Here is a 56,732-nt window from a genome sequence, read left to right on the forward strand (position 1 = left end):
GGCCGGCCCGTGGAGGGCACCCACGACGAGCTGTCGGACATCGTCTGGTTCACCCCCGAGGGCAAGGAGATGACGCAGCGGGACTGGAACTCGGCCCAGGCCTCGGCGCTGACGGTGTTCCTCAACGGCAACGCGATCTCCGAGCCCGGCGCGCGCGGGGAGCGGATCACCGACGACTCCTTCCTGCTGATGTTCAACGCCTCGCACCGGCCCCTGGACTTCGTGGTGCCGGTCGACCACGGACGGCAGTGGCAGGTGGTCGTGGACACGGCGGACGCGGAGGCGATGGCGCGGGGAGCGGGCGCCAAGGTCGCGGCCGGGGACCGGCTGACGCTCGTGGACCGCAGCATGACGGTGTTGCAGCGGCCGGCCTGAGACGCACCCCGGTGCCCGTCCACCTGGCGGGCCCGGTGACAGGAAAAGGGGCAGGGCGGGTACGTAGGTTTCCATGACCTATCAGCGCCCTGCCCCTGTCGTGCCCACGGCCACCTACCGGCTCCAGCTCCAGCCCGGGTTCCCGTTCGCGGCCGCGGCGGCGGCCGTGCCGTACCTGGCCTCGCTGGGGGTGTCGCACCTGCACCTGTCGCCCGTCCTGGAGGCCGTGCCGGGCTCCCCGCACGGCTACGACGTGGTGGACCCCGCGCGCGTGCGCGGGGAACTGGGCGGCGAGGACGGACTGCGGGCGCTCGCGGGCACCGCGCGGGAGCACGGGCTCGGGCTGGTGGTGGACATCGTGCCGAACCACATGGCGGCGGTCCCGCGTCACAACCGCGCCCTGTGGGAGGTGCTGCGGGAGGGCCCGAAGTCGCCGTACGCGCGCTGGTTCGACATCGACTGGGAGGCGCGGGGCGGGCAGGTGCTGCTGCCGGTGCTCGGCGGGCCGCTGGGCGAGGTGCTCGGGGAACTGCGCGTCGACGGCGACGTCCTGCGCTACCACGACCACGTGTTCCCGCTGCGCGAGGGCACCGGGGACCTGCCGTTGCCGCAGCTGCTGGACGCCCAGTGGTACCGGCCGGTGTGGTGGCGGCTGGCCCGCACCGACCTGAACTACCGGCGCTTCTTCAGCATCTCGGAGCTGATCGGGGTGCGGGTGGAGGATCCGGAGGTGTTCGAGGCGACGCACGCGAAGATCCTCCAGCTGCTGCACGAGGGCGTGGTCGACGGGCTGCGCGTCGACCACCCCGACGGCCTCGCCGACCCCGACACCTACCTGGAACGGCTGCACGAGGCGAGCGGGGGCCGCTGGACGGTCGTCGAGAAGATCCTGGCGGACGGTGAGCGCCTGCCGGGCTCCTGGCCGGTGGCCGGCACCACCGGCTACGACGCGCTGCGCCACGTCGACGGCCTCTTCACCGACCCCGGGGGCGCCGGGGAGCTGCTGGAGCTGTACCGGCGTTTCGCGGCCCCGCAGACGGACCGGGGCGGGGACTGGGCGGCGACGGCGCGGCGGGCGGCGTACGCGGTGCTCTCGCACGAGCTGGCCACCGAACTGGACCGGCTGACCCGGACGGCCAACCGCGTGTGCGCCACCTCGCCGGACCCGGCGCTGCGCGACCGGGCGCCCTGGGCGCTGCGCACGGCCCTCGAGGAGCTGCTGGTGCGGCTGGAGGTGTACCGGCCGTACGCCTCGGGCGACGCGGCCGCCGTCGTCACCGAGGAGGCGGCCGAGGAGGCCCGGCGCGCCTTCGTCGTGCCCGAGGAGGCGGGGGCGGTCGACGTGGTGCGCGCCCTGGTGCTGGGGCGGGGCACGGAGCCCGCCGCCGTGGAGTTCCGGACGCGGTTCGCGCAGACGGCGTCCGCGCTGCGGGCCAAGTCGGTGGAGGACACCGCGTTCTACCGCTACGTGCCGCTGCTGTCGGCGAACGAGGTGGGCGGCGACCCGGGCCGCCAGGGCGTGTCCCCGGACGCGTTCCACGCCTACTGCGCGCGCGTGCAGCGCGACTGGCCGGTCACCGGGACGGTCGTGTCGACGCACGACACCAAGCGCAGCGCCGACGTGCGGGCCGCGCTGGCCGTGCTGTCGGAGTGCCCGGGGCGCTGGGCGCAGACCCTGGCGGAGGCGACGCGGGCCGAGGAGGCCGTGCCGGACGGGCAGGTGGCGTGGGCGGCCTGGCAGACGGTGTTCGGGCTCGGGCCGGCGGCCCCGGAGCGCGTCCGGGAGGCGCTGCTCAAGCACGTGCGCGAGGCGGGGCTGTACACGAGCTGGACGGAGCAGGAGCCGCCGTACGAGGAGGCGGTGGCCGCGTTCGTGGCGGCGGGGCCGTGCGGGGCGCCCGGCGCGCGGGTGGCCGCGCTGCGGGAGGCTCTGGAGCCGCACATCCGGGCGAACGTGCTCGGCACGGCGCTGGTGCACCTGACGATGCCGGGCGTGCCGGACGTCTACCAGGGCACGGAGGCCGAGTACCGGGCCCTGGTGGACCCGGACAACCGGCGGCCCGTGCGGTTCCCGCCGGAGGAGGACCCCGGCCCCAAGGGCGAGGTGACGGCGGCGGCGCTGCGGCTGCGCCGGCGGCGGCCGGACGTCTTCGGGCGGGCGGCGACGTACGAGCCGCTGACCGCCGAGGGGCCGGCCGCCGGCCACTGCCTGGCGTTCGCCCGCTCCGGTGAGGTCGTCACGGCCGTGACACGGCTGTCGCTGCGGCTGGCGGAGGCGGGCGGCTGGCGGGACACCCGGCTGGCGCTGCCGCCGGGGAGGTGGGCCGACGTCCTGGACGGGGAGCGGAAGTTCACGGGGCACGCGCGCGTGGAGGAGTTGTTCGCGCGGCTGCCGGTGGCGCTGCTGGAGCGGGTGGGCTGACGGCGCCCTCCCCCACAGAGGCGGGTCCGGGCGCGCCTCCGGGCGCCCCGGGGAGGCGCCCCGACGTGTCCTTGACAGCGCGTGGCGTCCGTGGGGTACTGCGGATGCGAAGGCCGGGCGGACATGACGGGGGTGAGTCTCCTGCCGGAGCAGCGCTACCCCACGGTGACCGAACTGACTTTCTCCGCCCGGGCGTTGGCCGCGCTCCGACCCGATCTGTGCACGCTGAGACAGGTGGGGCTGTCGCGCGCGGGGCGGCCGCTGCGTCTGCTGTCCGTGGGCCGTGCCCGCCGTGCCGTGCTGGTGGTCGCCGGGGCCCACGCGAACGAGCCGACCGGCGGGCCGACGCTCCTGGCGCTGGCCCGCCGGGTGCTGCACGAGGGGGAGTTGCGGGACGGCATGTCCTGGCACTTCCTGCTGTGCGCGGACCCCGACGGGGCGAGTCTGCACGTGGCCCCCGCGCCGCGCAGCCTGCTCGAGTACCACCTCGGCTTCTTCCGGCCGGCGGGCCCGGAGCAGCCGGAGTGGTCTCCGGCCGTGCTCCCGCCGGACCGGCTGCCGCCCGAGACGCGGGCGCTGACCCGCGTCATCGACGAGCTGCGGCCCTACCTCCAGGTGACGCTGCACGGCACCGATCTGGGCGGCAGCTGGGTGCAGTTGACGAGGGACATCCCGGGGCTCGCCGAGCCGTTCGCCAAGTCCGCGGCCCAGTTGCACATCCCGGTGGAGACGGGCGCCTCCGACGCGGCGGGCTGGCCCGCGTCGGGGCCGGGGGTGCACGTGATGCCGGAGCCGGAGGCGGGGGCGGCGTACCCGAGCATGCCGGACGACGCGCGGCACAGCACCTGGTACCACGCACACCGCTACGGCGGCCTGACGGCGGTCGTCGAGGTGCCGATGTGGGCGAGCGACATGGTGGACGACCCCGCTCCGCATCCCGCTCCGGCGGCGGCGATCCGGCGTCTGGCGCACCGGCTGCTGCGGGACACCCGGGAGGTGGAGCGGGTGCTGGCGGAGGCCCGGCCGCGTCTGGAGGGTGTGGACGGACCGCTGCTGAGAGCGGTCCGGTGGGGACTGGAGCTGGTGCCGGGCCTGGCCGCGGATCTGACCCACACCCCGCCGGCCGACACGACGATGGCGTACGTCGGCAGCGTGGACGCCTTCGCCCGGCGGCTGCCGCTACGGGCGGCGGCGATGCTGTGGCGGGTGCTGCGGGAACACGACGACCGTGCGGCTCCCCGTCTGGAGCACCTCGTCGAGGCGTGGAGCGAGGCCTTCGCCGAACGCTTCCGCGCCCGCTGGGTGCCCGTCGAACACCAGGTGGAGCACCAGTCCCGCACGGTCGTGGCGGCGGCGCTGCACGCGCGCGAGGGGACGGCGTAGGGCTCGGAGGTGTACGGCTGCAATGGCGGCGCGGGCAGCGGACGGACGGGCGTACGGACGGCGCGTGGACGGGCGCATGGGCGGGCGTTTGGGCGGGCGTATGGCGGCTTCGGGCACGCACGCGCACGCGCGTGCCCGAAGCCGTGCTGCGGAGGTCAGGAACCGGGATGGTCGGGCGGCTCCGGCAGTCGCTCGTCGTCCAGGGCGAACACGGCGCCCGTCTGCGCGTACATCACGCAGGCGTTGGCGAAGGTCTTCGTGTATTTGACCGGGCGCCGGTTCCACCAGCCGCGCGCCTTGGCGGTGACCGGGGCGTACACGAGGGAGCAGACGCCCTCCTGCGGGGGGATGACGCGGATGTCGCCGCCCGCCGACGCGAGGTCCGCGCAGGCCTCCGCGGCGCGGGAGTGGCCCCGGGGCGGGTCGCACAGCAGCAGGGTGTTGCGGGTGCCGCCGGAGCGGGAGTCGTCGTGGGTGATCGTGAGCCGGAGCCAGTTGCCGGTCGGCAAGTCCCGGGGCGTCGAGGCCTGGGCGGGGGCGACGGCGACGGCGGCGGCCAGGACGACGGCGGCCACGGCGGGGAGAGCGCCCCTGAGGTGAGGGATGGGGAAGTGCTTCATTCCCGGTGCATCGGCACGGCGGCCTGTGTTCCCCAGTCCCGCTCACCCGATCGTGCGGGATCTACGGCGTGTCGCCCGGCGAGTTCGAACGCGGCGAGCACCACCCGCGCCTGGTACTCAGCCTGGCGGGCGACCGGAATCCAGTGCGCTCCGCAGCCGTCGCGGTAGTCGGCGCACCAGGCGTCGATGAGGCCGTCCAGCTCCGGCAGCGCCCCGGCCGGGTCGTGCCCGGCGCCGGTGACGAGCTGGTGCAGCAGGCCCGCCGTCCGGACGGCGATGCGGCGGCCGGCGATGCGCAGGGCTGCCAGATGGCCGGTGCTGAGCGGGGGGAGCGGATGCGTGGGGTCGCCGGCGTCGGGGTCCCAGGCGTCGGCGAGGCCGGGGCAGATCAGGAGGTAGTCGTCGACCGGGGCGAGCAGACGTGCCGCGTCGGGCGCGTCGGCGAGGTGGGGCCGCACGCGCGCCAGAACGCGTTCCAGGACGCGGGTGTCGTGCCGCAGGGTCTGGCTCACCGTCCGCAGCGTGGTGTCCCGGTCGGCGGGCGGGGAGCCGTCCTCGACGGCGGTGACGCCCCACATCGGCGCCTCGACCACGGCGGTGACCGTGCCGTGCCGGTGCGGGTGGTACCAGGTCGACTCGACGGCGGCCTCGGTGATGGCGGCGGCCAGGTCGCCCGGGCGCGGCGGCGGGATCCGGTAGACGGCGGGTCCGAGGCTGGGCCAGTACAGGGTGTCGTAGGGGCCGAGTTCACGGGGGATGCCGAGGCGGGCGGCGGCGTGGGCCACGCGCTGGGCGAGTCCGGGCAGGTCGCGGGTGAGTTCCACGAAGCCGCCGCCGACGTCGACGCCGTGCAGCGAGCACTGGAAGAAAGGTTTTAGTTCGTCCAGGAGGCCGAGCAGCGCCCGGGTCTCCGGCAGGGTGGCCCCCGCCGCCCCCTCGGGCAGCCATTCGGGTTGTTCGAGGAAGCCGGGGCGGAAGAACCGCCGGAAGTAGTGGCCGAGGGTGTAGGGGCCGGACAGCCAGCCCTCGTTGTGGCGCAGGCCGTCGGGGTCGAGGCACAGCAGCAGGTTCCAGGTGGCGTCGGCGCCCTCGGTGAGGCGGGGGTCGGCGAGGACGCGTTCGGCCAGCCGCAGGACGGTGGCGCCGCCCACCGGCTCGTTGGCGTGCGGTCCGGCGACGACGAGCGCCTGGCGGGTGCCGTGGCCGACGGAGAGCAGCCACAGCGGCGTGCCCGCGCGGGAGACCCCGACGCGGCGCAGACGGGCGTTGCCGGACCGGCGGGCGACGAGGGCGGCCGCGCGGGCCGCGAGTTCGTCCACGGTCGGGTAGCGCAGGAGTGGCGGCAGAGCACACCTCCGCGTCGGGGCGCCGTCGGTTCACCAGGCGTGTGCGGTGTACGCACAGTGAGTCATGGCGCAGGTGGTACGTCAACACCGCCGCGATGCAGCGGACTTGGGCGGGGCTCAGTTCGCCGAGAGGCGGAAGGCCATCCGTCCGAAGGCGACCTGGTCGCCCTCGCGGACGACGGCGGCGCCGATGACGCGGCGCCCGTTGACGGTCGTGCCGTTGGTCGAGCCGAGGTCGCGCAGCACCCACATGCCGCCCTGGCGGCTGAGTTCGGCGTGCACGCGCGAGACGCTGTCGTGGGTCAGCCGCAGGCCGCTCGCGGGGTCCCGGCCGATGCGGAGGGTGTGCTCGGTGCCGGGGTGCGGCAGCAGCAGCTTGGGCAGCCGCTCGGCCTGCCAGGCCCGCCGCAGCCGGACGGTGAAGCCGGAGACCGCCTCGACGGTGCCGAACACGACCCGGGAGAGGCGGTTCTCCTTGGGCAGGTCGGCGGTGAGGGCGGCGAGTTCGTCGGAGCGGCGGGCGGCGAGTGCCAGCTCCATGCGCCGGATGAACGTGTCGTGCGACAGGCGGCCCACGGCGACGCCGTCACGGAGCACCTTCAGCGCCCTGTCGCGCTCCGCGTCGGACAGCCGCGCGGGGTACGTGTTGAACTCGAAAGACGACGTCACGGGTGTGATTGTCGGTCAGTGAACCCCGGGTGTCCAGAAGACGGGAAATCCGTGCTCCCCGCGCGTGTGCCCGGGTGTTCCCCCGCGGATCGATCCGGTTTGCAGCACGATGGGACCAGCTACCTCACGGTGAACAGACGAAGGGGAACCGTCCGTGCAGTTCGAGGTGTGGGCACCGCAGGCCGAACGGATGACGCTCCAGTGCGACGGCGTCACGCGCGCGTTGGAGCGTGATCCGGAGCGGACGGGATGGTGGACCGGCGAGGCGGAGGCCGCGGACGGCTCCCGGTACGGCTTCGCGGTGGACGACGGCCCGGTCCTGCCCGACCCGCGCTCGCGCCGCCAGCCGGACGGCCCCGACGGCCTGAGCGCGGTCGTCGACCAGGCCCGGTACGCGTGGCGTACGCAGTGGTCCGGGCGCCCGCTGACGGGTGCGGTCCTGTACGAGCTGCACGTGGGCACGTACACGCCCGGGGGCACGCTGGACGCGGCTGCCGAGCGGCTCGGGCACCTCGCCGAACTGGGCGTCACCCACGTCGAGTTGATGCCTCTGTGTCCCTTCCCCGGCCGGCACGGCTGGGGCTACGAGGGCGTCTCGCTGTGGGCCGTGCACGAGCCGTACGGCGGGCCGGAGGCGCTGAAGCGGTTCGTCGACCGGGCCCACGGCCTCGGGCTCGGCGTCGTCCTGGACGTCGTGCACAACCATCTGGGCCCGTCCGGCAACTACCTGCCCGCGTTCGGGCCGTACTTCACGGACACGCACCACACGCCGTGGGGGTCCGCCGTCAACCTGGACGCGCCCGGCTCCGACGAGGTGCGCGCGTACCTGGTGGGCAGCGCGCTGGCGTGGCTGCGCGACTACCGGCTGGACGGGCTGCGCCTGGACGCGGTGCACGCGCTGGCCGACACGCGCGCGTACCCCTTCCTGGAGGAGCTGTCGACGGCCGTGGACGCCCTCGCCGCCGAGACGGGCGGGCCGCTGTTCCTGATCGCCGAGTCCGACCTGAACGACCCGCGGCTCATCACGCCCCGCCGGGAGGGCGGCCTGGGGCTGCACGCGCAGTGGAACGACGACTTCCACCACGCCCTGCACACCGCCCTCACCGGCGAGTCCCAGGGCTACTACGCCGACTTCGCGCGCGCCCCGTTCGCCTCGCTCGCCAAGACCCTCACCGGCGGCTACTTCCACGACGGCACGTACTCCAGTTTCCGGGGCCGTCGCCACGGGCGTCCGCTGGACCGCGCCCGGCTGCCCGCGCACCGGCTCCTCGGCTACAGCCAGACCCACGACCAGGTCGGCAACCGCGCCCAGGGCGACCGTCTCTCCGCCTCCCTCTCCCCCGGCCTGCTGGCCTGCGCGGCCACCCTGACGCTGACCGCCCCGTTCACGCCGATGCTGTTCATGGGCGAGGAGTGGGCGGCGGGCACCCCCTGGCAGTTCTTCACCGACCACACCGACCCCGAGCTGGCGGAGGCGGTACGGCGGGGCAGGCGCCGGGAGTTCGCCGCGCACGGCTGGGCCGAGGAGGACGTGCCCGACCCACAGGACCCGGCGACGCGCGAGCGCTCCTGCCTGGACTGGTCCGAGCCGCGACGGGAGCCCCACGCGCGCGTGCTGGCCTGGTACCGCCGGCTGATCGCCCTGCGGCACGAGCAGGCCGACCTCACCGACCCCGACCTGGCCGACATCAAGGTCGCCCACGACGCGCAGGCCCGCTGGCTGGCCTTCCGGCGCGGGGACGTACGGGTGGCAGTGAACCTCGGCAAGGCGCCGGCGGCGATCCCGCTGGGGACGCGCCCCGCGCGCGTGCTGGCCGCGTGGGAGCCGGTGGAGGCCCCGGGACCGGACGGACTGCTGCACGTGCCCGGAGAGGCGTGTGTGGTGCTGGAGCAGGAGTGAGCCGGGTCGACGCTGGAGGACACCGGGCCGACCGCACGGCATAGGGGGTGGGCCGCACGGGCAGGGGGTGGGCCGCACGGCCGGGGCGTCCGGCCGCACGGGCAGGATGTCGGCCGCACGGGCAGGGCGTGGGCCGCACGGGCAGGATGTCGGCCGCACGGTGCCCCCACGCGCGCTGGCCCGAGCGAGCTGGTCCGCGTGAGCTTGCCCCGGCGTGGGGAGTGCCCACGCGAGCTGGCCCGGGCGTGGGCGGTGCCGCCACGCGCGCTGGTCCGAGCGTGGGGGGTGCCCCTACGCGAGCTGGCCCGGGCGTGGGGAGTGCCCCCAGCGAGCTGGTCCGGGCGTGGAGGGCCCGCGCGAGCTGGTCCGGGCGTGAGGGCGTCCAGCCGTAAGGCGGCGGGTAGCGTCGACGCGACGGGGTCCCGCCCGCGCGAGCGCCGCCGAGCGCGCGGGAGCCGGCAACCGAGGAGAACGCCGCAGACGGACGGGCCGAGAGCCCCGCGTCCGCGGCATGATCCGCCGGACGGGCCTGGTGGTGGGCGAGAAGGGCGGCAGCCGCCCCTACTCCTCCTCCGCCCCGTCCTCGCGGAACTCCGTCACCCGCTCCAGCAGGATCGCCTCCCAGGCGCGCCGCAGTTGGGTGCGCAGCAGGGGCAGTGGGTCGGTGCCGTGGCCGTCGAGGCGTTCGGCGAGGTGGACGACGGTGTCGCAGCGGGCGAGCCAGAGGCCGCGCAGGCAGGGGCGGGCGCCGTAGCCGGCGAGGGTGGCGGCGCGGACGGCGGCGCCGGAGCCCACGGCGAGCGCGAGGCCGGCGATGTCCTCGGCGGGGTCGCCGAGGATCGCCCGGGTCCAGTCGAGGACGCCGCGCACCCGGCCGTCGGCGCTGACGACGAGGTGTTCGCCCCGGAGGGCGTGGTGGACGAGGACGGCGGTGGCGGGCTGGGCGGCGAGCTGGGCCGCGCCGGGCTGGGTGAGCTGGTGGAGGCGGGCCGGGTCGAACTCGTCGGCGCGGGCGAGGCGTGCGGCGGCCGCCACGGCCATGCGGCGCAGCGCCTCCAGGGAGCGGGGGGCGGCACGCAGCACGCCGAGGGCCTCGGCGTGGCGGGGCGGTACCTCGCGCAGTCCGCCGAGCAGTCCGGCCAGGTCGGCCTCGCCGACGGCCGACACGTCGTGCTCCTCGCCGGTGCCGCCGGGCACCTTGGTGTCCAGGGTGTAGCTCAGGCCGGGGGACCACTCGCCGTGCGCGACGCTCGTCGGCACCGCGACCGGGAGGTGCGGGCGGACCAGGTCGCGCAGCCGCAGTTCGCGGCGCTGGCGGACGGTCGCCTCCCGGTCGGGGGCCAGCCGCAGTACATGGCGGGTGCCGACCCACCAGGTGCACTGCTCGCCGCCGCCCTCACGGACGGGCCGTACGTCGAGTGCGGCGGCGCCGCCCGCGCCGTTCCTGCCCCTGGTGCCCTCCTCGCCCTCCTTCAGGAGCGCACGGACCAGTCGGCGGACGGTGTCCGCGGTGGGGGTGGGTGCCTGGGTCATGGTCGCGCCGTTGCCGTTCGGGGTGGGTGAAACGGGACTCCTGCGGGGGCTCATTCCACTATGACCAGCTCGCGGGTGGTGTCGTTGAGGCGGCGGCCGCCGTCCTCCGTCACCGTGACGATGTCCTCGATGCGGACCCCGAAACGGCCGGGCAGGTAGACGCCGGGTTCCACGGAGAAGCACATGCCGGGCACGAGGGGCTGTTCCTCGCCCTCGATCATGTACGGCGGCTCGTGCGTGGTGACGCCGATGCCGTGACCGGTGCGGTGGATGAAGTACTCGCCGTAGCCGGCGTCGGCGATGACCGCGCGGGCGGCCCGGTCGACCTCCTGGCAGGCGACGCCGGGCCGCACGGCCCGGAAGCCGGCCTCCTGGGCCTCGCGCACGAGGTCGTGGATCCGGCGCTCCTCGTCGGTGGGTTCGCCGACGTGGACGGTGCGGGAGGTGTCGGAGCCGTAGCCGTCCTTGAGGCCGCCGAAGTCGAGGACGACCATGTCGCCGTGCTCGATGACGCGGTCGCCGACCTCGTGGTGCGGATTGGCGCCGTTGGGTCCGGAGGCGACGATGGTGAAGTCGACCTGCGAGTGGCCGAAGCGCCGCAGCAGGCCGGCGAGGTCGGCGCCGACGTCGGACTCCCTGCGGCCGGCGAAGGGCACCTTCCGGATCTCCTCGAACGTCGCGTCGGCGGCCGCTCCCGCGGCCGCCATCAGCTCCAGTTCCGCCGCGTCCTTGACGGCCCGCAGCATCGGCAGGGCCTCGGTGAGGGAGGCGTAGGAGCTGCCGGGCAGGGCCTTCTGCAGGCCCAGCAGGTGCATCGCCCAGGCGTTGTCGCTGACGCCGAACCGCCCGCGATTGTCGAGGAGGGCCGCGGCGGTGGCGTAGGGGTCGTGGCCGTCGGTCCAGTCGCGCAGGGTCAGCGCCGGGGCGCCGGCCGCCTTCGCGGCGTCGGGGGCCTCCAGGGTGGGGACGACGAGGACGGGGTCCCGGCCGGGCGCGAGGACGAGCAGGGTGAGCCGTTCGGTGACGGCGGGCGGCGCGTAGCCGGTGAGCCAGACGAGGTCCGGGCCGGGCGCCACCAGCAGTGCGGCCAGTCCCGCGTCGCCGGCCGCGCGTGCGGCCCGCTCCATGCGGGCCCGGTAGTCGTCGGCGGTGAAGGGCGCGGGCGTACTGCCGGTCATCCGGGCCTCCTGACGGGCTGGTGCGGGACGTGGTGGCTACGGGCAGCATCCTGCCCGGACAGCGGGAGCGGCGCGAGCCCATTGACGTGGCTTCGGCAGGGCACAGCGGGCGCGGGGCGGTCGGCACGGACCGCCGGGACCGCCGGTGCCCCGGTCGGCCGACGGTTGCGGAGGGCCGCCCAGGGCCGGGGCCACGGGGGGCCGGAGCGCCGGCGGTCCCCCCACGCAGACCGGCACCAGCCGGCCCGCCCGTGCGGGGTCGCGGCACCGGGGCAGGCCGTCGGAGGCGCCCCGGCCGGCCGGCGCCCCGTACGCGCGAGGGGGGCACCGCCCGTGAAGGGGCACGACGGAGCCGTCGTGGAACCGGCATCGGGTGGCGGCCCGGCGTCGGGTCGCGCCCCGGAATCAGGTGACGACCCGGAATCAGGTGACGACCCCGGGGACGATCACCAGCTGCTGGTAGCCACCACTTCGGTGACGTACCGTCAGGGTCACTTCCCGCCCCGGGCGCGCCTCGTCGACGGCCCGCGCGAGGTCCATGGCCGAGTCGATCCGTCGCTCGCCGAACATCAGCAGGACGTCGCCGCGCACCAGGCCGGCCGAGTAGCCGGGGCCGGGGACGTGGACGGCGACGATCTTGGCGCCCGGCTTCTCGGCGTCCATCGCCTCCAGGCCCAGGCCGGCGTCGGCGGGGCGGGACGACGGCGTGGCCCGGGCCGCCGGGTCCGGGGCGGGCGCGGTGCCCGCCGCGCCGGGGGTGTCCCGGCCCGCCTGCCGTTGCAGTTCGGCGAGTTTGCTCATCCCGATGACGGTCGCCCCGACGGTGCCGAGCCCGACACCGGACAGGACCAGGACCACACCGACGAACAGGCCGGACAGCAGGGTCGTCAGCCGTCGGCCGCGCCGGCGCGCGGCGTGCGGGCGGCGCGCCGGTCCGCCGGACCGGGTGTCGCCGCCGGGCTCCCGCCCGGGCAGGGGCTTGGGACGCAACGCAGTCTGTTCCATGGATCGCCTCCGGCTGGTGCTCTACCCGGCGCAGCCGTGCACCACGAGCCACGAACGAGTGAGACTGACGGGAGACCAGGGGTACGGCGCCCTCACCCCCGCACGGACAGCGCCTCCGCCAACGCCCCCGCCGCCCCCGTCGGGGTCCCCGTGTGCACGAGTTCCACCCGGTGGACGACCCGCGGCTCGGTGAGGGGCACGGCGGCCGCCCCGGGTACGCCGGTCGCCGCCGAGCGGGGCAGCAGGGTGAGACCGTGACCCGCGGCGGCGAGCGCGGTCAGGACGCGGACGTCGGTGCCGTCGTAGCGCAGGGCGGGACGGACGCCGTGGCCGCCGTTCGCGGCGCGCAGGTGGGGCAGGGGCAGGCCGGTGTCGGGGGCGTCGATCCAGCGGGCGTCGGCGAGGTCGCCGAGTCGCAGGCCGGCTCGCCGGGCGAGGGGGTGGGCGGCGGGCAGCAGGACGCAGACCGGTTCCTCGCCGACGCCGTACGTGGTCAGCGGGGCCACGTCGGGGAGGCGGAGCGGGTCGCTGGGGGCGGCCAGGCCGTCGACAAGGCCCAGGTCGGCCGTGCCGGCGGCGACGGCGGCGGGGACCTCGTCGCGGGCGAGGGCGCGCAGCGTCACCCCGGCGGGCGGAAGGGCGGCGAGGGCGGCGGGGGTGAGTGCGGTCGGGGAGGTGGCCAGCGTCAGGCCGTGCGCGGGCGCGGCGGCCATCCGGGCGACGTCCGCCCGGGCCGCGTCCAGGCGCAGCAGCAGCGGGCCCGCGTGTTCGAGGAGCCGCTCGCCGGCCGCCGTGGGGGCGACGGGACGGCGGGTGAGCAGGGGCGCGCCGAGGTCCTGTTCGAGGGCCGCGATGTGCTGGGACACGGCCGACTGGGTGTAGCCCAGGGCGCGCGCGGCCTCGGAGAAGGAGGCGAGTCGGGCCACGGTGACGTAGGTGCGCAGGAGGTGCGGGTCCATCCGCCCAGGATCCCAGCCCGCACCCGTTGCGCATCAGTTCCGCTTATCGAGGATGCAGAAATCATCGTTGGACGTGAAGTGGGGGCCGCTCCGAGGATGGAGGACATGACCGACAGCGCAGCTCAGATCGCCAAGGTCGCCCTCGTCGGCGACCACTCCCCCAACGTCGTCTCGCACACCCGCGTCCCGCTCCTGCTGGACGCCCTCGCCACCCGGGACCGGCTGGTCCTCGACGCCTACTGGATCCCGTCGCGGGACGCCGAGGCCGAGGACGCCGTACGCGGCTTCGACGCGGTGTGGGTGGTGCCCGGGAGCCCGTACCGGAGCGAGGCGGGCGTGCTGTCCGCGATCCGCACCGCCCGTGAGGAGGGCATCCCCTTCCTCGGCACCTGCGGCGGCTTCCAGCACGCCCTGCTGGAGTTCGCCCGGAACGTCTGCGGGCTGACCCACGTGGCGCACGCCGAGAACGACCCCGGAGCCGACGACTTCCTCATCGAGCCCCTGGCCTGCTCCCTGGCCGACCACGAGGACACCGTCCTGCTGGAGCCGGACTCGCTCGCCCACGCCCTGTTCGGCGTGGAGCGCACGGTCGAGCGCTACTCCTGCCACTACGGACCGTCCGGGCACCTGGACACCCTGCGCGCGCACGGCCTGCGCTTCTGCGGGCGCGACACGGCGGGAGCGGTGCGCATGGCGGAACTCCCCGGTCACCCCTTCTTCCTGGCCTCCCTCTTCCAGCCGGAGCTGTACGGCGACGGCTCGCGCCCGCACCCGATGGTCCGGGGGCTGGCACGAGCCGCGGTCGAGCACGCCGCACGCCGGTCGACGGGTCAGCCCGTGTGAGGCGTCAGCCGGCCGTGGGTACGGGCGCGGCCGCCGGTACGGGGACGCCCGGCAAAGCGGTGACGGCCGGCAGAGCGGTGACGCCCGGCAGGGTGGGGGCGGCCGGCAGGGTGGGGGCGGCCGGCGGGCGGTCCGGGAGGAAGCCGTGGGCGCGGCGGGCCAGGTAGGCCGGTTTGTAGCGGTCGACCTGGCGGTGCCAGTTCAGGATGCCCGCCAGCCAGTTCCGCAGGTCGGCCACGTATCCGCGCATCGCCTCGCGGGCCTCGGGCGACAGGTCGACGTCGTCGTACAGGAGGGGCAGTTCGTGTGCGACGACGTGCTGGAACTGCTGCATGCGCTGGGTCATCAGGTCGTGGACGACGCCCAGCGCGGTCGGGTAGTCGCAGCCGAAGAAGTTCTGCACCACGAGGATCGCGTTGTGGATCTCACCCTCGTACTCGATCTCCTTCTGGTACGAGAAGACGTCGTTGAGCAGGCAGGCGTAGTCGATGGCGGCGTTCTCGAGGGAGCGGACGGGGCCGCTGCGGTAGATCTCCGGCGGGACGGCGGGTCCCTGGCCCATGCGGCACAGGCTCAGCGTGAGGTCGGAGCCGAAGGTGGCGCGCCGCATCTCCAGGTAGTCGACCGGGTCGGGGATGCGGTTCTGGAGCTGGTTGGACAGCTCCCACACCCAGCTCTCGGTCATCACGTCGACCGCGTCGCGCAGGGTGCGCCGCTGGTCCGGGGTCATGGCGGCGGTGGTCCGCGTCCACAGGTCGGTCAGGCCGCGTTCCATGGCGTTGACGGGGACGGGCGGCTCCTCCCCGTCGACGGGCATGCAGGCGTGCAGGCGTGCCGTGGTCAGGCGGGCGGCGGCGAGGTCGCGGCGGTGGCCGTGGACGAGGGGGTAGTAGTCGTCGCCGTAGGTGCCCCAGGCGAGCCACTGGGAGCTGAGGTCGAGTTCCTCCGGGGTGGCGTCCGGGTCCAGGCCGGCGGAGCACAGCGGGAGGTCGAAGGCGGCGAGTCTGTCCTCGTCCCAGACGCCCTCCGCCAGGATGCCCATCCGGTGGGACCAGTCGGTGAGCCGCTCCCGGGCGCCGTCGAGGTGCGGGCTCAGCTCCACCGGGAACGGCATGGGGAAGTCGGGCAGCAGGGACGGGCCGACCTTCTGGTACGGCACGTGCGTGTGGGCGCGCAGGCGTTCCGCGGCGGCCGTCGCGAGGAGCGCGCCGACGTCGGCGGCGGAGGTGCCCGGGCGGGTGAGCCTCTCCCAGGGCGTGGTGGAGGCGGCGCCCTCGTTCATGTAGCGGCTGGAGCGCAGATGCCACTCGTGGCCGCCGGACTGCCAGTCCTGGAGTCCCTTGGTGTAGGCGGCGACCGCGGCGACCTCGTCGGGCCTCAGGTTCTTGTCGAGGGCCAGGGCGGGCACTTCGGTGAGGGCCGTGTGCTCGAACTGGTGGAGGCGGGAGGTGAGGATGTCGTTGACGGTGTCGGCGGCTTCCTGGGTGGTGCAGCCGAAGAACGTCTCCAGGACGAGCACGCCGTTGCTGTTCTCGCCCTCGTCCTCGACCTCGCGCTGGTAGGAGAACAGGTCGTTGCGCAGGTGGACGGCGTCGGAGAAGGTCTCCATCAGCACGCGCAGCGGCCTCGACCCCGCGACGGCGGCGGGCACTTCGGCGGTCGCGTACTCCACGAGCCCGGCCGACCAGGGCGCGCCGCCCACCTTGCGGCGCATCTCGATGTACTCGACGGGGTTCGCGATCCGCCCCTCGTTGATGTTGGACAGCTCCCACATCGACTCGTTGAGCAGGTGCTCGGTGGCGACGGCGAAACGGCGGCGCCAGTCGACGGACATCGCCGGCACGGTACGCCTCCACAGGTCGGCGAGGCCCGCCTCGACGGGGTTGCGCGGCTCGGGCACGGCAGTCGACAGGTCCAGCGGCATGAACAGCGGCAGCCGCTCCAGGTGGGCCTTCCCGGCGGCGCGGTCCTGGGTGCGCTTGAACATGTCCAGGAAGTGGTCGTCGAAGAAGAACACCCACACGTACCAGTCGGTGATCAGCGACAGGGCGGGGCCGTCGCAGTCGGGGTGGGTGTAGGCGCACAGCAGGCCGTAGTCGTGCGCCTCCAGGTCGGCCTGCTCCCAGATCCCGGATCCCTCCAGCATGCCCATCGCGCGCGCCCACTCCGTCGAGTGGGCACGGGCCTCGTCGACGTGCGGGTTCAGCCGCGCGGGATACGGCATGTAGAAGCGCGGGAGTTCGAACGGCTGCGTCATGGCCGGGCCCTACCCGGGGGCCCCGACGGCCATCCCGGGCGCGGCACATGATCACACCATCGCGTGAACCGGGCGGGAATCCCTGCGGTTCACCCCGCGCGGCGAGCCCCCGAGGACGCCCGCCCCCGACGTCGCCGACGCGTCAAGTCGCCGCTCGTGCGCCTCGGTTGAGTGTCCGTGTCACGTGCGCACCTGGATCAGCGCGTGCGTTCCGCCGGTCCGCCACCGCTGCCCCTCGGCGGCGGTCAGGGCGGCCTCGGTCCGCGCGGACAGGCCGGTGACGACGTCGGACTTCAGGGTGCGCAGGGCGGCGACCGGGCCGGGGAAGTACGCGGTGACGTCCGTGAAGGGGGTCGTCGGGGGCCAGAGCCGGTCACCCACGAGACGACGGTAGTTGAGGTCGCCCTTCACGATCGTCAGGGTGGCCGCGGCGAACTCCGCGCGCAGGTCGTCCGGCATCTCGGCGTACGGCAGCGGGGCGGCGGCGAAGGGGTGGGCGCGGACCGTGAGGGTGCCGTCCGCCATCGCCGCCCACAGGCGCCGGCCGTGGGCGGCGGCCTCGCCCGGCGCGGCCGTCAGCCTGCGCAGCGCGTCGACGACGTCGGCCGTCGTGGCGTCGGAGACGTAGTACGGGTAGGGCTTGACGTGCAGGAGGACCCGGCCGACGCGGCCCTGGGCGAGGAGGTGGGCGGCGAGGAGGAGGTCGGGGACCAGTTCGCGGCCCGCGTTGTCGGCGACCAGGCACAGGGTTCCGCCGGCGGCCCGCGAGGCCGGCAGCAGCGACCAGAGGACTTCGCTGTCGTCCGCGACCAGTCCGGGGACGGCGGCCCGGCCCTCGGCTCCGGCGTCGGACAGCCGGAAGCCCAGGTCGGCGCGGTTGCCCCACAGCGAGCCGTGCAGCAGGGCGTGCCCTTGCTCCTCGGCGGGCCGGGAGGCGAGGCCGTCGAGGGCGGCGAGCTCCTCGTCGGTGGCGGGGGCGTCGAGTTCGGCGAGCTTGGACGGGCGGAACGGGTCGATGCCCTGCCAAGGGCCGGGGCCGAAGTAGCCGACGGCGTGCAGGAGCCGGCGGTAGAAGTAGCTCTCCGACCACAGCCAGGGCACCTCGAACCAGGAGCGCCCCGCATACGCGTCGAGCCCCCAGGCCCGCCACCGGTCCCGGTCGTGGGCGTCGGCGGCGAGCGGTTCGATCACTCCCCGGGCGCAGCTCTCCAGCAGCGCGTCCAGGGCGCGGTGGACGGCGGGGTCGTACGGGAAGGCGTCCCGTACCTGCCGGATGATCGCGGGGTGCCGTTCGGCCAGGACACCGTGGGGGAAGGAGCCGGGCTCGTCACCGACGATCACGGGAGGGGCGGGGATGTCGGGCATGCGGCTCACGGTATCGCGGGGGCCTACGGCACCTGCGGCGCGCAGCGCCCGTCGACTCCGACTCCGGCACTCGCGGACGGCGACTCCCGGCGGGCTCCGCCACGAGACTCCCCCAACGGGCGCTCCTCCCAAGGAACTCCATTGCGGGACTGGGTCACGAGGCTCCCCGACAGGCACCCCAGCGGACCCTCCGAGCGGGCCCTCCGAACGGGCCTCCCGAACGGGCCCTCAGGCGGCTCCCCCGCAGGGCGCGCGCGTCACACCGCCGCCATGACCTCCCGCTCCAGCCGGGCCGCGAGGCTCAGATAGCGGGGTCGGCGCGGTACCGGGACCAGTCCGCGGATCAGGACGTGCCACATCTCGGCCATGCGGCGCGGGAGGCGGGCGTTCGGTTCGCGGGAGCGGCCCACCACGCGGGTGCCGACGAAGAAGCAGACCAGGGAGTGGGCGACCGCGTCCACGTCGACGTCCGGATGGATGTCGGCCTCCCTGACCGCGCCCACCAGCCGCCGGGACACCAGGTCCAGCCACTCCGTGAAGGGGTGCGGCACGGGCGACCGGACCGGGACCCCGCCGGTGGCGAGCCGCAGGCCCGCGCGGGCTATGGGGCCCTCGACCGACAGCCGGGCGATGCCGAAGGTGAGGCGCATCAGGGCTTCGAGGGAGGGGTAGCCCCGGTCGTCGATCTCGCCGGCGACCCGGCGCCAGGCCTGGGACTGCAACTCCATGATCGCGTGGGCCAGGTCCTCCTTGGCCGCGAAGTGGAAGTAGAGGGCGCCCTTGGTGACCCGCGCGTGCTCGACGATGTCACTGAGGCTGGTCGACTCGTAGCCGTGCCGGTCGAACAGGTCGGCCGCAGCCGTAATGATCGTCGCGCGGGTGTGTTCGGCGCGTAACTGCCTCGCCATCGACTGGACTCTCCCAGGCCGGTAAAGAACGGGTCGTGCCGTTTGTTTCTTACCCGGCGTCCACAATAGCTCACGGCCGCGCGGTCCCGACCAGGCACTCGAAGACAGTCGACTCCCCTTGGGCTCCCCGGACTTGGACGTCGGTCCCGTGACCTCCCTTCGCCTCGATCCAGATGGGTTCGTCCAGTTCGGCGTACCGGTGGAAGTGCGCGTGGTAGGCCATCGGCACCCGTCCGCCGCCGGCTCTCAGCCGGGCCGCCTGGCGCGCGGCCTCCAGCAGGAGCATGCCGGGGACGTGGTCGAGGGGATGGTCGAAGAAAACGGGGTGTGCGGTATTTACTCTCAACTGCCAGCGCGCGGGGAGTTCGGTGGCGGCGAGCACGACGTCGGAGGGCAGGGCACGGTCGACGTCGGCGGCGGACAGGCCGGGCGGGACGGGGACGGCGGTCACCGTGTCCGGGGTGCGTCCGCCCCGCAGCCTGCGGTAGACGGGTCCGCTGACGCAGGTGAAGGCGACGTCGGCGGTCGCGACGCGTTCGCCGTCGCGCAGGACACGCGCGGTGTAGCGGGCGGCGGCGGGCCGGCGGCCGCGGTACTGGACGTCGGTGAAGACGAGTTCGACCTCCGGCTCGGCCGGCAGCGGGCCCACGTCCAGCCGCTCCGCGACGGTGTCGACCTGGAACTCCTGGAGCACGAACTGGTGGTCCAGGGGCACGTCGTACTCGGTGTGGGTGATCAGCGTGCCGCTCTGCCGGATCGTCTCGACGACGAGCAGCGGGTCGTACGCGGACCAGTCCGACGACACGTGTAACCCGTGCGCCCGGGGCCACTGGGCGGAGACCGAGAAGCGGTCGGTGCCGGTGCGCCGCCACCCGGTGAGGAGGGTCTCCGCGACCGCGGCGCGATGGACGAGTTGGCGTGGCACGGTCGCCGTCAGGGACGGCGCATCGGCAAGCTGCCGCGGTCGAGTCATGTCTCTCCCTACGGTCCCCCGAAGGCCACGGCAGACGGCGAACCGCCCGCTCCGGTGAGCGCTAGAGTACGAGGCGACCGGTTTGTTTTCAATGAGATCAGTCGACGGCATCCTATGATCGGGCCGAACCCGCTGACGATCGCGGGGACATCGCCCAACTCGGTGCCGTGAAGGGGCTCTTATGGCGAAACAGGAGCGCGCGATCAGGACGCGCAGGGCGATCCTGGAAGCGGCCGGCGCCGTCTTCGACGAGCACGGCTACACGTCCACCACCATCGCCATGGTCCTGGAGCGCGCCGAAGTCACCAAGGGCGCCCTGTACTTCCACTTCCCGTCGAAGGAGTCGCTCGCCCAGGCGGTGCTCGACGAGCAGGTGCCCTTCGGCGCGGTGCCGCCGCAGCCGTGCAAGCTCCAGGAGATCGTCGACATGACGTTCGTGGTGGGCCATCGGCTGCTGAGCAACGACCTGTTGCGGGGCAGTGTGCGGCTGGCGGTGGACCAGGAGACGCCGTCCGGCGTCGATCACGGGGAGCCGTTCCGGCAGTGGGCGCAGCGGCTGACCGGGCTCATGGAACTGGCCCGGGACCGGGGGGAGTTGCTGCCCACGGTGAAGCCGCGGGAGACGGTGGAGCTGCTGGTGGGCGCCTTCACCGGCATCCAGTTGATGTCGCGGGCGCTGACCGACCGCGCGGACCTCGCCGAGCGGCTGTCGGTGATGTGGGCGCACATCCTGCCGAGCGTCGCGGTGCCCGGTCTGCTGCCCGGCCTCGACGCCCGGGCCGACCGGGGCGAGCGGGTGCTGGCCTCACTGGAGCGTGCGGCGTCCTAGGACGACGTGCGGCGGGCCGGCCGGTGTCCATCCACACCGGCCGGCCCGCCCGTTCGCGCGGCCACGACTCCCTCAGGGGTCAGGGCTTTCTCAGAAGGTCAGCTTCCAGTTGTTGAGCCGGCCCGTGTCCTGCGCGGCCACGTCCTGGACGCGCAGCTTCCAGGTGCCGTTGGCGACCTCGCCGGAGGCGTTCACCGTGTAGGTGGTGATGACGTTGTCCGCGGAGTCCGAGGTGCTGGAGGACTTCAGGCGGTACGTCGAACCGTCCGGCGCCACCAGGTCGATCACCAGGTCACCGCGGTAGGTGTGGGTGATGTCCACGCCGACCTGGAGGGTCGAGGGGGCGTTGCCGGTGCGGCCGCTGACCGCGATGGAGGACTCGATCGCCGAGCCGTTGTCCGGGATGGACACGGCGGTGGTGTTCGTGAAGGTGGTGCCCCCCGTGGAGCCGCCGGAGCCGCTCACCGCCTGCACCGTCTTGGTGGCGTCCGCCAGACCCGCGCCGCAGCCGCCGGAGCAGGCGCCGGGCAGGGCACGGGCGTTGGACTTGATGGCCGACTCGATCTGCGCCGGGGTCAGCGCGGAGTTCGCCGACTTCATCAGCGCGGCCAGGCCCGCGATGTGCGGGGTGGCCATGCTGGTGCCCTGGTAGTAGGCGTAGTTCTCGGTCGACGGCGTCTTGGTGCCGGAGTTGAGCGTGGACAGGATGCCGTTCGCGGTGCCGGTGCTGGTCTGGCCGCCGGGCGCCGAGATGTCCACGAGAGAACCGTAGTTGGAGTACGACGCCTTGGCGCCGGTGCGGTTGGTCGCGGCGACCGAGATGACGTTGTTGCAGTTGCCCGGCGAGTGGTTTGCCACGTTGTCGTTCTCGTTGCCCGCGGCCACGACGACCGTGGTGCCGCGGTTGACGGCCGCGTTGATCGCGCTCTGGGTCGCCGAGGTGCAGGCGCCGTCGCCGCCGAGGCTCATGTTGATGACCTTGGCGACGTTGGAGTTGGCGGGCACGCCGGAGACGGTGCCGCCGGACGCCCAGGTGATGGCGTCGATGATGTCGGAGTCGTAGCCGCCGCACTTGCCGAGCACGCGGACCGGGGAGATCTTCGCGCCGTAGGCGACGCCCGCGACGCCCTTGCCGTTGTTGGTGACGGCGGCGATGGTGCCGGCCACGTGGGTGCCGTGCCAGGAGGAGTTGGAGGCCGGGATGCCGGCGCCGCACTCGCCCGCGTTGTACCAGTCGCCCGGGTCGGCCGGGTTGCTGTCGCGGCCGTTGCCGTCGACCGCGACGGCGGTGTCGGCGATGAAGTCGTAGCCGCCGACGATGTTCGCGGCGAGGTCGGAGTGGGCGACGTAACCGGTGTCGATGACGGCGACGGTGACGCCGGTGCCGGTGGTGGTGTTCCAGGCCCCGGGCACGTTCATGCCGGCGGTGGCCTCGAACAGGTCCCACTGCTTGCTGTACTCGGTGTCGTTCGGGTCGGCCTTCGGCGTGTTCAGGCGGTCCGGGACGACGTAGGCGACCTGCGGGTCGGCCTGGTAGCGGGCCACGACGTCGGCGACATCGGTGCGGGTGAGGTCCTCGCCCAGGTCGACCAGGGCGGCGCCGGTGCCCAGGCGGCGCTGGAAGTCGACGTCCTCGCCGGCCTCCTTGCCCTTGGCGGCGGCGTCGGCCTCGGCGGCCGGGTTCGACTTCGCCTCTTCGGCGCCGGACTTGTAGCCCACGATCAGGCGCTCGGCCGGGGTGCCGGGCGCGGCCTCGGCCTGGGCGGCCGGGACGGCGGCGGCCTGCGGCGCGCCGTCCTGGGCGACGGCGACCGAGGCGGTCGAGGCGGCGGTGAGGAGTGCCGCGGAGACCGCGGCGGCGGATATCAGCTTCCGTCTGAGGGCGGGTGACGTGCGCAAGGGCATGCCTTTCGTGGCCGGCTCCGGGCTGGGCGGAGCCGCGGTCGATTCGCTTCGTCGTCGAAGCGGCGGGGGGTGAATCGAGGAGCAACGCGATGGCCGGCCGGGCGTGGTGCCGACCACGGAGGGGTTACCTGTGGGTCGGCTGTGTCGGAACGATAGGCAAAGGATCAGGTGTTCGGATACAGGGGAAACCCTCGATCCGCCCTCGATCCGGCCGGAAACCCACCCTCGACGGCGCAGACCGGACGGCCAATGCCCCGGTTTGCTCCCGTGACGTCCGGTGCATGGGGGTACTGAACGCGCCGGACCGGTTGTCCGTACTGCACGAAGACCGTTCCCGCGCCGGCCGAGGAGACGTCCCCGATGCCCCGCACCACCGCACACCGCACCGCAGCCCTGGCGACCACCGCGATCACCGCCCTGGGTCCGCTCCTGCTGGGCCTGTGGGCCGCGGGACCCGCGCGGGCGCACGGCGCGCCCACGGATCCGGTCAGCCGGGTGTACGCCTGCTCCCCCGACGGCGGCGCGCCGTCCCGTTCCACGGCCTGCCGGGCCGCCGTCGCGGCCAACGGCGGCCCCTTCACCGCCTGGGACAACCTGCGCGTGGCGAACGTGAACGGCCGCGACCGGCAGACCATTGCGGACGGGCAGTTGTGCAGCGGCGGCCTGTCCTCCTACCGGGGTCTCGACCTCGCCCGCTCCGACTGGCCGTCGACCCGGCTGACGCCGGGCGGGACGCTGCGGATGACGTACGTCACGACGATCCCGCACACCGGCACGTTCAAGCTGTACCTGACGAAACAGGGCTACGACCCCTCGCAGCCGCTGACTTGGGACGATCTGCCGACGCGGCCGTTCGCCGAGGTCAGGGACCCGGCGCCGGCGAATGGCGCCTACCGCTTCACGGCGAAGCTGCCCGCGGACCGGACGGGGCGCCAGGTGCTGTACACGGTCTGGCAGAACAGCGGTACACCGGACACGTACTACTCGTGCTCCGACGTGGTGTTCCCGGAGGGGGCGTCGAAGGCGCCCTCGCCGTCGGCCTCCCGGGCCTCCGCGGCCTCCTCGGCCGCCGCGGCGCCCAAGCGGCCGTCCGGCAGCCCTTCGGTGTCGGCCGTTCCCACCCCGGCCGAGGTGGCTCCGGCGGCCGCCGCGCCCTCCTCGGCCACCGCGGTCGCACCCGCCGGTACCCCGGTGGCGTCCACCACCGGGGCCGGCTCCGGGCCGTCCGCGCCCGTGCTGGCGGGCGGCGCCGCGGCGGTGCTGGTGCTCACCGGCGGCGCCGCCCTGGTCCTGCGCCTGCGACGGCGCTGAACTCGACGGCGGTCAGTTGACGATGACGGCCGCTCCCGCGGAGGTCACCGGAGCGTACTTGGCGGTGAAGTAGGCGTTGGCGAAGCAGAGCGACGAGCCGGACACCTTGGTGAACTGCTGGTTGGCGAAGGCGATGCTGTTGTCCGTGTTGCTCGCCGTGCCGGACAGAGCGGCCCCCTCGTAGACGCAGCTGACGCTGCCCAGCAGGGTGCGCAGCACGACCGTCGTGCGGATGGTGGAGCCGGCGGGCGGCGAGACGGTGATGGTTCCGCCGGAGGAGACGGCCGCGGTGTACGGCAGGTTGTTGACCGTGATGCTGGTGACGCCGAGCACACCGACGACGTTCGAGGTGCAGTTGGTGAAGGTCTGGTCGGTGAGCGACTCGGTGGCGGTGCCGGGCGCGATGGGGTTGTCGGTGACGGTGGCCGAGAAGCTGGACGACGCACACGAGACACCACTGGTGCCGGTGGCGCTGGAGTAGAAGGTGGCGGAGGTGCCGGAGGCCAGGGACGCGGTGAGGACGTCACCGACCGCGACGTCGCCGTTGGCGGTGCCGAGGACCGCGGGGTCGGCGGCGGAGGCCGGCGTCACCGCCGTCAGCGAGAGGGCGGCGACGGTACCGGCGGTGGCGAGGAGCGAGCGGATGCGCATGCGGGTGCCTCATTTCTGAAGTGGGGGGTGTTGCGGGGGAGTTGGTGGAACGTGGGGGGAGCAGCAGGACGTGGCTCGATGTCCGCCGATGCCGGCCCGTGACGCCTTCTCCGTACGTGACGGACCGGCAGCGGAAGTGGCGTCGGACGCGGCCGGCAGGGGGAAGCGGCCGTGGCGGCGCCGTGAAGGGGTCGGACTCGGGGCGCGTGACGGCCCGTGCTGGATGCCCGGGCGGGCGTGCCCGTACTGGTGGGAGGCCCGGCCGTCGGTCGGCGACGGCCGGACGGGTCCGGGAGCGCGGAGAACTGTCGCCGCGCGGCGGATCCGGCGCCACGGATCCGGGCTGGGCCACGAGAGTTGTAGACCTGATGCTCAGTCAGCGTCAAGCGGTCGTAAGGAAGTTGGTGGACTTCGCAGATATATGCGGCGGGCGGCGGAAACCGAATGGATCACAGGCGGCACACAACGACCACCCTTTTTCCACATCTCCCTTGACCCTTGGGTGTAACCATCGGTAACTTCCGAATTGGCTACTGCCGCGTAACGAGAAAGCCCTTGCGATTTCCGGGAGTCGCGAGGAGGCGTACGCGGCAGCCGCTGTCCGCGCCAGGACAACGTGCCGCTGAAGCCCAACCCGCATGACTATGCCCCTGGGAGCAGACATGGCCTCGTCCTCGGACGTCACGTCGTCCGCCGAGAACACCCCCGAGAGCCCGGAAAGCGGTTCCGCAGACCGACGCGGCCGGGTTCGGTTGCGCCGGGCCGCCGTGATGGCGGTGCCCGCGACCTTCGTCGCCGCGGGACTCGCGGTCCTCACCGCCCAGGGAGCGCTGGGCGTGCAGTTCGCGATCTCCGGAATGCCGTTCGTGGTCACCGCCGACAAGCTCGAAGGCGATGGCTTCGCGCAGTTCGGGTCGCTGGACCACATGATCGAGAACAGCCCCAACCAGGGCGACACCGGCGGTCAGGTCCTCGTCGTCACCTCCGTGGTGAAGTCCGGCAAGCTCACCAACCTCTGCCAGAGCGTCGACCTCGGCGGTGTCCAGCTCGTGCTCACCGCGGGCGACAAGGGCACCAAGGTGGGCGTGGAGAACCTGGCCATCGACTCCGACGAGATCACGGGCAACGCCTCGTTCAACAACATCGAGATCGGCCGCGACGCCAGCACCTTCGACAAGGTCGGCACGCGGGGCCAGCCGGGCGTCTACGGCCAGCAGGCGGACAAGGTCGTCATCACCGACCTGTACCAGCACAACTACGCCGCCACCGCGGCCGTCTTCAAGCTGCCCGACCTCCACATGAGGTTCGGGGGCAAGGGTTGCCCGCAGTGAACCGCTTCCGCGCGTGGCGGGGGCAACGGCCCTTCCCGGGCGGGCTGCTGCTGGTCCTGGGCGGCGCCGAGATCCTCCTCACCATGAAGGCGCCGCTGCCGGTCATCCTGCACATCGGCATGCAGGGCCTGGCCGGCTACCTCCTGCCGACCCTGATGCTGCTGATCGGTCTGCTGATCCTGTTCAACCCGTCGCAGCGCCTCTTCTACTCGATCATCGGCGTCCTGCTCTCCCTGGGCACGTGGCTCACCTCGAACCTCGGGGGCTTCCTCGTCGGTCTGCTCCTCGGAGTCGTGGGCAGCTGCCTGACCTTCGGCTGGCTCCCCGACCAGGAGCCGCGCCGGAGCCGCCGACGGCGGCGCGAGGAGGCGCACACGGACGCGGAGCCGCTGCTGTCGAAGGCGGGGGAGCCCGCCTGAGCGCGCCCCTGGCGCGGCCGGGCCCACGGGGCCGGGACGATCCGCCGACCGCGGTCGTACCCGGCCCTGACGCCCGCCCCGCGAGGGGCCCATGCGGATCCCCCGCACCGAGGGCGGCGAGGGCGGCGAGGGTGAAGAAAATCCGCTTCGCGCTTCAACCACCCGTTCGCAGTGGGAGGTTGGACCGCATGGACATCGACACCGGGACCGCGCACTCGGCGCGGATCTACGACTACATCATCGGCGGCGAGGACCACTTCCCGGCGGACCGTGAGGCCGGGGACGCGATGTGCCGGGAGTGGCCCGCGCTGCCCGTGCACATGCGGGCCAACCGCGACTTCATGCACCGCGCGGCACGCCACCTCGCCCGGGAGGCGGGGATACGCCAGTTCCTCGACATCGGCAGCGGCATCCCCACCTCGCCCAGCCTGCACGAGACCGTCCAGGCGGAGGCCCCCGACGCCCGGGTGGTGTACGTCGACAACGACCCGCTGGTCCTCGCCCTCTCCCGGGACCGGCTGACCGGCACGCCCGAAGGCCGCACCGCCTACCTGGAGGCGGACATGCGCGACCCGGCGGGCATCCTGGCGGCCCCGGCGTTCCGTACGACGCTGGATCCGGGCCGCCCCGTCGCCCTGACCGTCATCGCGATCGTCCACTTCCTGCTCGACGAGCACGACGCCGTCGGCATCGTCCGCCGTCTCCTCGACCCGCTGCCGTCGGGCAGTCACCTGGCGATGTCCATCGGCACCGCGGACTTCGCGCCCGAGGAGGTCGGCCGGGTGGCCCGGGAGTACGCGGCCCGCGGCATGCCGATGCGGCTGCGCACCCACGCGGAGGCGGCGGAGTTCTTCACCGGCCTCGACCTCGTCGACCCGGGCATCGTCCAGGTCCACCGGTGGCGCCCCGACGGCACCGGCACCCGGGTGGTGCGGGACGAGGACATCGCCATGTACGGGGCGGTGGCGCGCAAGCCCTGACCCCGGGGCGGTGCGGATCGGTGGCCGGCACACCCGGACGGATTGACGATCATTCAATTCACCTGCGTCTTCGTCCGTTTTCCGGCCCTGTCGGCGCCGTTCCACATCACGATGCGGCGGCAGCACCTCACCCCACGTCGTTGCCACTTGACTACCAACGGTCACACACGGTTGGCTCCGAGCCAGCGATGCCTCTCGCCGGTGCACCCCCCGTCGCTCCGGCGGCACTCGCCACGTCCTCCTGCTCTGCCGCACAGCGAGGTGCAGCCTCCCGTGAACACTCCCCTCCCCGCTCCCCGTTCCCGCCGTTCCGTCGGATCCGCACGTCTCGCCGCCCCGCTGGCGGCCTGCTTCCTGCTCCTCACCGGCTGCTCCGGCGCCGCCCCGTCCGGCTCGGACGCGAAAGCGGCGGGCCGGCCGGGCGACCGGATGAGGATCACCCTGGTCACCCACGGCGGGAAGGGCGACGCCTTCTGGGAGTTGGTGCGCAGGGGCGCCGAGGCGGCGGCCGCCAAGGACGGTGTCGACCTGACCTACGCGAGCGACGCCGGCTCCGCCGGACAGGCCGAGCTGGTGCGGGAGGCGGTCCGTGACAAGGTCGACGGCATCGCCGTCACCCTGGCCAAGCCGCAGGCGATGAAGAGCCCGGTGGCCGAGGCCAGGGCGGCCGGCATACCCGTGGTCGGGCTCAACTCCGGTATCGCCGCGTGGCGTGCCACGGGAGCCCTGGAGCACTTCGGACAGGACGAGAGCGTCGCCGGCCGCGCCGTCGGCGACAGACTCGACGCCCTCGGCGCGCGGCACGCCCTGTGCGTCATCCACGAACGGGGGAACATCGCCCTGGAGGCGCGCTGCGCGGGCGTGAAGAAGACGTTCGCCGGCGAGACGGAGATGCTCTACGTCGACGGAACCGACATGGACGCGGTGACCACCGCCGTGACGGCCCGCCTCCGGCAGGAGCCCGGCATCGACGAGGTCATCACCAACGGCGCGCAGTTCGCGCTCGCCGCGGTGAAGGCGGCCGACACGACGGGCGGCAGGACCGAGGTCGCCACGTTCGACCTCAACGAGGACGTGGTCGGGGCCATCCGCGACGGCCGTGTACGGTTCGCGGTCGACCAGCAGCCGTATCTCCAGGGCTACCTCGCCGTGGACGCGCTCTGGCTGTACAGAACCAACGGCAACATCAGCGGCGGCGGGGTGGCACCCGTCCTGACGGGCCCGGCCTTCGTCACGAAGGCCAACGTCGCCGATGTCGCGCGCTTCGTCGCCGACGGAACCCGCTGACCTCCCCGATCCTCCCCGAACCCACTTCCCGCTCCCCGCTGATCGCCCTAGGACGACCATGTCTGCACGGACAGGTGCCCGGCGCCGCCGTCTCGGCTCCATACGTCTCTCCCTCATCCTCCTGGCGCTGGTGCCCGTCGTCACCCTCGCCGCCATGTGGGGTGTGACGACGATCCAGATGTTCTCGGAGGGCCTGCGGCTGCGCGCGCAGACCGAACTGAGCCGGTCGACCGGTGCCATGGGCACCGAGGCGACGCTCGCGTTGCAGCAGGAGCGCAGCCTGTCGGCCGTGTGGCTGGCCACACCCGACGGCACCCGGGCCCCGCTGGAGGAACAGCGCGAGAAGACGGACGCGGCGGTCGCCCGGCTGGTCGCCCGGGCCGACGACATCCAGCAGGCGCCCGAACGCGTCCGGGACCGGCTGTACTCGGTCATCGCCTCCGTGGGCAGCCTGGAGTACTACCGGGGCCAGGTGGACGACCCCACCGACATCACCGCGGCACAGGCGCTGGACCAGTACACCTCGATCATCGACGACCAGATCCACGCCTTCCAGGAGCTGTCCCAGGTCGACGACGGCGACCTGGCCTCGCAGGCCGGCCCGCTCGTCGCCCTGGAGCACGCCGCCGAACTGGTCTCCGAGGAGGACCTGTACCTGACGCTGGCCGGGCCCGAGCGGCACATGAACGCGAAGGAGTGGGCCACGTTCGCGGAGACGGTGCACGCGCGCCGCTGGCTCGTGCAGGACCAGATCGTCCCCTCGCTCGACGGTGACACCAAGTCGCAGACCGAGAAGATCCTCCAGAGCCCCGAATGGCAGACCCTGGAGGGCGTCGAGGACAAGGTGCTCGCGGCCCGGGCGAACCAGCGGAAGAACGGCGACGTCCGCCTCCCGGACGTGCAGGCGGAGTGGCGCGCCGCGCTCATCAAGGTCTCCGACCAGTACTCGGAGCTGATCCGGCAGCAGACGGCGGCGCTGCTCCAGCGCAGCGCGGACGAGTCGCGCGGGCTGCTGATCAAGGCCGCGTCCCTGAGCACCGGCGGCCTCGTCGCCCTGCTGCTGTGCGTCGGCATGTCCTGGCGGATCACCCGCTCGCTGCTGCGGCGGCTGAGCGGACTGCGCAGGGCCACGCTGAGCCTGGCACACGAACGGCTGCCGGACGTGGTGGCCCGGCTGGAGCGGGGAGAGACCGTCGACGTGGACGCGGCGGCCCCGCCGCTGGACTACGGCGGCGACGAACTCGGGCAGGTGGCCAAGGCGTTCAACACGGCGCAGCGCACCGCCGTGCACACCGCTGTCGAACTCGCCGACACCCGGCGCGGTTTCCAGAAGGTCATCCTGGGCATCGCCCGGCAGAGCCAGAACCTGGTCAACCTCCAGCTCAGCAAGCTCGACGCGCTGGAGCGCCGGCACCAGGACCCGGAGGTCCTCCAGGGCCTGTACGAACTGGACTCCACGGCGAGCCAGTTGCGCCGCTACGAGGAGAACCTCGTCATCATCAGCGGCGGCCGGCCCGGACGCAGCTGGTCGGAGCCGGTCGCGCTGATCGACATCCTGCGCAGCGCCATCGGCGAGGTCGCCGAGTACCGGCGGGTGGAGGTGCACACCGAGGAGGAGGTGTCCATCGCCCCGCCGGCCGTGGCGGACGTGATCCATCTGCTGGCCGAGCTCATCGACAACGCGACCTCCTACTCGCCGGCGCCGAGCCCGGTCGGGGTGCGGGCCTCGCTGGTGGCCAAGGGCCTGGTGATCGAGGTCGAGGACCGCGGCCTCGGGATGTCCGAGGAGGACTACGCCTCGTTCAACGCCCAGTTGGCGGTGCACCCGCAGTTCGACGTGGTGGCGCTCGCCGACGACCTGCGGCTGGGCATGTTCGTGATCGCCCGGCTGGCCACCCGGCACGGCATCGGCGTGACCCTGCGCTCCTCGCCGTACGGCGGGACCGTCGCGATCGTGCTGGTGCCGCACGACATCGTGGTCCGCGAGGTCCCTGGCTCCGACGCCCCGGAGGCCGGGGTCCCCCGCGCGCCGGGGACCACCGGATCCGCCGCGCCGGAGCCCCCGCCGGCACGCGCCACGTCCGGCCCGGCACCCGACTCGCCGGCCGGGCGGGACCGTACGGCCGACCCGGCGCGGGACTCGGTCGTCCCCGACGGCACGTCGGGCCGGGCGGACGACTCGGCCGACCCGGACAGCGGTACGCCCGGACGGTCCCACGGCTCGGCCGCCCCGGACGCCCGTGGGCCGGACCGGGCACCCGACCCGGATGCCCGTGCGGGCGGTACGCCGGATCCGGCGGCCGGTACGCCGGTCGCGGCACGCACCACCTCACCGGCCGCCGCGGACGGCGCGTCGACGCCCGCCGATACGCCGCCGCCCGCGGACACGGCGTGCTCCGCCGCGGACACGGCGTCCTCCCCCGCGGCCGGTGCGTCCGCCTCCGGGCCGGACGAGCCGGCCGGTGCGGGTGTCCGGGCGCGCGGGGTGACGGCGGCGGCCCGGACGGCGGCGGCCGCCCGCCCCGACGGCCTCGCCCCGCTGCCCCGCCGGGTCCCGCAGACCAGCCTCGCCACCGAGCTGCGCGAGGACCCCGGGTCCGCCGGGGAGGACGGTTTCCCCGACGACGACTTCACCGCGGAGCGCGCGGCCTCCTCCCTCGCCGGTTTCCAGCGCGGCACATTGCGGGCCCGCGACGACGCCGACGTGCCGCCGTCCGGCCCCGAGGAGACCGCCGCCGCGCCGGTCACCGCCGCGGACGCCCCCCAGACCCCGACCCCTCCCGCCGACCGCTCATGAAGGACACCGCCATGACACACTCCGCCCCCGCCACGAACACCCAGCTCGACCAGTTGCTCACCGGTCTCGTGGACCGGGTCGCCGACGTCCACCAGGCCGTCGTGCTCTCCGAGGACGGGCTGGTGGTCAGCAAGTCCACCGGGTTCCCGCGCGAGGACGCCGAACGGCTGGCGGCGACCGCGTCCGGCCTGATGAGCCTCAGCAAGGGCGTCAGCATGGACTTCCGCGGCGGCCCGGTGCGCCAGGCGCTCATCGAGATGGCCCACAGCTACCTGATCCTCACCTCGGCCGGCCCGGGGGCCCATCTCGTCGTGCTGGCCGCCTCGAAGGCGGACGTCGGCGTGGTGGCGTACCAGATGAACATGCTGGTGAAGAAGATCGGCGAGCACCTCAGCGCGGCGCCGCGGACCGGTGTGGGTCCCGCCGTGCGCACCCACGGCGGGTGAGGTGAGCGGAGGCGACGAAGCGGGCCGGCTCGTCCGGCCCTTCACGCTCACCGGTGGGCGGACCAGACCCAGCCGCGCCGACTTCGCGCTCATCACGACGGTGACCGCGGTGGACCCGCCGCCCGAGCGGGCCGTACGGCCGCAGCCGGAGCACGTCCGGATCCTGCGGCTGTGCGCCCGGCCGGTCGCCGTGGCGGAGGTCGCGGCCCGTCTGGACCTGCCGGTGAGCGTTGTCGTCATCATGCTCTGCGATCTGCTGGAGGCGGGCCTGATCACGGCCCGGCCGCCGCATCCCGTCGCCGGTAACCCGGACCTGGAGCTGCTGCAGAAAGTGAGGGACGGCCTTGGCCGCATCTGATGCCACCGCCGCGACGGTCGCGGCACCCGACACGGTGAAGATCCTCGTCGCCGGCGGCTTCGGCGTCGGCAAGACCACCCTGGTCGGGTCGGTCAGTGAGATCGCGCCGCTGCGCACGGAGGAGCCGCTGACCGTCGCCGGGCTGGGCGTCGACGACCTGAGGGGCATCGAGGAGAAGCGGTCCACCACCGTGGCCCTCGACTTCGGACGCATCACCATCGGCGACGACCTGGTGCTGTACCTCTTCGGCACCCCGGGCCAGCAGCGGTTCTGGTTCATGTGGAACGACCTGGCCGTCGGCGCCCTCGGGGCGGTGGTGCTGGTCGACGTGCGCAGGCCGGAGTCCAGCTTCGCCGCGATCGACTTCTTCGAGCGCCGGGGCATCCCCTTCGTGGTCGCGGTCAACGGCTTCCACGGGGAGCACCCTTATCCGGCGGAGGAGATCAGGGAGTCGCTGGCGCTGCCGGCGGACGTTCCCGTGCTGCTGTGCGACGCGCGGGAGCGGGAGTCGTGCCGGGACGTACTGGTCGCGCTGATCGACCGGCTGATCGCGCAGGTCGCCCCCTGAGACACCGTCAGCGCGCTCCCGCGGCGCGCAGCACGGCGGCCGTCCGCGGGTGCGGTCCCGCGATCGCCCACTCCAGCGGCGTCCACCCGGTGCCGTGGTCCTCGCGGAGGCCGGGGTCGGCGCCGTGGGCGAGGAGGGTGCGGACCGTCTCGGTGTGGCCCCAGCAGGCGGCGGCGCACAGGGGTGTGCCCTCCGAACCGGGCCCGGCGCTCTCGGCGTCGGGCGGGGCACCGGCCGCGAGCAGCCGCCGCGCGATCCCGGCGGCTCCCTGGACCGAGGCCACGTACAGGGGTGTGGTGCCGTCACCGTCCCCCGCCGCCGGGTCGGCCCCGGCCCGCAGCAGCGCGTCGACCCGGGCGCCGTCCTCGAGCAGCGCCGCCTCGACGAGACGCCTCGTCAGTTTCTTCCGCCGTCGTCTGTTCACGGTCGGACAGTAGCCCCGTTCGCCGGCGGGACCGCCGGATTTCTTCATGGGCCGTACACAGTCGGACGGCGGGAAACCGCCAAGCGTGTCCCAGTGATTGACCTGTTCCCCTCACGCCCCTACCTTCTGACCGATTCACCGAACCTCGTTCGAGATCGCGAACATCGCATCCCGCACCCCCGTGGAGAGCGCATGACCCCGACCCCCTCCCGCCGCCTGTTCCTCGGCGCGGCCGCCGCCGTCCCCCTGTCGCTGACTCTCGGCACCCCGTCCGCCCACGCGGCCGACTCGGCGTACGTGATGGGCTACTTCACCGAGTCGACCAACCTGGGCGCGGGCACCGACTACGGCCTCCACCTGGCCGTCAGCACGGACGGACTGCGCTGGACGCCGCTGAACCAGAACAACCCGGTCGTCACGCCCACCGAAGGCGCCGGCGGCCTGCGCGACCCGTTCATCCTGCGCAAGCAGGACGGCACGTTCGTGGTGCTCGCCACCGACCTCAAGGGCACCGACTGGAACTACAACAGCCAGTACATCCACGTCTGGAACTCCGCCGACCTGCGCACCTTCACCGGCTACCACCGGCTCAAGCTGCACGACATGACCACCCACAGCTGGGCGCCGGAGGCGTTCTGGGACGCGGGCCGCGGCCAGTACGGCATCCTCTACTCGTCGGTCAACGCCAGCGGCCACAACGTGATCATGGTGAACTACACCACCGACTTCGTCACCGCCTCCGCTCCGCAGGTCTTCTTCGACCCCGGCTACGACGTGATCGACGGCAACCTGACGGTGGGCGTCAACGGGGTCAACTACCTCTACTTCAAGAGGGACCAGACCCTGGTCGGCGCGAGATCCACCAGCCTCGCCCCGGGCAGTTTCACCCCCTTCAGCACCCCGGTCGCGCACGGCGGCACCGAGGCGCCGACGGTGGTGAAGTCCCTGACCGGCAACCAGTGGTACCTCTGGGGAGACACCTACACCCCCAACGGCGTCTTCTACGCCTGGCAGAGCACCGACCTCGCGGCCGGCACCTGGACGGCGCTCGACCAGCGCCTCTACACCCAGCCGCTCAACTCCAAGCACTGCGGCATCCAGCCGATCACCTCGACCGTGTACGACAACCTCGTCGCGAAGTGGGGCCTCCCGACCTGGAACCGGCTCAAGTCGTACAACTACCCGGCCCGTTACGTCCGCCACGCCGACTACGTCGGCCGCATCGACACCTACCCCGTCGACCCGTACACCGACTCCCAGTGGAGGCTGGTGCCGGGCCTCGCGGACAGCTCGGGGGTGTCCTTCCAGTCGGTGAACTACCCGACCCGCTACCTGCGCCACTACAGCTACCAGCTCCGGCTGGACGTCAACGACGGCACGTCGACGTTCGCGGCGGACGCGACCTTCTACCGTACGGCGGGGCTGGCGGACGCGAGCTGGTCGTCGTTCCGGTCGTACAACAACCCGACCCGCTACATCCGGCACTCGAACTACGTCCTGCGCATCGACCCCGTCTCCACGGCCACCGAGCGGCAGGACGCCACGTTCCACGTCGGCTACTGAGCCGGGTTTCCCCTCACAGCTCCATGAGGGCGGGCAGCGGTCCGGCGGCCGCCGTCACGTCCCCCGTCAGCGGGCGGTCGTCGATGCCGCCAAGGGGGGCGGACTCCGCCACGGTGAGGGCGGGGACCGGCGGCGGTACGGGGTGCGGGCACAAGGCCCGTACGGCGGTGACGCGTTCGCGGGCCAGGACGGTGGCGTAGGCGTCCGCCGCGCGCAGGGTCCGGCGGGCGGGCGCCCGCGCCGTCGGCGTGGCCGCGCACGAGCCGCGGACCGGGCCCGGCCTCGTGGCGGGGGAATCCGCTTGCGGGTGAGGCGGCCGCGGATCTCCGGGCCCTGCTCGGCCTCGGCGTCGAGGGTCACCGCGCGGTGGGCGCCGACGCCGGTGCCGCGGCCGTGGAGCCGGCCGGCGGTGGCCGGCCGCCGGGGGGTGCGTCAGGAGCCCGCGGCCCGCTCGCGTGCCTCGGGGGCCACGGCGGGCACCGCCACACCGTCGGCGGGCGCGATCAGCTCGCCGACGGTACGGGTGGAGCCGTCCGGGACGACCCGGGTGGCCTCCGGGGCGGGAGGAGTCCGCGCGGCCCGGGTGCGGTCGTGTCCACCCTGCGAACGTCAGTCCAGGCCGACCGACTTCAGCCACGCCTTGGCGACGTCCAGCGGGTCCTTGCTCTCCAGCTGCACCTGGTAGTCCAGGTCCAGCAGCGTCTTCGTGTCGAGCTTGGCGGAGACCGCGTTGAGCGCGGCGACGCCCTCCTCCGAGAGCCCGCTCTTGTACACCAGCGGGGTCACGTTCGCGAAGCCGAAGAGGTTCTCCGGGTCCTGGAGGACGACGAACTTCTCCTTGGTGATGGTCGGGTCCGTGGTGAAGATGTCCGCGGCCTGCACGGTGTTCTTCTTCAGCGCGGCCTGGGTCAGCGGGCCGCCGGCGTCCAGGGCCTTGAAGGACTTGAACTTCAGGCCGTAGACCTCCTCCAGGCCGACCATGCCCTGCCGGCGGGTCTGGAACTCGGGTGAGCCGCCGAGGACCAGCTCCGGGGCGATGTCCTTGAGGTCGGCGAGGGTGGACCCGGCCGTGAGGTCGTACTTCTTCGCGGTCTCCTGGTTGACGGTGACGGAGTCCTTGTCCTCGGCGGGCGAGGACTCCAGCAGCGTCAGCTTGGAGTCGAGCTTGGCCTTCGCCGCGGCGTTGACCGTCTCGAGGGACTTCTGCTCGGCCTTCGGGTCGAGGTAGGCCAGCAGCGAGCCGTTGTACTCCGGCAGGACGGTGATGGAACCGTTCTTGAGCAGGCCGTAGGTGGTCTCGCGGCTGCCGATGTTGGGCTTGTAGGACACCTTGATGCCCTTGGCCTTGAGGGCCTCGCCGTAGATGTCGGCGAGCAGGATGCTCTCGGCGAAGTTGTTGGAGCCGACGACGACGGTGTTGCCGTCCGCCTTGTCGCCGGCGAGCGGATCGGACGCGTTGTCGGAGGAGGAACATCCCGCCAGCAGAACCGTCGTCGCGGCGAGCGCGACGGCCGCCGCACCGGGGTGGTTCCTGAGGGACCTGCTGCTGTGGGCGTTGGAAGTCACGGTTCCCGTTCCGGGCTCTGGAGGTCGATGAGGAAGGAGAAGTGGGAGGGGCGGCCCGGAAAGGCCAAAACCCCCGGCCTGATCCAATCCACCCTCTTCTTGATCAGTCAAGTGCCACCGGGTTACCAGTTGGCTTCGATACGTGGCCAGTTGTGTCCTGATCGGACTGCGCTTCGTGATGGATTCTTGACTTGGGGCGACGGCCATCACCGCACGGAGAAGCGATAGTGTCACGGAAGTCGACCTCGGCCACGGCCGCGCGCCCGCCCGCGAGACCCCGATGAAGGAGGCCCGGTGTCCACGAGCACGGTGGACGCGCCCGCCCGCTCGGCACCCCCGGCAGCCTCGTCCGCACGCCGGGACCGGCGGGGATTCGCCGACCGGTGGCCCTTCCAGCGCAAGCTCAACGTCCTCGTCGGCGTCCCGCTGACGGTGATCACCCTGCTGCTGGCCTACCTCATCGTCGACCTGGTGCAGGAGTCCCGACGTGCCGGGGCGGCCGCCGAACTGGTGCGGGACAGCTCCCGGGTCGCCGAACTGGTCGCCGCGGTGCAGGCCGAGCACCAGCAGGCCATCCTCCTCTCCGTGCGGCACGAGGCGTCCTTCGACGGGGGCACGCCCTCCTCCTCCGCCTACCGGGTGGCCCAACTCGACGTCGACACCCAGGTCCGGAAGGTGCGCGACGCCTTCGGCGACCGACTGCCGGCCGGTGAGGCGCAGGCCCTCAGGGAGATCGAGAGCCTCACCGGACTGCGGGACACCATCGAGCAGGGCTACCTGCCCGCCGACAACATCGACCCGGCGTACTCGGGTGCCGCCGACGGCCTCATCGACGGCCTCGGCCTGGACCGCAACTCCGCGCTCGCCACCACCTTCACCGGCACCCTGCTCGACTCGCTGCTGCGCGCCGACCTCGCCCACGGCGCCTTCGAGACCGGCGTCTTCTCCGCGCGGACCGGCGACAGCAACGCGCTCATCGAGTTCATGGGCGCGGTCGGCTCCCACGAGCTGTACGCCTACCAGGCCGAGCGCTTCTCCCGGTTCGCGAGCGAGGCGCAGACCGACGAGTTCGGCGGCATCGAGCACAACTCCGCGATGGCCGACATCAGCCAGCACTACGCCGAACTCGCCGTCGACCCCAGCGCCCTGCAAGCCGAGTCCGAGGCGGAGATCCGCACGGCGCTCCGGGACGCGCTCGCCTCGTACCACCGCTACAACGAGCAGGCCGAGACCCGGCTGGAGGTCACCGGCTCGCTCATCGACCAGATCGCCGACCGGGCCGACGACGCGGCCTCCGGCGCCGCGTGGCGGGCGGTCCTGCTGCTGAGCCTGGCGGTGCTCGGCTTCGCCGTCTGGATCGCCTTCGCGGTGCTGGTGCGCCGCTCCGTGATCCGCCCGGTGCTGGCCCTGACCGGTGCCGCGCAGGAGGTCGCCGACGTCGCCGGGCGCGAACTCGCCCGGGTGGCGGACGACGACGCCGAGGAGAGCGGGCCGCCGCGGCTGCGCGAGCTGCCGGTCACCGCGGACGACGAGATCGGTGAGCTCGCCGAGGCCTTCAACAACGTCCAGACCACCGCGGCCGCGCTGCTGGAGCGCCAGGTGCTGAGCCGGCGCAACGTCGCCGAGATGTTCGGCAACGTCGGGCGCCGGGTCAGCAATCTGACGACCCGCCAGCTCGCCCTGATCGACGCCGTGGAGCGCGGCGAGACCGACCCCGAGCTGCTGGAACGCCTCTACTCCATCGACCACATCGCGGTCCGCCTGCGTCGCAACGCCGACAGTCTGATGCTGCTGGCCGGCATCCGCGAGACCGTCCTGGACTCCGGCCCGGCCGCGCTGACCAACGTGGTGCGCGCCGCGCTCGGCCAGATCGAGGGGTTCCAGCGGGTACGGCTGCACGCCGGGACCGAGGTCATGGTGGAGCCCGACATCGTCGGCGACCTCACGCTGATGATCGCCGAACTCCTGGAGAACGCCGTGTCGTTCTCCCCCGAGGGCAGCACCGTCGAGGTGGGGGTCGACTCCGACGACGACGGAGCGACGATCACCATCGCCGACCACGGCCTGGGCATGAGCGCCGAGCGTCTCGCCGAGGAGAACGCCCGCCTGGTCCGCCGCGAACGCCTCGACCTCGTCCCGACGAAGGTGCTCGGCCTGTTCGTGGTCGGCGCGCTGGCCCGCCGCTGGGACACCGACGTCACCCTCTCCCGTACGCCCGGGGGCGGTGTGACGGTGGAGGTGTCGATCCCGTCCACGCTGCTGCTGACGCCGAGCGGGACAGGGGTGCCGGGCGCCGGAGTGCCGGGGAAGGCCTCGCCGGCCCTCGACGCGGGATCGTCCCCGTCGGCCGGACCGTCCCCGTCGGTCTCCGTGCCGCCCGCGGCGGCGGACGACCGGGAACCGGGCCCACTCCCCCGCCGGATCCCCCGGCGCGATCCGGCCCCGGCCGAGGAGACGCGCCCCGCGCTCGTCCCGGCGCCCCGCGCCGAGGAACCGCCCGCCCACACCCGTACCGAGTCGGACGCCGGTGAGCCCGGGCCCTCCGCGCGCACCCGGACGGATCCGGACGAGACCGCGCCCCCCGCTTCCCCCCGTCCCGGCGCCGACGCCCGGGCACACCCGGCGACGCCCGCACCGCACCCGCACGACACCGGCGCGCCCGCGCAGGCCACCGCGGGGGCCCGGGACACCGGGAACGCCGGGGACGCCGGGAACCACGGGACATCCGCCGCCCGTCCCGAGGCGCACTCCGGAGAGACCGCCCAGCCGGCGGCCACCCACGCCGAGACGAACACCGGCGAGCCCGAGCCCGGCGGCCGTACGGAGACGAACGCCGGCCGGCCCGCGGCCTGCGCCCACGCTGACGCCCCCGCACGCCCCGACACCCGCACCGACGCCCCCGCCGGTGACCGCTCCGCCGCCGGCCCGCGGCCGTTGCGGCGCCGCGTCCGGGGGGCCACCCTGCGGACGACGGTCGACGCGGCCGCGCAGCAGGCCGCGCGCCACACCGTGGGCCCCGCCGACGCGGACGCCGTCCGCAGCGCGTTGGAGGAGTTCGAGGCGGCCGTGGAACGCGCCCACCGCGACACCGGCGGCGGCACGGGTGAACACCCCCGTCCCCCCGCCCCCCGCACCAGCGAGCAGAACGACCGGAACGACCACCGGCCCACGCCCCACCAGAACCACCTTCCGGAAGGAGCCGAGCAGTGAGCACGTCGACAGGTGAGACTCCCCCGGGAGACGCCACGCCGACCGACCTGCGGGCCGCCGCAGCCGACTTCACCTGGCTGCTCAACCGTTTCGCCACCGAGACCGCGGGGGTCGTGGACGCCATCGCGGTGTCCTCCGACGGCCTGCTGATCGCCGTGTCGGAGCTGCGCGAGCACGCCGACTCCGAGCGGCTGGCCGCGATCGTCTCCGGCATCACCAGCCTGGCCGCGGGCGCCTCCGGCAACTACGGCCTGGGCGGCCTGAACAAGGTCATCATCGATCTGGAGGGCGGCCATGTGCTGGTCTCCGCGATCGGCAGCGGCGCCGTGCTCGGTGTGGTCACCGACAAGGAGGCCAAGCTGGGCAACATCGCCTACGAGATGACCGTGTTCGCCAACCGCGCCGGCAGCGCGCTCAGCCCGCAGCTGGTGCTGGAGCTGAAGAACAGCGTCGGCACCACCAGGTCGCGCTGACCGGTCGTCACCGCGCAGACCGCCGGTCCAGAGAGGAAACCCACCACCGATGGCGGACGGCCGCACTCCGCGCGGCGCCGGCGAGGACGGCGTCGCACCCGTCGGCCCCGCGCCCGCCGTCCGGCCCTTCCTGGTCACCGCCGGCCGGGTGGCGGGCGCGGGTGAGGCCGCGTCCGGCCGGCCGATGCCCGTCGAGACCCAGCTGGTGGCCACCGCCACCGGGCTCGACGCGCTCGTCCGGCTCTCCTTCGAACAGCACGACATCGTCGCCGCCTGCCGCCGGCCGCAGTCGATCGCCGAGATCGCGGCCCGGCTGCGGCTGCACCTGAACGTGGTGCGGGTCCTCGCCGAGGACCTGCGCGCGGCGGGGCAGCTGTCGGTGCACGTGCCCGACTCCGGCGCCACCCACGACGCGTCCGTCCTGCGCAGGGTTATCGATGGCCTCCGCGCCATCCCCGACTCCCGGGGGGTACTCCGTGACTCCGACTGAACCGCTCCTCCGGCAGGCCACCGGCCAGGCCGCCGTACGGCCGCCGCTGCCGGTGAAGCTGGTGATCGCGGGCGGCTTCGGGGTGGGCAAGACCACCGCCGTCGGCGCGATCTCCGAGATCGAGCCGCTGACCACCGAGGCGGCCATCACCGAGGTCGCGGCGGGCGTGGACGACCTCAGCCACACCCCGCGCAAGACCACCACGACGGTCGCGATGGACTTCGGCTGCATCACCATCGACCCGACCCTGAAGCTGTACCTGTTCGGCACGCCCGGGCAGGAGCGGTTCGGGTTCATGTGGGACGACATCGTGGAGGGCGCGGTCGGCGGGCTGGTCATCGTCGACACCCGCCGCCTCGACGACTGTTACGCCGCCGTCGACTACTTCGAGCACAAGGAAATCCCGTTCGCGGTGGCCGTCAACGCCTTCGACGGTCACGTCGAGCACTCGCTGGAGGAGGTCCGCTGGGCCCTCGACGTCTCCGACGGCGTCCCGGTCCTGGTCTTCGACGCCCGCGAACGCGGCTCGGTACGGGACGCCCTGCTGGTGGTCCTGGAACAGGCGCTGGCCCGCTCGGAGGCGTGAGCGGCCGCTCGCGGGGCGCCCCGTCCGCACGGTGCGCGTCGTGCGGAGGGGGCGGGGCGCGCGTCGTGCGGACGGGGTGCGTCGTCCCTCCGTACGGCGCGCCCTAGTTGTTGCCGCGCACCCCCGGCGACACGGCCGCCCTGCTCACCGCCCAGAACACGGCGAGGGTCGCGAGGGCCAGGACGGCGACCAGGGTGGCGCCGCCGACGACCTTCTCGTAGTCGCGCTGGTAGAGACCGTCGACGATGTAGCGGCCGAGGCCGCCGAGGCTGACGTAGGCGGCGATGGTGGCCGTGGAGACGATCTGGATGGCCGCCGAGCGCAGGCCGCCGAGGATGAGCGGGAGGGCGACGGGCAGTTCGACGCGCAGCAGGATGTCCGGCTCCCGCATGCCCATGCCGCGGGCGGCGTCCACCGGAGAGGGGTCGACGGCGCGCACGGCCTCGTACGTCGTCACCAGGATCGGCGGGACGGCGAGGACCACCAGCGGGATCATCACCGGCAGCAGGCCGAACCCCAGCAGCATGGTCATCAGCACCAGCAGGCCGAAGGTGGGCAGGGCCCGCCCGGCGGTGGCGATCAGGGAGAGGACGTTCCCGCCGCGCCCGTAGTGGCCGGTGAGCAGGCCGATCGGCAGTCCGATGACGGCGGCGAGGGCGAGCGCTTGCAGGGTGTACCGGAGGTGCTCCCCCAGGCGCGTGGGGATGCCGTTGTAGCCCTGCCAGTGGGCGCCGTCGCTGAAGAAGGCGTTGACGAAGTGGAGTACGTTCACCGGGCGGCGTCCTTCAGGGCGGGCTCGGGCCTCGGGCGGCGGGTGCCGCTCGGCATCCAGGGGGTCAGCAGGACGCGTACGGCGACCAGCAGCGCGTCGGCGAGGATCGCCAGGACGCCCATGGTGAGCACGGCGTTCCAGGCGAGCTCGGGCCGGTTGTAGATGGTCGCGTCGTGGAGCAGGTTGCCGAGGGCGCCCTGGTTGCCGATGAGGGTGCCGACGCTGACGAGGGAGATGCTCGACACGGTCGCCACCCGCAGCCCCGCGATGATCGCGGGCACCGCGATCGGCAACTGCACCTGGACGTAGCGCCGTACGGGTCCGAAGCCCATGGCGGTCGCGGCGGCCAGGGTCTCCCGCGGCACCGAGCGGACGCCGTCGACGATCGCCGGGACGAGGACGACGAGGCTGTAGACGGTGAGCGGGATCATCACGGTCAGTTCGGTCTGGCCGGTGTAGTCGATGAGGACGACGAAGAAGGCCAGCGAGGGGATCGCGTACAGCACGGTCGTCACCCACAGCACGGGCGGGTAGAGCCAGCGCAGCCGCACGCACAGCTGGGCGAGCGGCAGCGCGAGCAGCAGGCCCGCCAGCACCGGCAGCAGGGCCTCGCGCAGATGGAGTCCGACGAGACCGAGCCAGCTGTGCTGGAGGTCGCTGGGGATGTCGAAGAAGCCACTCATCGTGGGGCCTTCGCGGCCTCGGCGGCCTTCGCGTCCTCGACGGCCGTGGTGGCCGTGGTGGCCGTACGGCCCTCCGCGTGGGCGCCGCGGATCGCCTCGGCGATGGCCTGCTGGGAGACGACCCCGGCCACCCGGCCCTCGCCGTCCACGGCGACGGCCCAGCCGGTGGGCGAGAGCACGGCGCAGTCGAGCGCGGCCCGCAGCGAGTCCGTACCGGCCACGAAAGGCCGTCCGTACGGCAGCAGTCGGCCGGCGTCGATGCCCGTGGCGGTCAGGTCGCGCGGCTCGCCCCAGCCGAGGGGCCTTCCGTCGACGTCGGTGACGAGGAGGTAGGGGACGTCGGCGGTCCCCCGGGCGGCGATCTTCTCGGCGCTCGCGTCGACCCCGACGACCGGCGCGGTGAGCAGGTCGAGCCCGGCGGAGGAGAAGAAGGACAGCCGCCGGATACCGCGGTCGGCGCCGAGGAAGTCCTCGACGAACGCGTCGGCGGGGTCGGACAACAGCTCGGCGGGCGGCGCGAACTGGGCGAGCCGGCCGCCGGTGCGCAGGACGGCGACCATCGTGCCGAGTTTGACGGCCTCGTCGATGTCGTGCGTGACGAAGACGATGGTCTTGCCCAACTCGTCCTGGATCCGGAGCAGTTCGTCCTGGAGCCCTTTGCGTACGACGGGGTCGACGGCCGAGAACGGCTCGTCCATCAGCAGCACCGGAGGATCGGCGGCGAGCGCCCGCGCCACACCCACGCGCTGCTGCTGCCCGCCGGAGAGTTGGTAGGGGTAGCGCTTGGCGAGCGAGGGGTCGAGGCCGACCCGCTCCATCAACTCGCGGGCCCGGCCGCGGGCGCGGTCCTTGCTCCAGCCGAGCAGCCGCGGCACGGTGGCGATGTTGTCGACGATCGTGCGGTGCTGGAAGAGACCGGCGTTCTGGATGACGTACCCCATGGACCGGCGCAGGGTGCTGACCGGCTGCTGCCGGCTGTCGACGCCGTCGAGGAGGATCGTGCCCTCGCTGGGCTCGACCATCCGGTTGATCATGCGCAGGGTGGTGGTCTTGCCGCATCCCGAGGGGCCGACGAGGACGGTGATCGCACGGTCCGGGATGTCGAGGGAGAGCCGGTCGACCGCCACCGTGCCGTCCGGATACCGCTTGGTGACTGAATCTATCCGTATCAAAACGCCGAATACCCTTCGGGGTTGGCCATGTCCGTCCGCTCTCGGCCGCGTTGTCCAGGCCGTTGCGGGGAGAGTCTAGACCGCCGGGGTCGCGGGGCTTTTGACGGCCGAGAGGTCGTTCACCGGATCGTTCACCAGATCAGAAGCCCTCCGCCGATCCGCCGGGCGTGCAGCGCGCTCGCCTCGATGCGGTCCAGTCGGCCGGCGATGTGGCCGGTGTGGTACTCGACCGTCCGGTCGGGCGGACAGGTCTGCCTGGCGAGGAACGCCAAGTGGTCGCGGACCAGGGCGACCTCCGCCAGGAAGGCGGGGATCTCGTCGGGGGCGACCACATCGCCGTTGTGGACGCTGACCAGGGCCGGGAGGAACCGGGCACCGATCCGGCGGATCGGCCGCGACCCCCACACCCTGGTGCGCCACGACTCCGGCCCGGCCAGGTCCGTGCCCTCGGGCCGCAGGTCCCTCTCCCCGACCAGGATGTCGATCTCGCCGTCCTCGCGCACGAGGAAGACTTCGCTGCTCAGGCTCATGCGCGCAGTCGACCACACCGGCCCGTGCCCGGTCGAAGCGAATTCGTCTGTGGACATCCTGTGAGTCCGCTGATTCTCACCGTCCGCTCAGACCCGGCTCAGGGATCCCCCAGACACGGCACCCATCGTCACCGCCATGAACGAAACGAACGCGGGAGGCGTCCGGCGCCGGTCGGTCGAGATCGTCGTGCCGGTCCACAACGAGGCGCACGTCCTCGCCGACAGCATCGGCCGTCTCCACGCACACCTCGAAGAGTCCTTCCCGTTCCCGTTCCGTCTCACGATCGCGGACAACGCCAGTACGGACGGCACCTGGGGCGCGGCGACCGACCTGACCCCGTGCCTCCCCCACGTGCACGCCGTGCGGCTGGAGGAGAAGGGCCGGGGCCGGGCCCTGAAGCACGTGTGGAGCCGGTCCGCCGCGGACGTCGTCGCCTCCATGGACGCCGATCCGTCGACCGGCCTGGAGGCCTTCCTGCCGCTGGTCGCCCCGCTCCTGTCCGGCCACAGCGACCTCGCGACCGGCACCCGGCTGCACCGACAGGCGGCCGTGGTCCGGGGCGCCGAGCGGGAGTTCGTCTCCCGCTCCTGCAACCTCCTGCTCAGGGCGGGCCTCGGCGCCCGCTTCCCCGACGCGCGGTGCGGCTTCAAGGCCGTCCGCACCGACGTCTTCCGGGCGCTCGCCCCGTACATCGAGGACACCGCCCCGTTCTTCGACACCGAACTGCTGGTCCTGGCCCAGCGCAACGGGCTGCGCGTCCACGAGGTCCCGGTCGACTGGGTCGACGACCCCGACAGCCGCGTCGACCTCGTCCGCACCGCCGTCGGCGACCTCACGGGCATCGGCCGGATGCTCCGCTCCACCCTCACCGGCCGCACCGTGTCCCCGCCGTACCCCGCCGGACGTGCACCCCGCGGGTGCCGGCCGCGCGTCCCACCCCCGCCGTCCTGCCCACCGGGGCGAACAACCATCCGGAGTACGCGTCATGACGACCCTCGCCCCGCCGCCCGCCCCCGTCCGGGAGGACGGCCGCCGTCACCGGGCCGCACCGCCCGCCACCGGCGGCGGGTTCGCCGCCCGTACGCGCAGGCTGTTCACGGATGTTCAACGAGATCATGGGCGGCCAGATCTCCTGGCTGATCCCGTTCGCGGTGGCCGCCCTGATCGGTGGCCTGGTGCTGCGCGGCCGCGCCCCGCGCACCGACGCCCGGCGCGCCGCGCTGTTGCTCTGGGGCGGCTGGTTCGTCCTGCACCACCTGACCTTCGCCCTCGCCGAGGGCACCTTCCACCCGTACTACGTCACCGCCATGGCGCCGGGCATCGCGGCCCTGGCCGGTATCGGAGCGGTGATGCTCCACCGGGCCTTCCGTGAGGACTCGGCGGCGAAGTGGGGCTGGGTGCTGCCGGCGGCGGTCGCGGCGAGCACGGTCTGGTCGGTCGTCCTGCTCCAGCGGGTCTCCGGCTCCGGGACGCTGTACACGGTCGCCGAGGTCGTGGCCGGGGTCGCCGGTGCGGCCGCGGTGATCGGGCTGCTGGTCGGACGGTTCACCAAGCGGCAGCGGCTGACCGGCATCGCCTCGCTCGCCGCGCTCGTCGCCCTGCTGGCGGGCCCGGCCGCGTACTCGGTCTCGGCGGCGGCCTCCAGCACCAACGGCACCAATCCGACGGCCGGGCCGGACACCGGTGGCGGCATGGGCGGCGGTGGCGGCACGGGCGGCGGGCAGCGGCCCGGCGGCAGCGCGCCCACGGGCACGGGTGACGGCACGGGCAGCGGGCAGCAGACGGGTCAGCCCCCGTCGAGCACCGGCAGCTCCTCCTCCACCGGGGCCGAGTCCGGTTCCACCAGTGCGGCGGAGTCCGGCACCGGGAGCGGGACCGACGGCGCCCCCACGGGCGGCGGCATGGGCGGCGGCAGCCAGGTGTCGTCCGAGATGATCACGTACCTGAAGAAGAACCAGGACGGCGCCACCTGGCTCGTGGCGGTCGCCACCGACCAGACCGCGGCCTCGGTCATCCTGGAGTCCGGCGAGCCCGTGATCTCCATGGGCGGCTGGTCCGGCACGGACGAGGCGATGACCCTCGCCAAGCTGAAGAGCCTGGTGAAGGCGGGCAAGCTGCACTACATCGTCATCGGCGACAGCGGCCAGGGCTCCTCGAACACGGAGATCGCGACCTGGGCCGAGGAGAACGGCACGGCCGTGAGCGACTACAGCGGTCTGTACCGGCTCGACGCGTCCGACGTCGGCTGAGACTCCCGCGGGAGACGGCGAAGGCGGGCCGCCGGTGTCACCGGCGGCCCGCCTTCCGCGCACGGAGCGGGTCGGTCAGCGACCGGATGCCGGGGGCGAGGAGATCCAGGCCACCACGGCCGCACCCCACCCCAGCACCCACAGCGCCGCCCACAGCACCCCGACCGCCGTACTCACGCCGCCGCCCCCTCCCCGACGCCCGTCACCGGGAACCCCGGGGTCCGCAGAACACGCCTGTCCGCGTCCACCGCGTACACCTCGCAACCGTCCTGCCCGGCCGCCCACCCGACGCCCTCCGCGCCCATCGCGAAGGCGGCCGTGGCCACCGCGTCCGCCTCCGTCAGGGTCGGCGCGACGACGGTGACGCTCAGCAGTCCGGTCGCCGGAGCCCCCGTGCGCCCGTCGACGATGTGGTCGCCGCGCTCGTAGCGCGCGGAGGTCGCGACCGCCCCGTCCGTCAGCTCCAGCACGGTGCACAGCCGGTCGGCGATCTCGGGATGCCGTACACCGACCCGCCAGGGACCTCCGCCGGCGACGACGTCACCCCCGGCGTTGAGGCAGAACCGACGTGCCCCGGCGTCCCTCAGCAGCTCCGCCGCCCGCTGCACCGACCAGCCCTTCACGATCGCGCAGGGGTCGAACCCCCGGCCGGGCAGTCGGACGTCGAACGCGCCGCCCGTCGCGACCCGGTACCGCTCGCAGAGGCCGAGGACCTCGACGAGGTCGGCGCTGAGCTCGTCGGCCGACAGCTCGCCCCGGCCGTGGCGGGACACCTCGCTGCCCGCCTTGAACGGGCTGAACCGCTCGTCGACCTCGCGCAGCCACGCGAACACGGCGTCCCCGGCCGCACCGGGGACGCCGACGTCCTCGACGCGCAGCGAGACCGGGAAGCCCATGACGTGTTCGACGCGGTGCACGTCAGGCGCCCTGCGCGTCGATGGCGGCCTGGAGGGACTCCCGGTAGCCGTCGCTCGTGATCGTCGCGCCCGACACCGTGTCGACGTCCGCACTCTGCGCCTCCAGCGTCTCCGCGACCAGCTTCGGCACGGCCGCCGTCGTCTGCGGGTGGTTCGGCTGCTTCAGCATCCGCACCGCGGTGATCGTGCCGCCCGCGAAGGTCACCTCGACCTGCACGTCACCCTTCTCGGTGGTGACGACGGTGCCCTTGACGACGGTGGACCCGGACGCGGAACCCGTCGAGGAGGCGGACGGCGTCGACGCGGGCGCCGCGGCCTCCGTCGTCGACGTCCCCGTGGACGGCTCGTACCGCCAGACGGGTATGAGGCCCGCGACGGACAGGACCAGGACAGGTAGTGCTCGCTTCACGATCTCTCTCTCATCCCGCCAGGCTGAAGCGCTCGAAGTGGATCTGCTGCTTGGGCACGTCCAGCTCGCGCAGGCTGCCCAGCACCGCGTTCATCATCGGCGGCGGACCGCACAGGAACACGTCGCGGTCGGCGATGTCCGGCACCAGCCGGGCCAGCTCGCCGGCGGCCAGCCTGTCGGGGACGGGCGGGCCGGTCACCAGGTGCAGCTCGGCGCCCTTGGCGTGGGCGAGGTCGCGCAGCTCGTCGTAGAGGACCGCGTCCCGGTCGGTGCCCACCCGGTAGATGACGACCGCGTGCCCGTGCAGTTCCTCCAGCAGGGCCCGGATGGGGGTGACGCCGACACCGCCGGCGACCAGCACGGCCTCCGGCCGGGTGCGGTGCATCGCGGTGAAGGCGCCGTAGGGGCCCTCGGCGAAGACGCGGGTGCCGGGCCTGAGGTGGCGCAGGCCGGCCGAGCCGTCGCCGGCGGCCTTGGCGGTCAGGCGCAGGGTGCGGCCGTCGGGCGCGGCCGACAGGGAGAACGGGTTGGCCTGCCACCAGCGGTCCTTGGTGAGGAACCGCCACAGGAAGAACTGGCCCGCCCGGGCCGGCAGCCGGTCCAGGTCACGGCCGGTGATGTACACGGAGACGACGTGGTCGGACTCGGACACGACCGCCTCGACGCGCAGCTGGTGGCGCCAGTTGCGCCACAGCGGCAGCACCAGCCGGCCCACGGTCACCGAGCCGAGGGCGACGGTCCACAGGGCGTACCAGTAGGTCGTCGCGGCGGGGGTCGCGGTGAAGGTCGTACCGGCGGCGACCTGGTGGGTGAAGGCCAGCACCACGGCGACGTAGGTGTACAGGTGGATGAAGTGCCAGGTCTCGTAGGCCAGCCGACGGCGGGCCCAGCGGGCGGAGACGGCGCCGATGACGAGGACGAGGCCCAGCGCGACGACCGCGCGGAACACTCCCTCGACGGTCTCGGCGAGGTCGACGAGCTGGCTGACCGGGTCCAGCGAGGACGACTCGGCGTAGCCGAAGACGATGAACACCACGTGCCCGACCAGGGTCCACAGCAGGCCGAAGCCGGTCCAGCGGTGCCAGTTGGTCAGCCGGTCCATGCCGATACGGCGGTCCAGCCAGGGCAGCCGGGCGACCAGCAGCAGCTGGAACGCCATCAGCAGGGCGGCGTAGAGGCCGGTGAAGCGGCCCAGTACGACGAGGGCGTTGGAGGCGAACCCCGCCTGCACGGCGAAGAGGGTCACGACGGCCGCGTTCGCGGCCAGCACGGCGTACAAACCCGTGCGGGCCACTACTTTGGGACGTATCGCCGTGGGCGGTACGGGAGGCGACTGGACGGTCGTCACGGACGGAAACTCCTTGATACGGGTCCTCAGGACACCGAGCTTCGCTGTACGGAGCTGTCGAAATCCTGTCGTACAACTTTCAAGAGCTTATCGATGTGTCCGCACGCGGGACCGGGCCTCCCGGCCGGGGGGTGCGTGCCGCAGTATGAGCGAGTGGAAAAAGTACGACTCCTGGTGGTGGACGACGACCCGCCGATCGCCGATCTCGTGGCGACGGTCGCCCGCTACGAGGGCTGGGACGCGGTCACCGCGAACTCGGGTGAGGAGGCCCTGCGCCGCGCCGCCGAGTTCCGGCCGGACATCGTGGTGCTCGATCTCATGCTGCCCGACATCGACGGTTTCGGCGTCCTGGACCGGCTGCGCCGCTCGGGCGCGATGGTGCCGGTGGTGTTCCTCACCGCCCGCGACGGGGTCGCCGACCGGGTCGCGGGGCTGACCCGGGGCGGTGACGACTACCTGGTGAAACCGTTCGCCGTGGAGGAGCTGATGGCCCGGCTGCGGACGGTGCTGCGGCGCAGCGCGGGCCCCGCCTTCCAGCGGTCGGTCCTGCGGGTCGGCGACCTGACGATGGACGAGGACACGCGTGAGGTGCGGCGCGGCGAGAAGCCGCTGACGCTCACCCCGACGGAGTACGAGGTGCTGCGCTACCTGATGCGCAAGTCGCCGACGGTGCTGACCAAGGCGCAGATCCTCGACCACGTGTGGGAGTACGGCTTCGGCGGCCGCTCCAACGTCGTCGAGCTGGTCGTCAGCCGGCTGCGCCGCAAGCTCGACGCGACGGGCGACCCGCTGATCCACACCGTGCGCGGCTTCGGGTACGTGGTGCGGCAGGCGGCCGAGTGATCCGCCGGGCCGCGCGGGGGTACCGCAGGCTGCGCCTCGGCACCCGCCTCGCGCTGGGTCTGGGCGTGCTGTCGCTGGTGGTCTTCGCGGTCGTCGGCACGACCCTGACGACGTACATGCGGGACTATCTGTCGGCCCAGCTCAACGAGCAGTTGAGGCTCGCCCAGATCGCCCAGTCCAAGAGCATCGCGACGCACGGCACGCTCGAGGGGAAGAAGTACTACCGCTGGTACTACGCCGTGTACGACGTGTCGGACGGCACCCCCGTGCTGCGCAGACCCGAGGACCTGGCCGACGTGCCCGAGGACATCGACGACCTCACCTCCCTCGCCAGGGCACAGGTCACCAGCGACACCGAGATCCTGCGCACCGAGGACCTCCGGGGCGATGGCCTGTACCGGCTGCGCGCCTGCGAGGTCGAGCCCGGCGTGATCCTGGTCAGCGGCGCGCCGATGGACGGCATCGAGGACACCGTCCGGCATCTGATCACGATCCAGGCCGTCACCTTCGTCCTCGCGCTGCTGGCCCTCGTCGTGTTCGGCCGGTCCCTGCTGCGGCGCGGTCTGAAACCGCTGAGCGACATGGCGCACACCGCGCACGGCATCGCCTCGCACGACCTGACGGAGACGGCGGCACGGCTGCCGCTGCGCGCCGACCGGCCCGGCGGCGGCCCGGAGGTGGAGGAGCTGCGCACCGCGTTCAACACGATGCTGGAGCACATCGACGACTCCCTCGCCGTCCGGGCGCGGGCCGAGCAGCGGCTGCGCCGCTTCGTCGCGGACGCCTCGCACGAACTGCGCACCCCGCTGATGTCCGTCCGCGGCTACGCGGACCTCTTCCAGTACGCGGCCGCCAACGCCCCGGAGGAACGCGACCGGCACCTGGCCCGGCTGCGGGCCGAGGCGGCGCGCATGGGCGTCCTCCTCGACGACCTCCTGCTGCTCGCCCGCCTGGACGCGGCGGAGGTCGAGACACCGCTGCGGATGGAGGACACCGACCTGGTGGAGCTGGTCGAGCAGGCGGCCGACGCCTTCCGCGCGAGCCACCCGGGCCACCCGCTGACGGTGACACCGGGCCCGGCGTCGGTACGGCTGCGGCTCGACCCGCAGCGCGTCCGGCAGGTGCTGGACAACCTCCTCACCAACGCGGCCGTGCACACCCCGGCCGGCACCCCGGTGTCCGTGGCGGTGTCGGTCACGCCGGACACGGCGCACGTGAGCGTCACCGACAAGGGTCCCGGCATCCCGCCCGGCGACCGGGAGCGGGTCTTCGACCGCTTCTACCGCGTCGACAAGGCCCGCAGCCGCGACCGGGGCGGCAGCGGCCTCGGCCTGGCCGTGGCCCGCTCCCTCGTCGAGGCCCACGGCGGCACCCTCGGCCTGGACGACGCCGCGGGCCCGACCGTCTTCACCCTGACCCTCCCGCTGGGACCGGCCGGGGGCAGGTGACCGGCCCCGAGAGCGGTCGGGCCGGGCCGGGAGTCGGGCGCAGCGTGCCGCTCGGCGATGGACGCCATGGGTACGTACGGGCCAGGTGACGGTGACGACGCTGACGATGGGCTCGCGACCAGCACGCGCGGGCGGGCGCCCGGCCGTGGCCGGGCCGCTCGCCGGGGCGTCCTGGGGGGGGACGAGCCGGTGGTGTACGAGGGGGAGCCGGCCGGGATGGCGGTGCCGGCCGCGCGACGGAACGGCGACCCGCGGGTCGCGGGGCGCGGGGCCGCCAGGCCACGGGCCGCCGGGCCACGGGGCCGCCAAGCCGCCAGGCCGCCGGGCCGCCGGGCCGCCAGGCCGCGAACTGTGGAGCCGCGAAGTGTGGGGCCGGCAGGGACCTTTGAGCCGTTCCGCCCGCGGGTACGGTCCCGTCCGTGCCCTATGTACTGGAGAACGCCTTCACGGCCGCCGACCCCTGGAAGGGCGTCGACGCCGACGCGCTGACCCGGGCGGTGCGGGCGCAGGAGCGACGCCCCGTACCGGGGATCGAGGACATGGCGGCGTACCTGGCCGCCCAGGTGTCCGACACCTCCCACCGCGACGTGATCGGCCCCCTGCTCGACGGGGGCGGCGCGAGCGGCGTCGTCGTCCGGCGCGGCACCGTCCTCGACTCGTGGGGCGACCCGACGCGGGTGGAGATGGCGTACAGCGCGACGAAGAGCGTGCTGTCGCTGGTCGCGGGCATCGCCCACGACGACGGCCTGCTGCACCTCGACGAGCCGGTGTCCGCCTCACTCGGCCTGCCGCAGTTCGCCGGCGCCCACGGGCGTGCGGTCACCTGGCGGCACCTGCTGGACCAGACGAGCCAGTGGGAGGGCACCCTGTGGTCCAAGCCCGTCTCCGCCGACGCCCAGAGCACCCGCGAGGGCACCAAGTCCCCAGGCGGCCCGCCCGGCGCGGGCTGGGCCTACAACGACGTCCGCGTGAACCTCACCGCCCTCGCCCTGACCGCCCTCACCGCCCGCTCCCTCCCCGACCTGCTCCGCGAACGGGTGATGGCTCCCCTCGAGGCCTCCAGGTCCTGGTCCTGGCACGGCTACGACACCTCGTACGTGGAGGTGGCCGGCGTCCGCCTCCCCGTGGTGTCCGGCGGGGCGCACTGGGGCGGCGGCCTGTGGATCAGCGCCCTGGACCTGGCCCGCATCGGCCAGCTGTGCCTGCGCGGCGGCAGCTGGAACGGCAAGGAGGTGATCTCCGCCCGCTGGATCGAGGAGCTGTGGACGCCGTGCCCGGTGAAGCCGGAGTACGGCCTGTCCTGGTGGCTCAACGACACCCGTACGGTCTGGCCCACGGCCCCCGCCACGGGCCGCTGCGCCCGCGGCAACGGCGGCGCCCACCTGCTGTGGGTCGACCCGGCCCGCGACCTGGTGATCAGCTCGCGGTGGGGGGCGCAGCCGGAACGGCTGCTGCGGGAGGTGTCGGCGGCGGTGGCCGAGGTGGGCTGAGGGCGCCGGGCCGGGGCCGTGACGGTCCGGGCGCGTTCGGCCGGGGGTCCGGGCCGGCGGCCCGGATCCGGCGTCAGTCCTCGGCGGGCGTCAGCCGCAGCGAGATGCTGTTGATGCAGTACCGCTGGTCCGTCGGGGTCGGGTAGCCCTCGCCCTCGAAGACGTGCCCGAGGTGCGAGCCGCACCGAGCGCACCGCACCTCCGTCCGCACCATTCCGTGCGAGCGGTCCTCGATCAGCTCCACGGCGTCGCTGTCCTTCGGGTCGAAGAAGGACGGCCAGCCGCAGTGCGACGCGAACTTGGTGTCGGAGGTGAACAGTTCGGCGCCGCAGGCCCGGCAGGAGTAGACGCCCCTGGTCCTGGTGTCGGTGTACTCACCGGTGAAGGCGGGCTCCGTCGCGGCCTGGCGCAGCACGGCGTACTCGGCCGGGGTCAGCTCCGCCCGCCACTGCTCGTCGGGCTTTTCGACGTCGTACGACATGAAGGCCAACCCCTTACTTCCGTTACTTCTGCGCGAGACGGTCCAGGATCCGCGGGCCGAGGTCGGTGACGTCGCCCGCGCCCATGGTGAGAACGAGATCACCGGGCCCGGCCATTCCCGCGATCACCGAGGGCACCTGGTCCTTGTCGTGCGCCGGCGTCACGTCCGCGCCCGCCGCCCGGGCCGCGTCGACGATCAGCTCGCTGGTGACGCCCGGGATCGGGTCCTCGCGGGCCGGGTAGATGTCGAGGACGACGGAGGCGTCTGCCAGGGCCAGCGACTGCCCCATCTCCGTGCCCAGCTCCTGCGTCCGGGAGAACAGGTGGGGCTGGAAGACGACCAGGATGCGGGCGTCACCGGCCGCCGCACGCATCGCCTCCAGGTCCGCCGTCATCTCCGTCGGGTGGTGCGCGTAGGAGTCGATGACCTGGACGCCCGCCTGCTCGCCCTTGAGCTGCAAGCGCCGCTTGACGCCGGTGTACGCGGCCAGGGCGGGCGCCAGCTCGGACGCCGGGATCCCGAGGGCCACGCCGGCCGCCAGCGCGGCGACCGCGTTGTGCGCGTAGTGACGGCCGGGCACGGAGACCGTGAAGGTGAGCTCCTGCCCGTCCAGCAGCGCGGTCACCCGGCTCTTGAGCCCCTGGGCCTCGACGGCCAGCACCCGCACATCGGCGTCCTCGGCCTCGCCGTAGGTCACGACCCGCACGCCCTCGACGCGCCGCGTCAGCTCCCGCGCGCCCTCGTGGTCGGCGGAGATCACCAGGGTGCCGCCCGGCACGATCTTGCCGGCGAACGTCTCGAAGGACTCGTAGATCTCGTCCATGGAGGCGTAGTTGGCGTGGTGGTCCAGCTCGACGTTGAGGACGATGGCGACCTCGGGCGCGTATGTGTGGAAGCTGCGGTCCGACTCGTCCGCCTCGGCGACGAAGATGTCGCCCTCGCCGTGCTCCGCGTTGGAGCCGGGCACGTCCAGGTCGCCGCCGATCGCGTACGAGGGGTTCAGCCCCAGTTCGCCCAGCGACACCGCCAGCATGGACGTCGTGGTGGTCTTGCCGTGCGTACCGGCGACCGCGATCGGCCGCAGCCCGTCCATCAGCCGGGCGAGGGCGTCCGAGCGGTGCACCACCGGAATCCCCAGCTCCGCCGCGCGGGCCAGCTCGGGGTTGTCCGCCCGGATCGCCGAGGACACCACCACACAGCTGGCGTCGTCGGCCAGATGCTCGGCGGCATGCCCGATGTGCACGGTCACGCCCAGCGCCCGCAGCGCCTGCGCGGTCCCCGACTCCTTGGCGTCACTGCCGGCCACCTTGGCCCCGCGCTGCGCCAGGATCTTGGCGATCCCGGACATTCCGGCGCCCCCGATACCGATGAAGTGCGGTCGATCCATGGCGGTAGGAAGGCCGGGTGCCATGTGTGTTCTCCCAGAGTGCGGAACCTAAGACGATGAGCGTGCCCCAGCCTATTGCGTTCGGCCGGGGAGCCTCGCAGGGGACGGCCGAACGACGCCGTCGGGGGCGCGGGGAACCGCGCGGCGGGGCACGTCGAATCCGCGTCCGCCGCACACCGCGCCCCTCACGGAGCACGCGCCCACCGGATCGCCCCGCCCCTACACCTTGCTGTGCGAGAACAGCTTCAGCACCGGCACCCCCACCTTGTGCCGCGCCCGGGACGCCCAGTCCCGGTGGAAGAACTCCTCCACGTAGTGCGGATCGGTCAGCACGATCACCTCGTCGGCCCCCACCTCCGCGACCACCGACTTGAGGGCGTCCAGCGGATGGTCCTCGACCAGCCGCCCCTCCGCCGCGCTGCCCGCGGAGCGCAACGCGGTGAGGGAGACTTCCAGGGCTCTCTGCCCCATGCTCTTGGCCTCCTCCCCCTCGGGGGTCTCCCGCTCGCGCACGGCCTCGTCGATCTCGCCCAGGGCGATGTCGTCGATGGCCCGCAGCAACCGGTCCGCCTGCTCGCCGCGCGGCTGGAGCAGCACGTGGAAGGCGACCGGCTCGTCGCCGTGCAAGGTGGTGACGAACTCCACGTCGGCGGAGGTCAGGGCCTTCTCGATCATCAAAACGCTTGTGAACACCAACGCCCCATTCTCATGCGAGGACCCCCGCGGCCCTCAGTCCTCGGTGGGCCGTGGGCCGGCCCTGCGGAAACCGTCCTGCCCCGTGCTCGCACGGGTCTGCGGTCCTAGTCTGCTCGTCCGAAGCCGACCGGAACGGTAGGTTCCGCCGATTTCGGGACTGGGAACGCGTTGCCCGAATTCCCCGGATCCGACGGAACACACCTCCCTCTTTTCGTCTCCCTCTCTCCGTCTCCCTCTTTCCGTCTCTTCAGGCCCCGCGGTACCGGCTGTACCGGCTGTAGAGGAACCCGTCCTCCTCCAGGAGGGACACCAGAGCGAACCGGTGCGGTACGGCGACCGACGGTCCGCCCGCGATCCGCTGCGCGTCCCCCGCGGTGAGCAGCGGCGAGACGGTCAGGCACAGTTCGTCGAGCACCTCGGCGGCCACGAGCTGTCCGAGCAGCCGCGGGCCGCCCTCGGTCAGCAGCCGGGTGTGTCCGAGCCCGGCGAGGGCCCGTACGGCCCGGGCGGGCTCCACGCCCATGCCGTCACCGGCGATCACCACCCGGGCGCCGGCCTTCTCCGCGGCCGCGATCCGGTCGGGGGCGGCCGCGGCGCCGGTCAGGATCAGGGTGGGCACCAGCGGCGAGGTGAACAGCGGGAGCGAGAAGTCCAGCTCCAGGCCGGCGGAGACGATGGCGATCGCCGGGGCGGGACCCTGCCCGGCCGCCTCCCTCCGCCGGGTGAACTCCGCACGGGCGCGTGCCGGCCGGTACCCCTCCTGACGGACCGTTTCCGCACCGACGAGCACCACATCGGCGAGCGCCCGCAGGGTGCCGAAGATCCGCATGTCGGTGGCGTTGGAGATGGGCTGGGAGCGCCCGTCGTGCTGGGCGGCCCCGTCGAGCGTGGAGACCATGTTGGCCCGCAGCCAGGGCGTGGGCTCCCCGGGCACGGGATCGGGGTAGGCGTAGGCGTCGGCGATCTCGTCGAGGCTCCACTCGCGAACCTCGTGCGCCTCGGGCGCCTCCGCGGCCCCACCGCCCTCGCTCGGGGTCCGGGCCGCTGTCTGGTCGGTCACAGGGAACAGGCGTCGCATATCAGGCAGTCTGGCACGGCGCCCGGTGCCTGCCCGGCGGTCCGGCCGGGGCACGGGTTGGCAGGCACAGCTGCGGCGCCGTCTTCGACGGCCGGCTCCGCCGCCCTCGGCTTCACCCACTTCCGGCGCCCCAGCCTCGGCGCCCCGAGCCCGGCGCCCAGCCTCGGCTGCCCCACTTCGGGCGCCCCGAGTCCCGACCCCCGGCCTCGGCTCCTGCTCCCCTACTTCGGGCGCCCCCAGCCTCGTTGCCCCCACTTCCGGGCGCCCCCAGTCCCGGCGCCCCCAGCCTCACCTCCCC

The 56,732-nt window shown here is 73.4% G+C and carries 51 protein-coding genes and 1 pseudogene (1 of these 52 cut by a window edge); 25 read left to right on the plus strand and 27 right to left on the minus strand.

Translation table 11 applies throughout. From position 1 onward, the window contains the following. The 3 genes from glgX to ACF1A1_RS27145 all read left to right on the plus strand — a co-directional run. A protein-coding gene (gene glgX, locus ACF1A1_RS27135; RefSeq protein WP_392003502.1) for a glycogen debranching protein GlgX crosses the window boundary here: on the plus strand, positions 1–375 show its end. 1,743 nt of this gene lie to the left of the window's left edge; only the last 375 of its 2,118 coding nucleotides appear in the window; the start codon falls outside the window, past its left edge; the stop codon is at positions 373–375. A 73-nt stretch (positions 376–448) separates the two neighbouring features. Next, positions 449–2,797, plus strand: coding sequence for a malto-oligosyltrehalose synthase (gene treY, locus ACF1A1_RS27140; RefSeq protein WP_392003503.1), 2,349 nt, complete (start codon positions 449–451; stop codon positions 2,795–2,797). Positions 2,798–2,929: 132 nt separating this feature from the next. Further along, complete coding sequence (locus ACF1A1_RS27145; protein WP_392003755.1) at positions 2,930–4,180, plus strand: M14 family zinc carboxypeptidase; 1,251 nt, start codon at positions 2,930–2,932, stop codon at positions 4,178–4,180. 155 nt (positions 4,181–4,335) lie between these two features. Here ACF1A1_RS27145 and ACF1A1_RS27150 read toward each other — a convergent pair whose 3' ends face one another. The 3 genes from ACF1A1_RS27150 to ACF1A1_RS27160 all read right to left on the minus strand — a co-directional run bounded on the left by ACF1A1_RS27150 (position 4,336) and on the right by ACF1A1_RS27160 (position 6,815). Further along, positions 4,336–4,800, minus strand: coding sequence for an SSI family serine proteinase inhibitor (locus ACF1A1_RS27150; protein ID WP_392003505.1), 465 nt, complete (start codon positions 4,798–4,800; stop codon positions 4,336–4,338). Then, the gene (locus ACF1A1_RS27155; RefSeq protein WP_392003507.1) at positions 4,797–6,119 is read right to left on the minus strand and encodes a M14 family zinc carboxypeptidase; all 1,323 of its coding nucleotides are present in this window, start codon (positions 6,117–6,119) and stop codon (positions 4,797–4,799) included. Before ACF1A1_RS27155 ends, ACF1A1_RS27150 begins: the two co-directional genes overlap by 4 nt. A 144-nt stretch (positions 6,120–6,263) precedes the next feature. Beyond that, positions 6,264–6,815, minus strand: coding sequence for an FHA domain-containing protein (locus ACF1A1_RS27160; RefSeq protein ID WP_392003509.1), 552 nt, complete (start codon positions 6,813–6,815; stop codon positions 6,264–6,266). A 154-nt stretch (positions 6,816–6,969) separates the two neighbouring features. On the opposite strand from ACF1A1_RS27160, the gene treZ reads away from it, so the two are divergent. Next, entirely contained in the window at positions 6,970–8,715 is a 1,746-nt protein-coding gene (gene treZ / locus ACF1A1_RS27165) for a malto-oligosyltrehalose trehalohydrolase (RefSeq protein ID WP_392003510.1), read from the plus strand. Between the two features lie 561 nt (positions 8,716–9,276). On the opposite strand, the gene ACF1A1_RS27170 is transcribed toward treZ, so the two are convergent. From ACF1A1_RS27170 to ACF1A1_RS27185, 4 genes are all read right to left on the minus strand, one after another. Next, positions 9,277–10,248 carry an aminoglycoside phosphotransferase family protein gene (locus ACF1A1_RS27170; RefSeq protein WP_392003511.1) on the minus strand — a complete coding sequence of 324 codons (972 nt, stop codon included), beginning with the start codon at positions 10,246–10,248 and terminating at the stop codon, positions 9,277–9,279. Positions 10,249–10,298: 50 nt separating this feature from the next. After that, positions 10,299–11,426 (minus strand): M24 family metallopeptidase, encoded by a 1,128-nt coding sequence (locus ACF1A1_RS27175; protein ID WP_392003513.1) that lies wholly within the window; start codon positions 11,424–11,426, stop codon positions 10,299–10,301. Between the two features lie 423 nt (positions 11,427–11,849). Further along, a complete protein-coding gene (locus ACF1A1_RS27180) occupies positions 11,850–12,431 on the minus strand; it encodes a PDZ domain-containing protein (protein WP_392003515.1) in 582 nt (193 codons plus the stop codon). 92 nt (positions 12,432–12,523) lie between these two features. Beyond that, complete coding sequence (locus tag ACF1A1_RS27185) at positions 12,524–13,390, minus strand: LysR family transcriptional regulator (protein ID WP_392003517.1); 867 nt, start codon at positions 13,388–13,390, stop codon at positions 12,524–12,526. A 105-nt stretch (positions 13,391–13,495) separates the two neighbouring features. Between ACF1A1_RS27185 and ACF1A1_RS27190 the strand changes: the two genes are divergently transcribed. Then, a complete protein-coding gene (locus tag ACF1A1_RS27190) occupies positions 13,496–14,233 on the plus strand; it encodes a hypothetical protein (RefSeq protein ID WP_392003519.1) in 738 nt (245 codons plus the stop codon). 4 nt (positions 14,234–14,237) lie between these two features. Here ACF1A1_RS27190 and cyc2 read toward each other — a convergent pair whose 3' ends face one another. The 4 genes from cyc2 to ACF1A1_RS27210 form a co-directional block, all read right to left on the minus strand. After that, positions 14,238–16,490, minus strand: coding sequence for a germacradienol/geosmin synthase Cyc2 (gene cyc2 / locus ACF1A1_RS27195; RefSeq protein ID WP_392003520.1), 2,253 nt, complete (start codon positions 16,488–16,490; stop codon positions 14,238–14,240). Between the two features lie 180 nt (positions 16,491–16,670). Beyond that, complete coding sequence (locus ACF1A1_RS27200) at positions 16,671–17,855, minus strand: damage-control phosphatase ARMT1 family protein (protein ID WP_392003521.1); 1,185 nt, start codon at positions 17,853–17,855, stop codon at positions 16,671–16,673. 257 nt (positions 17,856–18,112) lie between these two features. Further along, positions 18,113–18,763: a ScbR family autoregulator-binding transcription factor gene (locus ACF1A1_RS27205; RefSeq protein WP_392003522.1), complete on the minus strand. Its 651-nt coding sequence runs from the start codon at positions 18,761–18,763 to the stop codon at positions 18,113–18,115. A gap of 70 nt (positions 18,764–18,833) precedes the next feature. Beyond that, positions 18,834–19,736 carry a ScbA/BarX family gamma-butyrolactone biosynthesis protein gene (locus tag ACF1A1_RS27210; RefSeq protein ID WP_392003523.1) on the minus strand — a complete coding sequence of 301 codons (903 nt, stop codon included), beginning with the start codon at positions 19,734–19,736 and terminating at the stop codon, positions 18,834–18,836. A 181-nt stretch (positions 19,737–19,917) separates the two neighbouring features. Here ACF1A1_RS27210 and ACF1A1_RS27215 point away from each other — a divergent pair, with 181 nt between their 5' ends. Beyond that, on the plus strand, positions 19,918–20,565 hold the full coding sequence (locus ACF1A1_RS27215) for a ScbR family autoregulator-binding transcription factor (protein ID WP_392003524.1): 648 nt from the start codon (positions 19,918–19,920) through the stop codon (positions 20,563–20,565). A gap of 90 nt (positions 20,566–20,655) precedes the next feature. Here ACF1A1_RS27215 and ACF1A1_RS27220 read toward each other — a convergent pair whose 3' ends face one another. After that, on the minus strand, positions 20,656–22,464 hold the full coding sequence (locus ACF1A1_RS27220; RefSeq protein WP_392003525.1) for a S8 family serine peptidase: 1,809 nt from the start codon (positions 22,462–22,464) through the stop codon (positions 20,656–20,658). A gap of 366 nt (positions 22,465–22,830) precedes the next feature. On the opposite strand from ACF1A1_RS27220, the gene ACF1A1_RS27225 reads away from it, so the two are divergent. Beyond that, positions 22,831–23,781: a lytic polysaccharide monooxygenase gene (locus ACF1A1_RS27225; RefSeq protein WP_392003526.1), complete on the plus strand. Its 951-nt coding sequence runs from the start codon at positions 22,831–22,833 to the stop codon at positions 23,779–23,781. A 12-nt stretch (positions 23,782–23,793) separates the two neighbouring features. On the opposite strand, the gene ACF1A1_RS27230 is transcribed toward ACF1A1_RS27225, so the two are convergent. Then, a complete protein-coding gene (locus tag ACF1A1_RS27230) occupies positions 23,794–24,432 on the minus strand; it encodes a Tat pathway signal sequence domain protein (protein WP_392003527.1) in 639 nt (212 codons plus the stop codon). A 662-nt stretch (positions 24,433–25,094) separates the two neighbouring features. Here ACF1A1_RS27230 and ACF1A1_RS27235 point away from each other — a divergent pair. From ACF1A1_RS27235 to ACF1A1_RS27270, 8 genes are all read left to right on the plus strand, one after another. Then, positions 25,095–25,763, plus strand: a complete 669-nt coding sequence (locus ACF1A1_RS27235) for a DUF6230 family protein (RefSeq protein WP_392003528.1) — start codon at positions 25,095–25,097, stop codon at positions 25,761–25,763. Continuing rightward, positions 25,760–26,182, plus strand: a complete 423-nt coding sequence (locus ACF1A1_RS27240; RefSeq protein ID WP_392003529.1) for a DUF6114 domain-containing protein — start codon at positions 25,760–25,762, stop codon at positions 26,180–26,182. The genes ACF1A1_RS27235 and ACF1A1_RS27240 overlap by 4 nt, the downstream gene beginning before the upstream one ends. A gap of 188 nt (positions 26,183–26,370) precedes the next feature. After that, positions 26,371–27,162: an SAM-dependent methyltransferase gene (locus tag ACF1A1_RS27245; protein WP_392003530.1), complete on the plus strand. Its 792-nt coding sequence runs from the start codon at positions 26,371–26,373 to the stop codon at positions 27,160–27,162. 273 nt (positions 27,163–27,435) lie between these two features. Beyond that, on the plus strand, positions 27,436–28,449 hold the full coding sequence (locus tag ACF1A1_RS27250; RefSeq protein ID WP_392003531.1) for a substrate-binding domain-containing protein: 1,014 nt from the start codon (positions 27,436–27,438) through the stop codon (positions 28,447–28,449). Positions 28,450–28,507: 58 nt separating this feature from the next. Beyond that, entirely contained in the window at positions 28,508–31,246 is a 2,739-nt protein-coding gene (locus tag ACF1A1_RS27255) for a nitrate- and nitrite sensing domain-containing protein (RefSeq protein ID WP_392003533.1), read from the plus strand. Between the two features lie 11 nt (positions 31,247–31,257). Then, positions 31,258–31,692, plus strand: a complete 435-nt coding sequence (locus tag ACF1A1_RS27260) for a roadblock/LC7 domain-containing protein (RefSeq protein ID WP_392003534.1) — start codon at positions 31,258–31,260, stop codon at positions 31,690–31,692. Between the two features lies 1 nt (position 31,693). After that, positions 31,694–32,050, plus strand: a complete 357-nt coding sequence (locus tag ACF1A1_RS27265; RefSeq protein WP_392003535.1) for a DUF742 domain-containing protein — start codon at positions 31,694–31,696, stop codon at positions 32,048–32,050. Beyond that, complete coding sequence (locus ACF1A1_RS27270; protein WP_392003536.1) at positions 32,037–32,618, plus strand: ATP/GTP-binding protein; 582 nt, start codon at positions 32,037–32,039, stop codon at positions 32,616–32,618. The genes ACF1A1_RS27265 and ACF1A1_RS27270 overlap by 14 nt, the downstream gene beginning before the upstream one ends. A gap of 7 nt (positions 32,619–32,625) precedes the next feature. On the opposite strand, the gene ACF1A1_RS27275 is transcribed toward ACF1A1_RS27270, so the two are convergent. Beyond that, entirely contained in the window at positions 32,626–33,042 is a 417-nt protein-coding gene (locus tag ACF1A1_RS27275) for an ankyrin repeat domain-containing protein (RefSeq protein ID WP_392003538.1), read from the minus strand. 192 nt (positions 33,043–33,234) lie between these two features. Here ACF1A1_RS27275 and ACF1A1_RS27280 point away from each other — a divergent pair, with 192 nt between their 5' ends. Then, on the plus strand, positions 33,235–34,605 hold the full coding sequence (locus ACF1A1_RS27280; protein WP_392003539.1) for a glycoside hydrolase family 43 protein: 1,371 nt from the start codon (positions 33,235–33,237) through the stop codon (positions 34,603–34,605). Positions 34,606–34,618: 13 nt separating this feature from the next. Here the strand turns inward: ACF1A1_RS27280 and ACF1A1_RS27285 are convergent, their stop codons facing one another. Both ACF1A1_RS27285 and ACF1A1_RS27290 read right to left on the minus strand, forming a co-directional pair. Continuing rightward, a complete protein-coding gene (locus ACF1A1_RS27285; protein WP_392003540.1) occupies positions 34,619–34,759 on the minus strand; it encodes a hypothetical protein in 141 nt (46 codons plus the stop codon). Positions 34,760–35,214: 455 nt separating this feature from the next. Beyond that, on the minus strand, positions 35,215–36,171 hold the full coding sequence (locus ACF1A1_RS27290) for an ABC transporter substrate-binding protein (RefSeq protein WP_392003541.1): 957 nt from the start codon (positions 36,169–36,171) through the stop codon (positions 35,215–35,217). A gap of 294 nt (positions 36,172–36,465) precedes the next feature. On the opposite strand from ACF1A1_RS27290, the gene ACF1A1_RS27295 reads away from it, so the two are divergent. Genes ACF1A1_RS27295 through ACF1A1_RS27310 form a run of 4 tightly spaced genes read left to right on the plus strand, consistent with a single transcriptional unit; the run spans position 36,466 to position 40,930 of the window. Then, positions 36,466–39,381 (plus strand): ATP-binding protein, encoded by a 2,916-nt coding sequence (locus tag ACF1A1_RS27295; protein WP_392003543.1) that lies wholly within the window; start codon positions 36,466–36,468, stop codon positions 39,379–39,381. Continuing rightward, positions 39,378–39,854: a roadblock/LC7 domain-containing protein gene (locus tag ACF1A1_RS27300; protein WP_392003545.1), complete on the plus strand. Its 477-nt coding sequence runs from the start codon at positions 39,378–39,380 to the stop codon at positions 39,852–39,854. The genes ACF1A1_RS27295 and ACF1A1_RS27300 overlap by 4 nt, the downstream gene beginning before the upstream one ends. 49 nt (positions 39,855–39,903) lie before the next feature. Further along, a complete protein-coding gene (locus ACF1A1_RS27305; protein ID WP_392003546.1) occupies positions 39,904–40,344 on the plus strand; it encodes a DUF742 domain-containing protein in 441 nt (146 codons plus the stop codon). Further along, positions 40,331–40,930 carry an ATP/GTP-binding protein gene (locus ACF1A1_RS27310; RefSeq protein ID WP_392003547.1) on the plus strand — a complete coding sequence of 200 codons (600 nt, stop codon included), beginning with the start codon at positions 40,331–40,333 and terminating at the stop codon, positions 40,928–40,930. The genes ACF1A1_RS27305 and ACF1A1_RS27310 overlap by 14 nt, the downstream gene beginning before the upstream one ends. 103 nt (positions 40,931–41,033) lie before the next feature. Here the strand turns inward: ACF1A1_RS27310 and ACF1A1_RS27315 are convergent, their stop codons facing one another. The 4 genes from ACF1A1_RS27315 to ACF1A1_RS27330 all read right to left on the minus strand — a co-directional run bounded on the left by ACF1A1_RS27315 (position 41,034) and on the right by ACF1A1_RS27330 (position 44,087). Continuing rightward, on the minus strand, positions 41,034–41,702 hold the full coding sequence (locus ACF1A1_RS27315) for an ABC transporter permease (RefSeq protein ID WP_392003549.1): 669 nt from the start codon (positions 41,700–41,702) through the stop codon (positions 41,034–41,036). Further along, the gene (locus ACF1A1_RS27320; protein WP_392003550.1) at positions 41,699–42,385 is read right to left on the minus strand and encodes an ABC transporter permease; all 687 of its coding nucleotides are present in this window, start codon (positions 42,383–42,385) and stop codon (positions 41,699–41,701) included. Before ACF1A1_RS27320 ends, ACF1A1_RS27315 begins: the two co-directional genes overlap by 4 nt. Next, positions 42,382–43,557 (minus strand): ABC transporter ATP-binding protein, encoded by a 1,176-nt coding sequence (locus ACF1A1_RS27325; protein WP_392003551.1) that lies wholly within the window; start codon positions 43,555–43,557, stop codon positions 42,382–42,384. Before ACF1A1_RS27325 ends, ACF1A1_RS27320 begins: the two co-directional genes overlap by 4 nt. Positions 43,558–43,688: 131 nt before the next feature. Next, positions 43,689–44,087 (minus strand): hypothetical protein, encoded by a 399-nt coding sequence (locus tag ACF1A1_RS27330; RefSeq protein ID WP_392003552.1) that lies wholly within the window; start codon positions 44,085–44,087, stop codon positions 43,689–43,691. 136 nt (positions 44,088–44,223) lie between these two features. On the opposite strand from ACF1A1_RS27330, the gene ACF1A1_RS27335 reads away from it, so the two are divergent. After that, a complete protein-coding gene (locus ACF1A1_RS27335) occupies positions 44,224–45,228 on the plus strand; it encodes a glycosyltransferase (protein ID WP_392003554.1) in 1,005 nt (334 codons plus the stop codon). Then, positions 45,174–46,337 (plus strand): annotated as a pseudogene (locus tag ACF1A1_RS27340) (hypothetical protein); the annotation flags it as partial. The gene ACF1A1_RS27335 and the pseudogene ACF1A1_RS27340, both read left to right, overlap by 55 nt. Before the next feature lie 173 nt (positions 46,338–46,510). Here ACF1A1_RS27340 and ACF1A1_RS27345 read toward each other — a convergent pair. From ACF1A1_RS27345 to ACF1A1_RS27355, 3 genes are read right to left on the minus strand one after another with little or no spacing between them, the layout of a single operon-like run. Continuing rightward, on the minus strand, positions 46,511–47,254 hold the full coding sequence (locus ACF1A1_RS27345; protein WP_392003555.1) for an FAD:protein FMN transferase: 744 nt from the start codon (positions 47,252–47,254) through the stop codon (positions 46,511–46,513). 1 nt (position 47,255) lies between these two features. Then, on the minus strand, positions 47,256–47,663 hold the full coding sequence (locus ACF1A1_RS27350) for an FMN-binding protein (RefSeq protein ID WP_392003557.1): 408 nt from the start codon (positions 47,661–47,663) through the stop codon (positions 47,256–47,258). Between the two features lie 10 nt (positions 47,664–47,673). Further along, positions 47,674–49,011 carry a ferric reductase-like transmembrane domain-containing protein gene (locus ACF1A1_RS27355; protein WP_392003559.1) on the minus strand — a complete coding sequence of 446 codons (1,338 nt, stop codon included), beginning with the start codon at positions 49,009–49,011 and terminating at the stop codon, positions 47,674–47,676. Positions 49,012–49,164: 153 nt separating this feature from the next. Between ACF1A1_RS27355 and ACF1A1_RS27360 the strand changes: the two genes are divergently transcribed. The 3 genes from ACF1A1_RS27360 to ACF1A1_RS27370 all read left to right on the plus strand — a co-directional run bounded on the left by ACF1A1_RS27360 (position 49,165) and on the right by ACF1A1_RS27370 (position 52,792). Next, positions 49,165–49,854 carry a response regulator transcription factor gene (locus ACF1A1_RS27360; RefSeq protein ID WP_392003560.1) on the plus strand — a complete coding sequence of 230 codons (690 nt, stop codon included), beginning with the start codon at positions 49,165–49,167 and terminating at the stop codon, positions 49,852–49,854. Next, positions 49,851–51,302, plus strand: coding sequence for a sensor histidine kinase (locus tag ACF1A1_RS27365; protein ID WP_392003561.1), 1,452 nt, complete (start codon positions 49,851–49,853; stop codon positions 51,300–51,302). Before ACF1A1_RS27360 ends, ACF1A1_RS27365 begins: the two co-directional genes overlap by 4 nt. 419 nt (positions 51,303–51,721) lie before the next feature. Then, entirely contained in the window at positions 51,722–52,792 is a 1,071-nt protein-coding gene (locus tag ACF1A1_RS27370; protein WP_392003562.1) for a serine hydrolase domain-containing protein, read from the plus strand. Positions 52,793–52,865: 73 nt separating this feature from the next. On the opposite strand, the gene msrB is transcribed toward ACF1A1_RS27370, so the two are convergent. From msrB to ACF1A1_RS27390, 4 genes are all read right to left on the minus strand, one after another. Continuing rightward, on the minus strand, positions 52,866–53,273 hold the full coding sequence (gene msrB / locus ACF1A1_RS27375) for a peptide-methionine (R)-S-oxide reductase MsrB (protein WP_392003563.1): 408 nt from the start codon (positions 53,271–53,273) through the stop codon (positions 52,866–52,868). A 22-nt stretch (positions 53,274–53,295) separates the two neighbouring features. Beyond that, positions 53,296–54,684, minus strand: coding sequence for a UDP-N-acetylmuramate--L-alanine ligase (gene murC / locus ACF1A1_RS27380; protein ID WP_392003564.1), 1,389 nt, complete (start codon positions 54,682–54,684; stop codon positions 53,296–53,298). A 195-nt stretch (positions 54,685–54,879) separates the two neighbouring features. After that, positions 54,880–55,353, minus strand: coding sequence for an indole-3-glycerol phosphate synthase (locus tag ACF1A1_RS27385; protein WP_392003756.1), 474 nt, complete (start codon positions 55,351–55,353; stop codon positions 54,880–54,882). Positions 55,354–55,603: 250 nt separating this feature from the next. Further along, positions 55,604–56,434 (minus strand): pyrimidine reductase family protein, encoded by an 831-nt coding sequence (locus ACF1A1_RS27390; RefSeq protein WP_392003565.1) that lies wholly within the window; start codon positions 56,432–56,434, stop codon positions 55,604–55,606. Positions 56,435–56,732 lie beyond the last annotated feature (298 nt).

Origin of the sequence: Streptomyces sp. NPDC014995 (assembly GCF_043080745.1) — a bacterium.
GTDB lineage: Bacteria > Actinomycetota > Actinomycetes > Streptomycetales > Streptomycetaceae > Streptomyces.

Coding starts and splice junctions, on each gene's coding strand:
- treY (WP_392003503.1), top strand. CDS start 449: ATGACCTATCAGCGCCCTGCCCCTGTCGTGCCCACGGCCACCTACCGG.
- ACF1A1_RS27150 (WP_392003505.1), bottom strand. CDS start 4,800: ATGAAGCACTTCCCCATCCCTCACCTCAGGGGCGCTCTCCCCGCCGTG.
- ACF1A1_RS27170 (WP_392003511.1), bottom strand. CDS start 10,248: ATGACCCAGGCACCCACCCCCACCGCGGACACCGTCCGCCGACTGGTC.
- ACF1A1_RS27175 (WP_392003513.1), bottom strand. CDS start 11,426: ATGACCGGCAGTACGCCCGCGCCCTTCACCGCCGACGACTACCGGGCC.
- ACF1A1_RS27180 (WP_392003515.1), bottom strand. CDS start 12,431: ATGGAACAGACTGCGTTGCGTCCCAAGCCCCTGCCCGGGCGGGAGCCC.
- ACF1A1_RS27185 (WP_392003517.1), bottom strand. CDS start 13,390: ATGGACCCGCACCTCCTGCGCACCTACGTCACCGTGGCCCGACTCGCC.
- ACF1A1_RS27190 (WP_392003519.1), top strand. CDS start 13,496: ATGACCGACAGCGCAGCTCAGATCGCCAAGGTCGCCCTCGTCGGCGAC.
- cyc2 (WP_392003520.1), bottom strand. CDS start 16,490: ATGACGCAGCCGTTCGAACTCCCGCGCTTCTACATGCCGTATCCCGCG.
- ACF1A1_RS27200 (WP_392003521.1), bottom strand. CDS start 17,855: ATGCCCGACATCCCCGCCCCTCCCGTGATCGTCGGTGACGAGCCCGGC.
- ACF1A1_RS27205 (WP_392003522.1), bottom strand. CDS start 18,763: ATGGCGAGGCAGTTACGCGCCGAACACACCCGCGCGACGATCATTACG.
- ACF1A1_RS27210 (WP_392003523.1), bottom strand. CDS start 19,736: ATGACTCGACCGCGGCAGCTTGCCGATGCGCCGTCCCTGACGGCGACC.
- ACF1A1_RS27215 (WP_392003524.1), top strand. CDS start 19,918: ATGGCGAAACAGGAGCGCGCGATCAGGACGCGCAGGGCGATCCTGGAA.
- ACF1A1_RS27225 (WP_392003526.1), top strand. CDS start 22,831: ATGCCCCGCACCACCGCACACCGCACCGCAGCCCTGGCGACCACCGCG.
- ACF1A1_RS27230 (WP_392003527.1), bottom strand. CDS start 24,432: ATGCGCATCCGCTCGCTCCTCGCCACCGCCGGTACCGTCGCCGCCCTC.
- ACF1A1_RS27235 (WP_392003528.1), top strand. CDS start 25,095: ATGGCCTCGTCCTCGGACGTCACGTCGTCCGCCGAGAACACCCCCGAG.
- ACF1A1_RS27245 (WP_392003530.1), top strand. CDS start 26,371: ATGGACATCGACACCGGGACCGCGCACTCGGCGCGGATCTACGACTAC.
- ACF1A1_RS27255 (WP_392003533.1), top strand. CDS start 28,508: ATGTCTGCACGGACAGGTGCCCGGCGCCGCCGTCTCGGCTCCATACGT.
- ACF1A1_RS27260 (WP_392003534.1), top strand. CDS start 31,258: ATGACACACTCCGCCCCCGCCACGAACACCCAGCTCGACCAGTTGCTC.
- ACF1A1_RS27280 (WP_392003539.1), top strand. CDS start 33,235: ATGACCCCGACCCCCTCCCGCCGCCTGTTCCTCGGCGCGGCCGCCGCC.
- ACF1A1_RS27305 (WP_392003546.1), top strand. CDS start 39,904: ATGGCGGACGGCCGCACTCCGCGCGGCGCCGGCGAGGACGGCGTCGCA.
- ACF1A1_RS27320 (WP_392003550.1), bottom strand. CDS start 42,385: ATGAGTGGCTTCTTCGACATCCCCAGCGACCTCCAGCACAGCTGGCTC.
- ACF1A1_RS27330 (WP_392003552.1), bottom strand. CDS start 44,087: ATGAGCCTGAGCAGCGAAGTCTTCCTCGTGCGCGAGGACGGCGAGATC.
- ACF1A1_RS27335 (WP_392003554.1), top strand. CDS start 44,224: ATGAACGAAACGAACGCGGGAGGCGTCCGGCGCCGGTCGGTCGAGATC.
- msrB (WP_392003563.1), bottom strand. CDS start 53,273: ATGTCGTACGACGTCGAAAAGCCCGACGAGCAGTGGCGGGCGGAGCTG.
- murC (WP_392003564.1), bottom strand. CDS start 54,684: ATGGCACCCGGCCTTCCTACCGCCATGGATCGACCGCACTTCATCGGT.
- ACF1A1_RS27390 (WP_392003565.1), bottom strand. CDS start 56,434: ATGCGACGCCTGTTCCCTGTGACCGACCAGACAGCGGCCCGGACCCCG.